Source organism: Shimazuella soli (assembly GCF_022511585.1).
GTDB lineage: Bacteria > Bacillota > Bacilli > Thermoactinomycetales > Thermoactinomycetaceae > Shimazuella > Shimazuella soli.
In genome coordinates this window covers 1-57,671 of record NZ_JAKWBN010000008.1, presented here as the reverse complement: position 1 = coordinate 57,671, position 57,671 = coordinate 1, and the positions used below count along the sequence as shown (strand labels likewise).

General features: G+C 38.8%; 51 protein-coding genes, 1 riboswitch and 1 other annotated feature (1 of these 53 running past the window's edge). Of the genes, 13 read left to right on the top strand and 38 right to left on the bottom strand.

Annotated features, from left to right (window positions below; translation table 11 throughout):
* The 5 genes from MK805_RS14935 to MK805_RS14915 form a co-directional block, all read right to left on the bottom strand.
* Positions 1-814: the 5' portion of a M20 family metallopeptidase gene (locus tag MK805_RS14935; protein ID WP_420833094.1), read on the bottom strand. 383 nt of this gene lie to the left of the window's left edge; 814 of the gene's 1,197 nt are visible here — the first part of the coding sequence; its start codon is at positions 812-814; its stop codon lies off the left edge, out of view.
* A 17-nt stretch (positions 815-831) separates the two neighbouring features.
* Positions 832-1,653, bottom strand: coding sequence for a MetQ/NlpA family ABC transporter substrate-binding protein (locus MK805_RS14930; RefSeq protein ID WP_240876697.1), 822 nt, complete (start codon positions 1,651-1,653; stop codon positions 832-834).
* Positions 1,654-1,657: 4 nt separating this feature from the next.
* Positions 1,658-2,320, bottom strand: a complete 663-nt coding sequence (locus MK805_RS14925; protein WP_255724686.1) for a methionine ABC transporter permease — start codon at positions 2,318-2,320, stop codon at positions 1,658-1,660.
* On the bottom strand, positions 2,310-3,329 hold the full coding sequence (locus MK805_RS14920) for a methionine ABC transporter ATP-binding protein (RefSeq protein WP_240876696.1): 1,020 nt from the start codon (positions 3,327-3,329) through the stop codon (positions 2,310-2,312). The genes MK805_RS14925 and MK805_RS14920 overlap by 11 nt, the downstream gene beginning before the upstream one ends.
* 133 nt (positions 3,330-3,462) lie before the next feature.
* Positions 3,463-3,567: riboswitch (SAM riboswitch) on the bottom strand.
* Between the two features lie 140 nt (positions 3,568-3,707).
* Positions 3,708-4,448 carry an SDR family NAD(P)-dependent oxidoreductase gene (locus MK805_RS14915; protein ID WP_240876695.1) on the bottom strand — a complete coding sequence of 247 codons (741 nt, stop codon included), beginning with the start codon at positions 4,446-4,448 and terminating at the stop codon, positions 3,708-3,710.
* A gap of 424 nt (positions 4,449-4,872) precedes the next feature.
* Between MK805_RS14915 and MK805_RS14910 the strand changes: the two genes are divergently transcribed.
* Entirely contained in the window at positions 4,873-5,706 is an 834-nt protein-coding gene (locus MK805_RS14910) for an alpha/beta hydrolase (RefSeq protein WP_240876694.1), read from the top strand.
* A 324-nt stretch (positions 5,707-6,030) separates the two neighbouring features.
* Here MK805_RS14910 and MK805_RS14905 read toward each other — a convergent pair whose 3' ends face one another.
* The 4 genes from MK805_RS14905 to MK805_RS14890 all read right to left on the bottom strand — a co-directional run bounded on the left by MK805_RS14905 (position 6,031) and on the right by MK805_RS14890 (position 9,821).
* The gene (locus MK805_RS14905; RefSeq protein WP_240876693.1) at positions 6,031-7,242 is read right to left on the bottom strand and encodes an ATP-grasp domain-containing protein; all 1,212 of its coding nucleotides are present in this window, start codon (positions 7,240-7,242) and stop codon (positions 6,031-6,033) included.
* Between the two features lie 71 nt (positions 7,243-7,313).
* Positions 7,314-8,522: an ATP-grasp domain-containing protein gene (locus MK805_RS14900; protein WP_240876692.1), complete on the bottom strand. Its 1,209-nt coding sequence runs from the start codon at positions 8,520-8,522 to the stop codon at positions 7,314-7,316.
* Positions 8,523-8,744: 222 nt separating this feature from the next.
* Complete coding sequence (locus MK805_RS14895; RefSeq protein WP_240876691.1) at positions 8,745-9,635, bottom strand: SDH family Clp fold serine proteinase; 891 nt, start codon at positions 9,633-9,635, stop codon at positions 8,745-8,747.
* 15 nt (positions 9,636-9,650) lie between these two features.
* The gene (locus MK805_RS14890; protein WP_240876690.1) at positions 9,651-9,821 is read right to left on the bottom strand and encodes a hypothetical protein; all 171 of its coding nucleotides are present in this window, start codon (positions 9,819-9,821) and stop codon (positions 9,651-9,653) included.
* A 197-nt stretch (positions 9,822-10,018) separates the two neighbouring features.
* Here MK805_RS14890 and MK805_RS14885 point away from each other — a divergent pair, with 197 nt between their 5' ends.
* Positions 10,019-10,267, top strand: coding sequence for a hypothetical protein (locus tag MK805_RS14885; protein ID WP_240876689.1), 249 nt, complete (start codon positions 10,019-10,021; stop codon positions 10,265-10,267).
* Positions 10,268-10,305: 38 nt separating this feature from the next.
* On the opposite strand, the gene MK805_RS14880 is transcribed toward MK805_RS14885, so the two are convergent.
* Positions 10,306-11,196 (bottom strand): hypothetical protein, encoded by an 891-nt coding sequence (locus MK805_RS14880; protein WP_240876688.1) that lies wholly within the window; start codon positions 11,194-11,196, stop codon positions 10,306-10,308.
* A gap of 115 nt (positions 11,197-11,311) precedes the next feature.
* A complete protein-coding gene (locus MK805_RS14875) occupies positions 11,312-13,717 on the bottom strand; it encodes an AAA family ATPase (protein ID WP_240876687.1) in 2,406 nt (801 codons plus the stop codon).
* A gap of 151 nt (positions 13,718-13,868) precedes the next feature.
* Here MK805_RS14875 and MK805_RS14870 point away from each other — a divergent pair, with 151 nt between their 5' ends.
* Entirely contained in the window at positions 13,869-14,516 is a 648-nt protein-coding gene (locus MK805_RS14870; protein WP_240876686.1) for a DUF2238 domain-containing protein, read from the top strand.
* A 37-nt stretch (positions 14,517-14,553) separates the two neighbouring features.
* Here MK805_RS14870 and MK805_RS14865 read toward each other — a convergent pair whose 3' ends face one another.
* Positions 14,554-15,063, bottom strand: a complete 510-nt coding sequence (locus MK805_RS14865; protein WP_420833093.1) for a ferritin-like domain-containing protein — start codon at positions 15,061-15,063, stop codon at positions 14,554-14,556.
* 297 nt (positions 15,064-15,360) lie between these two features.
* Positions 15,361-15,549 carry a hypothetical protein gene (locus tag MK805_RS14860; RefSeq protein WP_240876685.1) on the bottom strand — a complete coding sequence of 63 codons (189 nt, stop codon included), beginning with the start codon at positions 15,547-15,549 and terminating at the stop codon, positions 15,361-15,363.
* On the opposite strand from MK805_RS14860, the gene MK805_RS14855 reads away from it, so the two are divergent.
* Entirely contained in the window at positions 15,503-16,315 is an 813-nt protein-coding gene (locus MK805_RS14855) for a M20/M25/M40 family metallo-hydrolase (protein ID WP_338057524.1), read from the top strand. The two genes, MK805_RS14860 and MK805_RS14855, sit on opposite strands and share 47 nt — an antisense overlap.
* Before the next feature lie 82 nt (positions 16,316-16,397).
* On the opposite strand, the gene MK805_RS14850 is transcribed toward MK805_RS14855, so the two are convergent.
* Positions 16,398-16,718 (bottom strand): ArsR/SmtB family transcription factor, encoded by a 321-nt coding sequence (locus MK805_RS14850; RefSeq protein ID WP_240876684.1) that lies wholly within the window; start codon positions 16,716-16,718, stop codon positions 16,398-16,400.
* Positions 16,719-16,893: 175 nt separating this feature from the next.
* On the opposite strand from MK805_RS14850, the gene MK805_RS14845 reads away from it, so the two are divergent.
* Positions 16,894-17,901, top strand: a complete 1,008-nt coding sequence (locus MK805_RS14845; protein ID WP_240876683.1) for an LLM class flavin-dependent oxidoreductase — start codon at positions 16,894-16,896, stop codon at positions 17,899-17,901.
* A gap of 108 nt (positions 17,902-18,009) precedes the next feature.
* Positions 18,010-18,756, top strand: a complete 747-nt coding sequence (gene hemQ, locus MK805_RS14840; protein ID WP_240876682.1) for a hydrogen peroxide-dependent heme synthase — start codon at positions 18,010-18,012, stop codon at positions 18,754-18,756.
* A 169-nt stretch (positions 18,757-18,925) separates the two neighbouring features.
* Here the strand turns inward: hemQ and MK805_RS14835 are convergent, their stop codons facing one another.
* Positions 18,926-19,345, bottom strand: a complete 420-nt coding sequence (locus tag MK805_RS14835) for a MarR family winged helix-turn-helix transcriptional regulator (protein WP_240876681.1) — start codon at positions 19,343-19,345, stop codon at positions 18,926-18,928.
* A 311-nt stretch (positions 19,346-19,656) separates the two neighbouring features.
* Between MK805_RS14835 and MK805_RS14830 the strand changes: the two genes are divergently transcribed.
* Together MK805_RS14830 and hflX are read left to right on the top strand one after the other, a co-directional pair.
* Positions 19,657-21,057: an MFS transporter gene (locus MK805_RS14830; protein ID WP_240876680.1), complete on the top strand. Its 1,401-nt coding sequence runs from the start codon at positions 19,657-19,659 to the stop codon at positions 21,055-21,057.
* Positions 21,058-21,534: 477 nt separating this feature from the next.
* A complete protein-coding gene (gene hflX / locus MK805_RS14825) occupies positions 21,535-22,806 on the top strand; it encodes a GTPase HflX (protein WP_240876679.1) in 1,272 nt (423 codons plus the stop codon).
* Between the two features lie 55 nt (positions 22,807-22,861).
* Here hflX and MK805_RS14820 read toward each other — a convergent pair whose 3' ends face one another.
* Both MK805_RS14820 and MK805_RS14815 read right to left on the bottom strand, forming a co-directional pair.
* Positions 22,862-23,317, bottom strand: coding sequence for a peptidoglycan recognition protein family protein (locus MK805_RS14820; protein ID WP_240876678.1), 456 nt, complete (start codon positions 23,315-23,317; stop codon positions 22,862-22,864).
* Positions 23,318-23,563: 246 nt separating this feature from the next.
* Positions 23,564-23,839 (bottom strand): peptidoglycan recognition protein family protein, encoded by a 276-nt coding sequence (locus tag MK805_RS14815; protein WP_240876677.1) that lies wholly within the window; start codon positions 23,837-23,839, stop codon positions 23,564-23,566.
* Between the two features lie 111 nt (positions 23,840-23,950).
* On the opposite strand from MK805_RS14815, the gene MK805_RS14810 reads away from it, so the two are divergent.
* A complete protein-coding gene (locus MK805_RS14810; protein WP_240876676.1) occupies positions 23,951-24,526 on the top strand; it encodes a protein-S-isoprenylcysteine O-methyltransferase in 576 nt (191 codons plus the stop codon).
* A 148-nt stretch (positions 24,527-24,674) separates the two neighbouring features.
* Here the strand turns inward: MK805_RS14810 and thyX are convergent, their stop codons facing one another.
* From thyX to MK805_RS14795, 3 genes are all read right to left on the bottom strand, one after another.
* Positions 24,675-25,361 carry an FAD-dependent thymidylate synthase gene (gene thyX / locus MK805_RS14805; protein WP_255724684.1) on the bottom strand — a complete coding sequence of 229 codons (687 nt, stop codon included), beginning with the start codon at positions 25,359-25,361 and terminating at the stop codon, positions 24,675-24,677.
* Between the two features lie 329 nt (positions 25,362-25,690).
* Positions 25,691-26,599, bottom strand: a complete 909-nt coding sequence (locus MK805_RS14800; RefSeq protein ID WP_240876675.1) for an NAD(P)/FAD-dependent oxidoreductase — start codon at positions 26,597-26,599, stop codon at positions 25,691-25,693.
* 795 nt (positions 26,600-27,394) lie between these two features.
* Entirely contained in the window at positions 27,395-27,949 is a 555-nt protein-coding gene (locus tag MK805_RS14795; RefSeq protein WP_240876674.1) for a cupin domain-containing protein, read from the bottom strand.
* Between the two features lie 151 nt (positions 27,950-28,100).
* Here MK805_RS14795 and MK805_RS14790 point away from each other — a divergent pair, with 151 nt between their 5' ends.
* Entirely contained in the window at positions 28,101-28,247 is a 147-nt protein-coding gene (locus MK805_RS14790) for an ATP-binding protein (protein WP_240876782.1), read from the top strand.
* A 120-nt stretch (positions 28,248-28,367) separates the two neighbouring features.
* Here MK805_RS14790 and MK805_RS14785 read toward each other — a convergent pair whose 3' ends face one another.
* The 8 genes from MK805_RS14785 to trpS all read right to left on the bottom strand — a co-directional run bounded on the left by MK805_RS14785 (position 28,368) and on the right by trpS (position 35,165).
* Positions 28,368-28,553: a hypothetical protein gene (locus MK805_RS14785; RefSeq protein ID WP_240876673.1), complete on the bottom strand. Its 186-nt coding sequence runs from the start codon at positions 28,551-28,553 to the stop codon at positions 28,368-28,370.
* A 64-nt stretch (positions 28,554-28,617) separates the two neighbouring features.
* The gene (locus MK805_RS14780) at positions 28,618-29,022 is read right to left on the bottom strand and encodes a FliH/SctL family protein (RefSeq protein WP_240876672.1); all 405 of its coding nucleotides are present in this window, start codon (positions 29,020-29,022) and stop codon (positions 28,618-28,620) included.
* 272 nt (positions 29,023-29,294) lie between these two features.
* Positions 29,295-30,821, bottom strand: a complete 1,527-nt coding sequence (locus MK805_RS14775; protein ID WP_240876671.1) for a YifB family Mg chelatase-like AAA ATPase — start codon at positions 30,819-30,821, stop codon at positions 29,295-29,297.
* A 279-nt stretch (positions 30,822-31,100) separates the two neighbouring features.
* A complete protein-coding gene (locus MK805_RS14770) occupies positions 31,101-31,610 on the bottom strand; it encodes a hypothetical protein (RefSeq protein WP_240876670.1) in 510 nt (169 codons plus the stop codon).
* Positions 31,611-31,784: 174 nt separating this feature from the next.
* Positions 31,785-32,147: a hypothetical protein gene (locus MK805_RS14765; protein ID WP_240876669.1), complete on the bottom strand. Its 363-nt coding sequence runs from the start codon at positions 32,145-32,147 to the stop codon at positions 31,785-31,787.
* The gene (locus tag MK805_RS14760) at positions 32,144-32,851 is read right to left on the bottom strand and encodes a tetratricopeptide repeat protein (RefSeq protein ID WP_240876668.1); all 708 of its coding nucleotides are present in this window, start codon (positions 32,849-32,851) and stop codon (positions 32,144-32,146) included. Before MK805_RS14760 ends, MK805_RS14765 begins: the two co-directional genes overlap by 4 nt.
* Before the next feature lie 111 nt (positions 32,852-32,962).
* Positions 32,963-33,955 carry a methyltransferase domain-containing protein gene (locus MK805_RS14755; protein WP_240876667.1) on the bottom strand — a complete coding sequence of 331 codons (993 nt, stop codon included), beginning with the start codon at positions 33,953-33,955 and terminating at the stop codon, positions 32,963-32,965.
* Between the two features lie 226 nt (positions 33,956-34,181).
* Positions 34,182-35,165 carry a tryptophan--tRNA ligase gene (trpS, locus tag MK805_RS14750; protein WP_240876666.1) on the bottom strand — a complete coding sequence of 328 codons (984 nt, stop codon included), beginning with the start codon at positions 35,163-35,165 and terminating at the stop codon, positions 34,182-34,184.
* A 46-nt stretch (positions 35,166-35,211) separates the two neighbouring features.
* Positions 35,212-35,401: a binding site (T-box leader), on the bottom strand.
* A 176-nt stretch (positions 35,402-35,577) separates the two neighbouring features.
* On the opposite strand from trpS, the gene MK805_RS14745 reads away from it, so the two are divergent.
* Positions 35,578-36,276 (top strand): 4'-phosphopantetheinyl transferase family protein, encoded by a 699-nt coding sequence (locus MK805_RS14745; protein WP_240876665.1) that lies wholly within the window; start codon positions 35,578-35,580, stop codon positions 36,274-36,276.
* Positions 36,277-36,308: 32 nt separating this feature from the next.
* On the opposite strand, the gene deoC is transcribed toward MK805_RS14745, so the two are convergent.
* The 5 genes from deoC to MK805_RS14720 form a co-directional block, all read right to left on the bottom strand.
* A complete protein-coding gene (gene deoC, locus MK805_RS14740) occupies positions 36,309-36,980 on the bottom strand; it encodes a deoxyribose-phosphate aldolase (RefSeq protein WP_240876664.1) in 672 nt (223 codons plus the stop codon).
* A gap of 21 nt (positions 36,981-37,001) precedes the next feature.
* Complete coding sequence (tkt, locus tag MK805_RS14735) at positions 37,002-39,014, bottom strand: transketolase (protein ID WP_240876663.1); 2,013 nt, start codon at positions 39,012-39,014, stop codon at positions 37,002-37,004.
* Positions 39,015-39,103: 89 nt separating this feature from the next.
* The gene (locus tag MK805_RS14730) at positions 39,104-40,453 is read right to left on the bottom strand and encodes a PTS ascorbate transporter subunit IIC (RefSeq protein ID WP_240876662.1); all 1,350 of its coding nucleotides are present in this window, start codon (positions 40,451-40,453) and stop codon (positions 39,104-39,106) included.
* A 34-nt stretch (positions 40,454-40,487) separates the two neighbouring features.
* Positions 40,488-40,760 carry a PTS sugar transporter subunit IIB gene (locus tag MK805_RS14725; RefSeq protein WP_240876661.1) on the bottom strand — a complete coding sequence of 91 codons (273 nt, stop codon included), beginning with the start codon at positions 40,758-40,760 and terminating at the stop codon, positions 40,488-40,490.
* A gap of 12 nt (positions 40,761-40,772) precedes the next feature.
* On the bottom strand, positions 40,773-42,902 hold the full coding sequence (locus tag MK805_RS14720; protein WP_240876660.1) for a BglG family transcription antiterminator: 2,130 nt from the start codon (positions 42,900-42,902) through the stop codon (positions 40,773-40,775).
* Positions 42,903-43,155: 253 nt separating this feature from the next.
* Between MK805_RS14720 and MK805_RS14715 the strand changes: the two genes are divergently transcribed.
* Positions 43,156-43,677: a hypothetical protein gene (locus tag MK805_RS14715; RefSeq protein ID WP_240876659.1), complete on the top strand. Its 522-nt coding sequence runs from the start codon at positions 43,156-43,158 to the stop codon at positions 43,675-43,677.
* A gap of 173 nt (positions 43,678-43,850) precedes the next feature.
* Here MK805_RS14715 and MK805_RS18175 read toward each other — a convergent pair whose 3' ends face one another.
* Positions 43,851-44,288, bottom strand: coding sequence for an NUDIX hydrolase (locus MK805_RS18175; RefSeq protein ID WP_420833092.1), 438 nt, complete (start codon positions 44,286-44,288; stop codon positions 43,851-43,853).
* Here MK805_RS18175 and MK805_RS17890 point away from each other — a divergent pair.
* On the top strand, positions 44,256-44,384 hold the full coding sequence (locus tag MK805_RS17890; RefSeq protein WP_255724682.1) for a hypothetical protein: 129 nt from the start codon (positions 44,256-44,258) through the stop codon (positions 44,382-44,384). The two genes, MK805_RS18175 and MK805_RS17890, sit on opposite strands and share 33 nt — an antisense overlap.
* A gap of 286 nt (positions 44,385-44,670) precedes the next feature.
* On the opposite strand, the gene MK805_RS14710 is transcribed toward MK805_RS17890, so the two are convergent.
* The 4 genes from MK805_RS14710 to MK805_RS14695 form a co-directional block, all read right to left on the bottom strand.
* Positions 44,671-45,249 carry an NUDIX hydrolase gene (locus tag MK805_RS14710; RefSeq protein ID WP_240876658.1) on the bottom strand — a complete coding sequence of 193 codons (579 nt, stop codon included), beginning with the start codon at positions 45,247-45,249 and terminating at the stop codon, positions 44,671-44,673.
* Between the two features lie 72 nt (positions 45,250-45,321).
* Positions 45,322-46,071: a thioesterase II family protein gene (locus tag MK805_RS14705; protein ID WP_240876657.1), complete on the bottom strand. Its 750-nt coding sequence runs from the start codon at positions 46,069-46,071 to the stop codon at positions 45,322-45,324.
* A 2-nt stretch (positions 46,072-46,073) separates the two neighbouring features.
* Positions 46,074-55,853: a non-ribosomal peptide synthetase gene (locus tag MK805_RS14700; protein WP_240876656.1), complete on the bottom strand. Its 9,780-nt coding sequence runs from the start codon at positions 55,851-55,853 to the stop codon at positions 46,074-46,076.
* Positions 55,854-55,855: 2 nt separating this feature from the next.
* Positions 55,856-57,671 (bottom strand): condensation domain-containing protein (locus MK805_RS14695; RefSeq protein ID WP_240876655.1); only part of this gene is annotated, 1,816 nt, incomplete at its 5' end.

Genomic DNA, 57,671 nt, shown 5'->3' with positions numbered 1-57,671 from the left:
ATGCTGCACCTTCTGCTATTGCCTTTACTTTTGTTGTCACATCGTTGAGGGTTGTCCGTTTTGCAGCTCGAATAAAAAATCTAGCTTCGGCGTATTCGGGAACAATATTTGGAGCATCTCCACCATGTGTAATCACTCCATGAATCCGAACGTCATCTGGAACATGCTGCCTCAGTGCATTTATACCATTGTAGAGTTGAATAACTGCATCTAGTGCATTGATCCCTTTCTCTGGGGCGACTGCTGCATGTGCAGGTTTACCAAAGAAAGAAAAAATCAAGGGATCTAATGCCAAAGATGGGGATGTTCGAGCAGTTTCCGAATTGGGATGAATCATGGCACAAGCATCAACATCAGCAAAGCGATTATCTTTTACAAAACTAGCTTTTGCGCTCCCATTTGGCCCTCCTTCTTCTGCCGGGGTACCGAATACTACTACTTCTCCGCCGATTTCATCCAAAACTTTGCTCAGTGCAATCCCTGCGGATACACTTGCTGTGCCAATAATATTATGTCCACAAGCATGTCCTAACCCTGGGAGTGCATCATACTCTGCTAAAAAACCAATTACAGGACCAGGTTTTTGGCTTTTCTTTCTTGCAATGAACCCAGTTGGATGACCTGCGATATCAACCTCTACATCAAATCCATGTTCTTTTAGCAATTTGGTGTGCAAACCGCTTGCAAAATACTCTTCATTCCCTATTTCGGGACGTTCATGTATATCATGACTTACTTGAATCCACTTATCACGTGTTCCATCGATAAACTGAGCTATTTGCTCCCGAATGGTTACTATTTTGGTTTGTGCCAAGTTCATCCTGCTCCTTTTTATAAATTTTCAATTTCAGAGATTGGAACAACCGTTGGAATTACTCCTCCGTTATAAACCTTTTTAATATATTCACTTACCTCAGGAGATTGATAGATTTTTACTAGTTTTTTTAGATTAGCATTATCTTTGTTCTTCGTTTGTGTAGCGATAATATTGATATATGGCTTTGCAGTTTTATCTTCTTTAAATATAGGATCTTTTACTGGGCTAAGACCTGCACTTACAGCAATCCCATTGTTAATAACTGCAGCAGCTGCATCATCCATCGAACGAGGGGTCTGCGGTGCTGCAACCGTAACAATTTTTAAATGCTTGGGATTAGAAGCAATTGCTTCCGTCAAACCTTTTCCATTAAAACCTGCTTTCAACTTGAGCAAACCTGCTTTTTCCATCAGCAACAAAGCTCGTCCACCATTACTAGCCTCATTTGGAATCGTAATTGTTGCACCATCTGGGATTTGATTAATATTTTTATATTTTTTGGAGTATATGCCCATTGGGGCTAATACCGTTGAGCCAATTGCTGTTAAATCAAGCTTTCTTTGTTTTTTAAACTCATTAAAATAGGAAACGGTTTGAAAAGCATTTGCATCGAGACTACCATCTGACAATGCTAAATTAGGCTGTACGTAATCATTAAATGTGACAATTTGAATATTCAAACCTTCTTTTTTCGCTTGTTGTTTTATAAACTCCCAAACTTTTGTATCGGAACTGCTGATACCTACTTTTATTGTCTGTTCATTTTTACCGGAACAAGCTGTTAATACTCCAAAAATAAGCAATATAGAAAGAAAAATGGCTGATAATCTACGCATATCTTTACTTCCTCCTGACCGTTTGGGCGAAATAATTTCCTAATGATTGCACAAGTTGTACCAAAATGATTAACAAAAGTACTGTGATTACAACTACTCGCACCTCAAACTGGTTGTAGCCGTATGTAATGGCTAAATCACCTAATCCACCTCCTCCAACTGCTCCAGCCATCGCACTAGCACCAATTAAACCAATAGTTGCAATCGTTGCAGCTAAAATTAGGGAACTCAATGCTTCTGGTAATAAAAATCTCCAAATGATTTGCCAAGGTGTAGCTCCCATCACCTTTGCTGCTTCTATCACTCCAGAATCTACTTCCAATAAAGAATTTTCTACCAAACGACCAAAGTAAGGCGCTGCATAAAAAATTAATGGTACAATAGCTGCTACTGTACCGATTGATGAGCCTGTTACCAACCGTGTAAAGGGAATGATCGCAACCAATAAAATAATAAAAGGAACGGATCGAAAAATATTGATGATTGCATTTAATATCGTGAAAAGCGTTCTATTTTCTAATATATGTCCTGGCCGGGTTACAACCAGCACCACACCCAAAGGAAAACCAATCAATATGGAAAAAACAAGCGACACGAGAACCATGATGAATGTTGCAATCGTTCCGTCTACTAATTGCGGCCAAAAAACCGTCCAATCAAACGCCAATGGATGCCACCTCTTTTACTAGTACTTGATGTTCTTGTAAATATTGAATAATGTTTTCTGTTACCTTCCTATCACCTTGAATACTGATTAATAAGTCTCCAAAAGGTTTTCCTTGTAATTCTGTAATACTACCTTGCAAAATATTGATATCGGTTTGAAATTTCCGAATCACTTCTGCAATTAGTGGCCGCTTTGCGTTTTCACCAGTAAATACAATTCGTAAGATTTGATCCTGTTTTTCCAGAGATTGATGGACACTTTCTGGCAATTCCTGTCCAAAAATGGTGCGAACAAATCGCTGTGCTGTTTCAGATTTTGGATTGGTAAACACTTCGTAAACCGTTCCTTGTTCCACAATTCGCCCTTGATCAATTACTGCTACTCGATCACAGAGATTTCTCACCACATCCATCTCATGTGTAATCAACAAAATGGTGATGCCATAGTCTTTATTCACTTTTCGAAGCAAATCGAGTACGGATTTCGTTGTATCAGGATCTAAGGCAGAGGTAGCCTCATCACACAATAAGATATGTGGATCAGTAGCCAAAGCCCTGGCAATTCCCACCCGTTGTTTCTGTCCACCTGACAACTGTCCAGGGTAATGCTCAGCCCGATCTGCTAAACCAACAAAGGTAAGAAGTTGCATTACTTTTTCTTCTACTTCTTTACGCTTTTTTCCAACTAGATAAAGTGGCAGTGCGACATTATGAAAAACTGTTTTGGATTCTAGCAGGTTAAATTGCTGAAAGATCATACCAATTTTTCGACGGGCCTTTCTTAACTCTTCTGACGATAGGGAAGATAATAGGACACCGTCTACCATTACTTCACCTGTTGTAGGTTCCTCTAACAGATTGACTGATCGAATGAGCGAACTTTTCCCCGCTCCACTCACCCCCACTACCCCATAGATTTCTCCTTTTTCTATATGAAGGGACACTTCTTTTAGTGCTTCTACCGGTGGCGATCCAGGGTAGATTTTGCTGATATTCTTCAGTTCAATCAAATTCCATACCTCCTGGTAAAAATATTAAATTTTATAGGTAGATAAATCGTGAAAAAACAAAAAAACGCCTCTTACTATTTACCAATAGAAAGAGGCGTTTAAACTAAGGAAAATCCGCTCATTTAAATAACTCTTCCTATCTTCCAAGCAAACTTGCTTGCAGGAATTAGCACAGTATCATACATGATCTGTTGCTGAGATATCAAAGGGCCAGTCCCTCCATCTCTCTGGATAAGAAGTTAATATTTAATTGAGGTCATTTTATATTTAAATACATAGTATGTCAATAGAATTTAAAATATTAATCAATAAGGGATAAATACTCATTTTTCTTCTTGTAAATTAGTTAGATTAAAAGCAAATAGTGAGCTGAAAAATCTAGTGAGATGTCCAGCCCCCATCGATAACTAATTCGGTACCTGTAGTAAATCTCGATTCATCTGAAGCTAAATATAAGACCCCATAAGCCACATCATTTGACTCACCTAAAAAAGGAAGCGGTGTAACGGATTCAAAATGTTTTCGAATTCCTTCATTAGCAAGCAAATCTTCCGTCATTGGTGTATGTATCATTCCTGGATAAACAGAATTCACTCGTATTTGATACTTGGCATATTCGACAGCAGCACTCCTGCTAATCGCTCGAATCGCTCCTTTTGAAGCAGTGTATGGATTGACTCCACCAGCTATTAAACCTGCCACTGAAGAAATATTTATTATTGAACCGCCGCCTATTTCTTTCATAACGGGAACGACATATTTCATTCCTAAAAAAGTTCCAATCATATTTATATTTAATACTCGTCTCCATTCTTCAATTAAATCATCATGACTCGCTGGTGTACTTGCATTATTTATTAGAATATCGACTTTCCCATATTTCTTGCAAATTGCTCTTATCAAATTACTCCAATGCTCTTCAATCGAAATATCATGAAAATAAGCAATTGCTTCTCCGCCATTTTTTTGAATGTCTTCTGCTACTTTGTATACTTTTTGTTTTTGGATATCTGCAAGAATCACTTTTGCACCTTCTTTGGCAAAAAGAATAGCTTCTGCTTTTCCTTGTCCACTTGCCGAACCTGTAATAATTGCAACTTTACCTGCTAAGCGTCCCATAGCATCTATCCCCTTTGAAATCGCAGATGTTTTTGCGATTCTATTATGATGAACCGCTTTCTATTGAATATATGGAACATTATAACATCTTTTAATTTGTATCTACATAATATTTGTAATAATATAAAGATATTATTTTACTTTCATGTGTCATAAAAATAATAAACAATTAGCAAAGGTCTTTGACAATAGAATGAAACGATATTCACTTATTTTCTATTTATCTTTACTTTATATATAAAAATACAAAATTATAAATAATAATTCGAATTTATATAAGTATTTCCATATTTTGATAAAGAATTTTCAAAATAAACACGGATATGTATTGACGAAAGTTTACTCAGCAAGATATGGTTAAGATAGAAATGAAGTGAGAAAATTCACTTCCCTCCGTTTCCCAAGAGTTCACAGAGAGGGCACCATGCCATTTAACAAACTACTTGGCATCGATCTAAAAGAAGCAATTGAAGGACCTTTTTTCCTTCCGGGGACTGTCCTTCAGGTTACCAATGACACAGCTATCTGTGTATTCAATGGATGGTATGAAGAATCCAGCTGCGGGCAACCATTTGCCACAAAGATGCAAAGACAGGGGCACTCCGTAGCTGTGCTGAGTTACCCTGACTTCGATAACAGCACATGTACAGAATTGGTGCGGGCGATCTGGACCCAACTGCTGGAAATCCGTTCACAGGGGATCAAGAAAATCTACTTGGCGGGATTCTCCTTGGGTGGACTCATCGCCTTTCAACTAGCGACACTCAAAGAACGTCTAAAGCTAGAGTACGGGCTAGAGGTTATGGGTGTGATCGCCATCAGTCCCCCGCTTAGGCTCCGATGGTATTTGCATCTTCCATCGGAAGCTATTCGAGCTTCAACCTTTGACCGGCAACTCGCTAAGCAAATCAGTCGGTTCTCTCCGACATTCCGCTTCCCGCACTCTGAATACGCATTGGAAGAATATTGGAGATCGAAAGTAAATCGCACCTGGATCTCCATCATCGAACTGATTCGAGCGATTCGGTTTACCAACCTCATCCTCAAGGACAACACACTTCAACTGCCTGTTTTGGTCGTCGTGTCCGAAAAAGACGAGCTGGTTGACAGCAGACAGACAACTCGGATCGCCAAAAAAAGAATTCGGCAGGTAGAAGTAGTGGAAGTACCCGGAGGACACAACAGTCTTCTCAGCAATTCCTGTCCGATCGTTTGTGAAGTAGTTCATGGATTCATCTCTCGAATCCAAGGAAACTGAGGGAAAGACGGCTGTCATACGACAGCCGTCACCCATGTGCTTCATGCAAAGGAAATTGCACTTTTCCTTATTAGATATTATTGAATATTACATAAAATCCACCCCTATTCCTTACTTCATTCTGTCACGACCCATTCAGGAAAGTTCTGAATGGGCTTATAATCGACCGAATATCCAAATAAATAAATCGATCACCAATCGATTTGCTGACGTTCACAGGGGCAAGTTATTTATTTATCTCTTTTCTGAAATACAAAAAACCACGAGGGATGGTTCATAAAGAAACCAACTCTCGTGGTGCCATCAGTCTTTTTAGTTAAAGGTTCATGACCATACACTGTGCTCTCGGAACAGTCGGTTACACTCTTGGAGTCGATCTTCCATCTCTTGTTCTGTGCTGGCGACAATAACTAAGGATGCCATATGATCCACACTGGATTTTGGACCATCGAACTTCTCACCTGGTTTGGCAAGTAATCGATATTCCGTTACATAATCGGGCCATACTTCTGCACTAAAGCCGTTGAAAACTCCTTTTCTTGGCGGCAATAGTGCTGAACCTGTTAAAATATGTGGTTTTACTTGTTTTCTTCCACCCGTAGGCAATTCCAAAGGTAATCCGAGTTGAGCATAAATCCAAGATTTATTTAGATTGATTCCAAAAGATTGATCGATCTGAATATTTACCCTTCCTCCCCCTGTTCTGCTCGCTATTTCACAAAGAATAATTTGATCATCTGGGGTATGAAAAAATTCAGCGTGAAATGGCGTATGCTCTGGAGGAGCCATAATACGTAGATGTTTCGTTACTCGATCAGATAAACGTTTTGCCAAATCAGTTGTCTGATCTAAAATATAACTACCTGTGAATTTACCATCTTCGTGAAATGATAAACATGATTCAACGTATTTGCTACACGAAGTAAAGATCAATTCTCCATGATAAATAAACCCATCTACGTGATACAATTCTCCTTCTACAAACTTTTCTGCTTCCCAGTTATGCGGGACACCCTCATGCAAAATAGCTTCCAGTTGCTCCTGCGTCTCAATAACAGTAGTACCTACGGAACCAGCACTGTCAATTGGTTTTATCACAATCGGAAGTTTATGCTCTTCCACAAACTCGATAAGATCAAAACTATTATGAATCTCACGGTAAGCTGGGCATGGCAGGCCATGTCCAATCGCCAATTCTTTCATTTTTATTTTACTGCGAAAATTCCATGCACTGTCCCACGTCTGACCTTCCAAGCCAAAGCGGCCGCGTAGATAAGCAGCACGAAGAACATCTCGTTCGGATAAGCCAATGACTGCACGGTATTTATAACGATCAAACAAATCAATTGCTCTTTGTTCTACATTTGCATTGTAATTATAGTTCGAAAAGGACTCAAAATAGGCAAAATCATCAGGGTTAAAGTCTTCTGCATATTCGTCGGATGTCAACAAAATTAAATCCTCGTTTAAGTGATTTAACCATTCTTCATATGGTGCAAGATCACGCGAAACACGATTTAAAATTAAAATACTCACTCCATCACCCTTTTCTGAATATTATAATTTTTGTTTTTACCCTTGCCATGTGCTCCCTCTTAAGATAAGCCTTATTTCCAATATGAAGATTGTTCAAACCAATTGGCTATATAAGTTAGTCGATCTTCTATTTCTTCTTCTGTTTCGCCTTGTACTACAAATGATGCAATATGATCAATGCTTAATTTGGGATGATCATAACGTTGTCCTGGTGTTGCTAGCATACGAAATTCCGTTACCCAAGAAGGGGGGCTTTCTGATGGACCAGAAATAAATTCTCCTTGTTTTGGAGGGATAAGAACATCACCCGTTAGAACCCTTTGATCCATTCGCATTACACTTGATACTTGTTCAAGTAGATCTATTCCACACTGAGCTTGTACCCACGCTCGAGTCAAGTGAATGCCATATGCTTGTTCCAAATAAGCATCAAGACGTCCTCCGCCTGTTCGACTAGCGATTTCACACAAAAAAATTTCATCTTTTGGAGTATGAAATAATTCTGCATGAAATGCAGTATGTTGCGGAGTATCTAATACTTGTAACAAACAAGTTGTAAAAGTTACGAGTCTTTCAAACATCGGATTGTCACGACTGATTAAATAACTAGCGTTATACCCACCTGATTGATATGCAAGACATCCACTTGCATATTTGGAGACAGAAATAAATGCAACCTCTCCTTCGGTAACGAGACCATCCACGTGATACATATCTCCAGCAATAAAAGTTTCTACTTCTGCCAAACGGTGTATCCCGCTTTCTAAAACCAACTCTAGAGCCAGCGGGTCATCAATTACTCGAATATTCTGTGATCCGGCACCATCAATTGGTTTGATCACAACAGGATAACCATGCCTTTCCACAAACTTTATTAAATCCAAATTGGTAGATAAGGATTCAAAATGCGGAACAGCGAGTTGATGCGCCTGTGCAATTTGTTTCATTATTACTTTATCCCGAAAATGGATGGCACTTTCAGGCAACTGTCCTTGCAGTCCAAAACGTTGACGCAAGTGACTCGCACGGAGCACATCTCTTTCAGAAATAGCGATAATGGTATGAAATTGATATCGTGCAAATAATTCAATTGCACGGAGCTCCACTTTACCATTGATGTCAAACTGAGGAAAGGATTCGATATAAGCATAGTCTTTTGCTGGGAAACTATCCATTACTTCCTCTGATGTTAGAAGAAGCAATTCTTCATCCAGACCTTTCAGCCATTGTTCATACTGGCAACGGTCATGAGCAAAACGATTAATTATTAAAATGCTCATAAAAACCTCCCCACTGTACGGAGCAATTATTTAATTAGAAGAAACGCACTCCTTTCTGTAATATCTGTGTAAAATTTCAAATGCCTTTGCTGGCCTGATTAAAATTATACCATTTCACCAAATCGTCGATCAACTACAAATAAAAAAAGTTTTCTTAAAAAATAATAGAAATGACCGATTACTCTTCAGAATAGAAGGTACTCGGTCATTTCTACTTGACAATTAAACCATGATGGAAGAGTAAGTGCTTTCATAAATCTTTATACTTTCTTTCTCTCTCATCATAATGGTGTAATTAATATAAAGTTGCCACATTGCTCGCCATAATGGATCATGATCAGCCTTATAAACGACATTTAACCCGATCTTTCTAGCATCTTGGTAGTTAATAACTTGACCGTGATTGGGATACTTTTCAATGTTTATTAGCTCTTCAGCTATACGTTTGGCTTCCTCTAGCTGTCCCTTAAACATGGATCGAGACAACCATTTGACGGCTAAACGTTTGGAATGTTCAATCGATTTTAAGCAGTAATCGATTAATGCAGCGTCTACCCCTTTTAAGAATGGATAATATGCAGGATTGAGCGCTTGTCCACCAGCATGTTCTTTTTTAATCATTTCTAACCCATTTAAAAAAGCTTGGGCGGGTCGGAACGCAAGCCCAAACGCGGTGGGGATTGTAACTTGCGGATCGATAGGTCCGAGCTCAGAAGTATTGCTCATCAGTATCTCATCAGCAGCTAAACTGACTAACGTTGCAGCACTCTTTGCTGCTTGAGGCACCACGACGCGCAAATGTTTAGTTTTAGCAAGTAAGGTGTGTACAATGATTTCAGCTGCATTTGGATCTCCACCAGGACTCTGAATCATAAGATCAACTTCACTATCTTTATCAAGACTGGTTACCATCTCACTAAATGGAGCAATATCTTCACGAGTGATCGCACTTTCCGGATGATTAAAATTGGCAATATATACGATCAAACGACGGCCAGTCGCCTTCTCAATCTCTTTCATTAAAGACTGCCTAGTGTACCGATCACGGTGAACAGCTTGATATAGCGGTTGATTTGGCGGTAGTTGCGACATACTGGGAGATAAGAAATCCACGCCTACCCCCCTTTCTTAGATAGACCGATAGGGTCTCCCATAAAGTTTTTTTCGTTCTGGTTTTTCTTCCATTGCTACCATATTTTTCTCAAACTCTTGAAATGACTTGACAAACATTTCAAAGTTTTTATCAGTATTCGTCTCTGCGACAAATTGTTGTTTTGCTCTTAGAAGTGATTGGAACAACCAAAAAACCCCCTTTGATATTTCATCAAACTTAGTATATGCAACCTAATGAATATGATGAACGGGATATGGTAATCAAATACACTAAGCATCTTTATATTAACACGATTTGGACAAGCATGTACATAATTGGATTTTCGATCTATGGATAACCATCTCAGGTTATACTAATTATAGTCAATTAGTGAGGAGTCCACATGTCTTCCGGATACATCTCCAACAAGGAATTGGAATTCGAAGATATTGACGGAACGCCTATCCACATTCACATCGAACAAGGGAGAATTTTGTACGATCCAATGAGGTTCCTTTCTCATGGAGATTGCGCGAATGCGAAAAGTCTTGTGTTCGCAGTCGAAATCGAATGTGGAACCAAAAACGGAATTTCAATCAACGGCACGGTTCTCTCTTTCATTCCAAGTGGGTATTTCCTGCTTCCAAACTAATGGACTGGTCCGGGTAATTTGCTCGGACCACTACTTTACTATTTAGAAAACGTATAAGCAACAGTAATCAGACTGTCCCCTAGTGTTGCAGGCACATTGGCATAGCGAGTCCATAAGTACTCCTCTAATTTGCGCTTATCTTCTCCTTCCACTCGTCCATTTTCATAGTTATATACGATTAAAGGAATATCAGAACCAGCTTTCGTAAGCTCATCAACGACCACTCTCACTCTGGCATCTTGGTTATTCCCCCATGCCGTCTTATACCGATATACAACAATATCAAAGTCATTATTGATCAATTTTTCCTTAAACAACTGTTCATCAAAAGGCATAAGGGTAATATCTGTTATACCTCTGCGCTCAATCGGTTTGAGTTCTCTTGTCTTCATAAGATGAATCTCCTCTTTTGAGCCTGTTATCAATACCCTTACTTTTTTATAAGCTAGTTCACGTTCAATCATTTGTTGAATCGTCTTCTTCTCCCCTTCAATGCTTTCTTGAAAATGTTGCTTGTTCCGATTTAAGCTTTCTTTTAACTCTTGATCAAATTGGCGTTCCACTTCAGATTTCATTATATTCATCGAGTCATTAATATTTTCTTTAAATTCTTTCCTACTCTGACCAATCGTAATAGACAAGACAACAGCCATCACTCCAAATAAAAACGCAGCTACTGCAATAAAAATATTGAAAGTACTAATTAGATTTTCTTGATCCTTTTCCAGATTCTCTTTAAAATCATCATTATTTTTCTCCATTAAATTCAATTTTTCATCTACCAGATTGGATTTATTTAATTCTAACTCTAATTCATCTATCTTTTTTTGCATTGACTCCGTCTGTGTTTCTGCTGCAAAGGCTAAAGGTCCTGGCATGATCGAGATAAAAAGAAAAATGATAAATGTATAAGTAACAAACTTTCGCAATCAAAATACCTCCTGTTTAGGAAAAATCCAACTAATTCAACTATATCGTATTTTGGAAAAATTGGCTTCCCGTTCATTTACAGTTATAAAAAAAGAACCCTATGCAGGTTCCTTTTTAAATAAAATCTTCAGGTAGTAATTTTGCCAAATCTTCTTTGTCAATATTACCTTTACTGCCTAGACGCACAGATTGCTTCCGTACAGCATGCTCAAATAAATTCCGAACAAACCTACCATTGCTTGATTTACCACTTTGTACATGCGATCGCAATACAGAATAAATGACATTTTTACATTCGGGTAGAAGCTGGTATTGTTCTTCTTCAGTTATTTTTAGCAAAATCAAATATAATTCATCAACTGTATAATCTGAAAACTGAAATACATTCGGAAAACGAGAAGTAAGGCCAACATTGGTTTGCAAAAAAACATCCATATCATGATCATATCCAGCAAGTATCACCAACAGATTTTCTCGATAGTCCTCGATCGCCTTTACTAACGTATCAATTGCCTCTTTTCCAAAATCACCTTCGGTTTTAGAAGCAAGAGCGTAGGCTTCATCAATAAATAAAATTCCACCCAATGCTTCTTGAACGATCTCATTTACCTTTTGAGCAGTCTGTCCTATATGTGTGGCAACTAATCCACTTCTATCCGTTTCTATCAATTGACCTGATTTTAAAACTCCTAATTCTTTTAGTGCTTTCCCGATTATTCGCGCAAATGTAGTCTTTCCTGTACCCGGATTTCCTTTAAAAATCATATGAAGAGATTGCCCTGTACCTTTTGAAAATCCTTGATCTCTTCGCAACTTTTGAATTTTCACTTGAGCAACAAGACTTCGAATATGTTCTTTTACTTTTTCGTTTCCTATTATTTTGTCAAATTCGGCTTCTAAGTCAAAAACTTCAATGGTTTGGTTTACTCCAAAATCTTCAGGTCGTAAAATCTTTAATTCTTCTGGAGAACGATAACCATCTTGCTTCAATCTCTTCGACTGCTTACGTATTGCCTCTTGGATGACATTTCGAACCAAGCGTCCATTTCCATCATCATTTCTGCCAGCTATTTGCCTGCGTTCTAATACAGAAAGCAATGTTTTTTCCACTTGTGGATCAAGTTGAAACTGTTCTTGTTCCAAAGATTTTTTTGCAATCGATAACAATTCTTCTGCTGTATAATCTGGAAATTTAATCTGACTAGGAAATCTGGATTTTAATCCACTATTGACCTTCATAAACTCCATCATTTCCTTGGTGTAACCAGCTAGAATAACAACCAGATCTTCTCTATTTTCTTCCATACCTTTCACTAAGGTATCAATCGCTTCTTTGCCGAAGTCATTATCTCCACCTCGCGAAAGAGCATAAGCTTCATCGATAAATAAAATACCACCAATAGCTTTTTCTATAACTTTTCTCGTTTTTGGCGCTGTATGTCCAATATACTCTCCGACAAGATCTTCTCTTGTCACTTCAACCAAATGACCTTTAGAAACAACACCAAGTGCTTTGAATATTTTCGCTACAATACGTGCTACCGTCGTTTTCCCAGTTCCAGGATTCCCAGTGTAGATCATGTGCAAACTTTGACTTTGGACATTTTGTCCTATTTTGGCACGTTCAATTTGGATAGCTACCATGTCTTTCATTTCATGTACAAATTCTTTCACTGGAGCTAGTCCGATCATATTATCTAATTCTATCATGGCTTCCTTTAATAATTGATCTTTATCTTCTTTCTTTAACTCAAATGTAGATACTGCAGTCTCCGATGAAAAATCATATTTCCAACCCTGATGATTTGGAGTAGATAAAGACGCTTGTTGCATCATTTTATCTAGTTGTTTTTGTCTTTCTTCTTCCGAAAGTAGAGTTTGACCCATTATATTAATACGAAAATAAACTTCTTTTTGTTGTACTGCATAGTGATAAATACGTTGATTTAAATAGACTTCCAGATATTTTTGTTCTTGAAAAGGAGTAGGTGCACTATATGCTTGTTGCTTTTCCAAATAAAAATCAAACCAATCTGGATAATCTGTTCCACAAGATGCAACGCGATAAGAATATAGATCTTGATCCAAATTAACGAGATCTATGATCAAATTCGTATAATGGACCATATTATTTCGAAACCGATCTAACTCACTGCCTCTGCCCATTTTTTCCGTTAATTGGGAAGATAATTCTATAAAATAGCCTAAAACACCTAACCAAATAGGGGTAACCAGCAACAGTACAAAAAAGTAAGGAATAAAGTTCCAAGAAACTATGATATAGGTAAAGAGTATAGCTAATTTGAATATCCAAGGAATGCTAAAATAACCAACTAATATATAACGAAACTTACGCAAAATTGGATAGGATACTAGATATTGATCTGTTCTACCTTCCGATTTTTTTCTCCAGATATTCATTTCAGTAGGGGAAATTCTTCGATATCCATCTGAACGTACACGTGTATACAACAATTCCGTTAGTTGAGCTTTTCCTTTTTGTATAGGGGTTTGAGACAAATAAACACCTCCCAAAAACTAAAACATTCTTATTAATCTTACCTTTTGATCAAATGAGACGCAAGATTGAGGAAAGGTAAATAGAGCCAACTACGCATAGGTAATCCAACTATTTGAGACAATAATAAAAACATGAAAAAGGGGTGGAACAGTGAAAAAATCTATTTTGATCTTACAACTTATTTTATTTACCATTGTTTTCATATGGTCAGGTATCCACCCTATAAAGCGAAGCATATGGTTTTTCGAGGTAACACCAGCAATTGTATTAATCTTAGTGCTTATTTTTACATATAAACGATTCCCTTTGACTCCATTGTCCTATTGGATTATTTTTATTGGAACTCTCATCATGCTCATAGGTGGACACTATACCTATGGAGGAGTGCCCTTATTTAACTCATTCAAAAAAGCTCTCCACCTTAAAAGAAATGATTTTGATCGATTGGGGCATATATTTCAAGGAATGATTTGTACCGTTTTAATCCGGGAATACTTCATCCGCACGAAACTATTAAAACAAAAAAAATGGCAATTCATGATTATAGGTATGCTAAGCTTATCCATCAGTGCCTTTTTTGAGATATTTGAATTCAGTGTTGCATTATTTTTTGATGGTAATATTCAAAACTTTTTAGGCTATCAAGGTGACATCTTTGATTCGCACTGGGATATGATTTGTGCATTAATAGGTTCCATTATCATCCTTTGTCTTGGAAAACTTCAAAACAAACAAATGCTATATATGAAGAAGAAAAAACAGTTGGTAAAACATAGACCACGACTTCAACCAAATTAACATACTAAAAAAGCTGTATAAAAAAAATACAGCTTTTTTAGTATTTATTTTTTGTAACCATGCGCAAAAACCATACAGCATGATTTTGTTCGTCTAGGGCTGCTCTTCTAAAAACACGTTTGGTGTACTTACTACTTGCTTTATCTGCGATTTCATTGTAGAAATCAACTGTCTCTTGCTCATCATCAAATGCTTGAACAAGACCTTCTTGATAGGTAGCAGCACACTTTTCAGACTGCTCAAATTTTGCATTTCTACCCGTAAGATAAAAGTAAAGACGACTCATCTCAGATAAATGACGTTCTTCATCTTTTCTTATTTCTTCTATTCTAATTCGATCCGTTTTCTCCTTTGCTTGCGTCTCCAAGAAACGATAGCAAATAATTGCACTATACTCACCATTAATTGCTTTTTGTAGATCTTTCACTATTTCTCTATTCTCTATTGTTCCGTTACTTGAAATATGTCTGCTCCCATGTGAATTTCCATAATTCCATGGAGAGGGATAAAACGGGTAGGAGTATCGACTTGGTACATATCTCGGTATTCTCGGAGCCCTACCAACAGGTCCATGAGGTGTATGTATAGGTTGTGGACCATGTATAGGCGGATCATCACCTTCGAAATCTAAATAATGGTGAATATTCTCCCAATCATACATCTGATCCCTCCCTAATATATCAGAACTCATTATAAATGTATGTATAGAATTCATTTTGTATCCCTATTCCTTTATAAAATAATTTTTTGATAAATATATAGTAAAATATTCAATGATAAATTAAAATTAAATAGATTCATACCTAATTTGAATAAGTAATAGGGGGTTATTTTTTGAAGTTATCTATACAAAAAAACCATTAAAATGGGCACTTACAAATGTTATTGGACTCTCTCTTATTCTTACACCATTTTCTATCGCAACAGCGAAACCAAAAGATGCTGGAGAAACAGCATACGACCAAGTAAAGTATTTATCCGAACAGATTGGTTCAAGAGTTACTGGAACAGCTGCTGAGAAAACAGCCAGCAAATATCTTTCTGCTCAATTAAAAGATTTAGGATTAAATCCAACTATTCAAAACTTTACGTACACCCGTAAAAACACCACCTATCAATCACAAAATGTAATCGCAACAAAAAAAGGGAAATCGAGCAAAGAGCTTATTATTGGCGCTCACTATGATTCAGTTTCTGTTGGAAAAGGAGCCGATGATAACGGATCCAGTATCGGTGTTGTGTTAGAAACACTCCAAGCTCTCTCCAAAAAGAAAACCCCTTACACATTAAAAATTATTTTCTTTGGATCAGAAGAAGCCGGTTTACAAGGTTCCAAATACTATGTATCTCAAATGACAGATGCTGAGAAAAAAAATACAGTAGCGATGATTAACTTAGATAGCTTAATCGCTGGAGATAATATGTATGTCTATGGTGATCAAGGAAAACAAGGAAAGCTACGAGACTTAGCCCTAGAGATTGCCAAAAAACATAAAATCCCGATGTCTACTAACCCAGGTTTAAATCCTGATTATCCAGCAGGAACAACAGGTGATTGGAGTGATCATGCTCCTTTTAAAGCTGTTGGTATCCCTTATGCATACTTCGAAGCAACAAACTGGGAAATCGGTGATCTAGATGGATACACGCAAACAGTTAAACATGGTGAAATCTGGCACACAGAAAACGACAACCTCACCTTCTTGGAAAAAGAATTCCCTGGAAGGGTAAAAGAACATTTACGAGGATTTACAATTGTTCTAACCGAATTAATCGAGAAGGCAGATAAAGCCTTTTAAATCAAATAGAACCTCCATTTTTAAAATGGGGGTTCTAAGTTTTACTATTATCTTTCCTCCTCCCATATCTCATCCAAACCAGCTACTTCTTCTTTTTATTTTGCAGTTTTTGCAAATATACATCTAAAGAGTCCAATCTTCCCTCCCAAATCTGCTGAAAAGAATGCAACCAATTTTGAAATTCTTGAAATGGCTGGGCACGAAGTTTATAGATACGACGATTTGCTTCTGGCTGCACTTGAACAAGGCCAGCCTCACTCAAAACTTTTAAATGTTTCGATACTTGTGGCTGCCGCAAATGCAGAGAATCTGCAATTTCACCAACTGTAAGTGGCCCTTTCTTTAACAACTCTACAATTTTAAATCTATTTGGTTCTGCTAATGCTTGAAGTGTTTCATTCATATTCAAATATTACCAACTAGGAATATTCTAGTCAAGGAATGTAATTGTGTATTTAAAAGAAATAAAATAATATATAACAGATGAAAAAGCCTGCTATGTTTTATCTTTTTGTTGACCATTAATTTTTATATTTTATACTCCAATTAATAAATACTAGACACAAGAGGTGAGCAAGTTGATAAAACTAAGTGTGTTAGATCAATCCTTAATTTCTGCGGGTTTAACAGCCTCGGATGCACTACAAAATACAGTACGATTAGCATCTGAAACAGATAAATTGGGATATACACGTTTTTGGGTATCCGAACACCATTTTGCTAAAAATTTGGCAGGATCAAGTCCAGAAGTTCTGATGAGTCATTTGGCTACTGTTACGGATAAAATTCGAATTGGTTCAGGAGGTGTCATGCTTCCTCATTATAGTGCTTACAAAGTGGCAGAGAATTTTCGAGTGTTGGAAGGATTATTTCCAAATCGTATTGATTTAGGACTTGGAAGAGCTCCTGGTGGAACACATTTAGCAACCAGAGCTTTGCAAGAATATAGAAATACATATACAGATAAGTATCCCGAACAATTGGACGACTTAATTACTTATTTGCATGATTTAGCTGATAAAAATTTTCGATTCCCTTCCCTTTTTGCTACTCCAAAAATCGAAACTGTACCAGAAATGTGGCTGTTAGGATCAAGCGGGGGAAGCGCACTTCTAGCAGCACAAAGAGGAACAGGTTACGCATTTGCCCAGTTTATAAATGGTGAAGGCGGAGCAGATGTAGTTCACTATTATCGCGAACATTTTCAACCAAGTATTGTAAATGAAAAACCTCAAACACTACTTGCTATAATTGTTTTTTGTGCAGAAACAGATGAACTCGCTGAAGAGCTTGCAATGAGCGGTGATCTGGCATTATTGCTATTAGAAAAGGGAGCATCATCACAAGGTCTGCCTACTATAGAAGAAGCAATATCCTATCCTTATACGGATCATGATCGATATCGAATTGCAATAAATCGAAAACGAATGGTTGTTGGCAGCCCAACTACGGTAAAAAAACAAATCGAAAATCTATGTGACCTTTATCAAACCGAAGAAGTAATGATCGTATCATTTATGAATGATCAGGCACAGAAAATAAACTCTTATCAACTACTAGCCGATGCCTTTAAACTAAAATATTAAATTTCATAAAAAATACACATATCTAGACGCATTTTTTACTCTATTCGATTAGCGAGTTGATAAGATGGTAAAGATGGTTTTAAAATTAGCAAATAGGAAGTGGAATACATGGGTGATATGGTTACTACCTATGAAGGTTGGTATGTAAGCCACGATTTTCGAGTTATGGATTGGACAAGTTGGAAATCGACTGACCTTCAAACGAGAGAAAGAATAATCCAAGAACTTTTAGATTTAACTAATACTTATCGCGCATTAGAAGATAACCAACTAGGTAGCTTTGGCCTATTTTCCATTTTGGGGCAAAAAGCGGACTTACTTTTTGTACATCTACGTCCTACACTGGAAGAACTAAATGAAGTTAAGAACCAATTTGATAAAACAGACTTCGCAGGATTTCTTCTTCCTGCATACTCTTATACCTCTGTTGTGGAACTAAGTGGATATCAAATGCGGCCTGGGACGGACCCAGATACAGACCCGCATATCCAAGCTCGTTTAAAACCAATTTTACCAAAAAGTAAATATATAAGTTTTTACCCTATGGACAAACGCCGTGATGGTGAGGATAACTGGTATATGCTTTCAATGGAAGACAGACGCAATATGATGAAGAGCCACGGGCTCATCGGGCGTTCTTATGCTGGAAAAGTAAAACAAATCATTACTGGTTCTATCGGGTTAGACGATTGGGAATGGGGAGTTACACTATTCGCAGAAGATCCCCTGCAATTTAAAAAGATCGTTCAAGAAATGCGCTTTGATGAAGTAAGTGCTCGTTTTGGAGACTTCGGCTCTTTCTATACAGGATGCCGACTTACGGAAGAAGCATTAAATAAATATCTTTCCGTTTAATTACCAAAAGTGGGATGATATGAATCATCCCACTTTTCATTTGAGAAAAAAGGAGTTGCAAGAACAACAAATATTTTATATAGTGGAACATATGATCGATGGTCATCCTACTGGTTAGTATTTTTGTATTTGCAACTACAAATTATGAGTTTCACGAATGAAATGTTGATTAATTTATCTTGTTGACAATTTTAATCATTTTAGAAGCAGCGTATTCCAAATCCTCTAGATCTTCCTTATTCAATGATTGCAGTTTCTCACAAATTTCTTTCCAGTGCTGTCTCACTACTTCTTTTCCCTTTTCTGTTATGGATAAGTTTACGATTCGTCTATCTTTCACATCTTGTTCTTTTATGACATATTTTTTCTCTTCTAATTTGCATATTAAAGTAGTCAACTGTTGCTTACATATTTCCGTTTTCAAAGATAACTGCGTCATGGAAATATTGGATTCACATTGAAGTAGACTTTCTAACAGATGAATTTGCAGTGACGTCAAATCAGACCGTTTTCTGGTGTGGAACTTTTCATAAAACAGGGGTAAGAGTCGAATAAAATTATCTGCAATACACCCTATTTCTGCTGCCATTATCAAACAACCCTTTCAATTTAAAATAAGTTGACATTTAGTAAACAATAATTTATCATCTAACATATCACAGTTTGAATTATATACAATTTATCTGTGTTAATCTACTAACCTCGATTCGATTTTATAAATAAATACTGACGAATTTGAGAAAAGAAAGGAATTTTGATTGTGTTTTAGTCTATTTATAAAAACCATGTAGAGGAAACTTTTTCATGGATTCTTGCCTATAAAACATTTTAAAAATTGCATACATTTCTATTTTCGTAAGAATGAAAATAGAAACTCCACATAACCTTGATAATGAAAAAATGGAAAGGACGATATCGATGACATCGAACAATCACCAAGAACCAAATATGCAACGCTTGGTTCCTTGGATCATTTATATTATCTTTTTTGCTGTATTAAATGAGACAGTTTTCAATGTCTCCACTCCAAATATCGCAAGTCAGTTTCATCTTAACCCTTCCCAAGTAAGTTGGATTATCACTATATTCATCATCTTTTTTGGAATGGGTTCTGTAATCTATGGAAAACTCTCTGATGCCTTTAGTATTAAAAAGCTAATTTCTTTTGGTATTCTCTTATATAGTTCGAGTTCTATTGTTGGTTTTATTTTTCATTCCAACTACCCAATCGTCATTGTTGCACGAGCTTTGCAAGGTGCAGGAGCTTCTGCTATTCCAGCATTGGTCATGATCATTATTGCAAGATATTTTACAAAAGAGCAACGAGGTAAACTGTTTGGAATGATTACCTCTACTGTATCCTTTGCTATTGGTATAGGACCTGTTTTAGGTGGTTATGTGTCCGGAACATACCACTGGTCCTATCTGTTTGTAATTCCGATATTTTCATTAGTGGCCCTGCCCTTTATTCATCGGATACTGCCAGATGAAGCAGGTGAAGGAGGAATTCTGGACGTTATCGGTACAGTACTCATGGGGATAACCGTATCTTCTCTTATCCTCTACTTGACCGAAGCTGACTGGTTTTATCTCCCAGTGTTTGTAGTAGCTTTGATATGGTTTATCATTCATATACGTCGTACAGCTAACCCATTTGTGGAACCTGAACTTTTTTCCAATCGGCTTTATCGTAATGGATTGATCATCGGATTTCTCATTTTCAGTACCGTAATGGCTGTAATGTTTGTTCTCCCGCTCATGCTACATGACCTTTATCAACTCAAAACACAAACTATTGGTCTTATTATGTTCCCAGGAGCTTTTAGTGCTGTTATTTTTGGAACCGTAGCTGGCAACTTGACAGTGAAAAAAGGAAGCCACTTTGTTGTATATCTTGGATTAGGACTTATTACCCTCAGTCTCTTTTTACAATCTTCCGTAGTAGGAGCATGGGTATGGTATTTCGGAATTGTTCTAGTCATTCAATATGTAGGCTTTTCTTTCCTACAGACAGCTTTGATCGAAAGTGTGACGAATATATTGCCAAACAAACAAATCGGGGTAGGCATGGGTTTTTATAATTTGATTTCTTTCGTTTCTGGAGCTATTGGAACTGCACTTGTGTCCAAAGCAATGGAACTGCCTATTCTAAAAGTAGCCATACACCCACTGGTATCCAATCCTAGTGCTTATTTGTTTAGTAATCTCATGTTGATCTTTACGTTGATAGTTATAGCTAGTGCCCTACTGTATTTCATTACATTTGGAAAACAAGAAAACTTATCCGAAGAATCTGCTTAACTCTGAAAAACCGACTATAAAAGGTCGGTTTTGCTATGGAAAAGTAATCTTTGATGGAAAAATAATTTTCAGTATTGTTTATGAATCAAAACTGTGATATAGTTAATACACTTAAAATTAGAGCGGAGGGGTTTCCATTGGTAAAGGTAAGATTGCATCTCAACACTCATGTCGCTAACTGAATAGTGATCAAAAACTCTGTAGATACAGAGTTAGTGGGATTCGTCTACCTTTTTCGATGGGAAACCAGAATTTGCATACAAAAAGAGGGTATGATAAGACAAATCTGCCCTCTTTTTGTTATGCTTTTTTATCGTACATTACAATTAGATAGAAAAACATATCCACAGCTACGCAGATTCTTTTTTATCAACAAAGATAGGCAACCCTAAAAATTGATTGCTTTGCGACATCCATTAGCAAGGATAGTACTTCTATCCATGAAAAATAAAAGAAGAATAAAGTGAGGTATGCTAATTGGAACCATTACAAAAAGCAATCATTGTTGGAGTAAAACTACAACATCAGGAAGATTTCGAAACGAGTCTAATAGAGCTTGCAGATTTGGCTGCGGCATGTGATGTAGAAGTTGTAGGAGAAGTAGTGCAAAAACTCGATCACATCCAAGCATCTCATTATATTGGCAAAGGAAAAGTAAAAGAAGTTTTACGTCAAATCGATGAAAAAGAAGCAAATCTTGTCATCTTTAACGATGAACTCTCTCCTACCCAAATTCGCAACTTAGAAGCAGATTTGGATTGTAAAGTTATCGATCGTACCATTTTGATCTTGGATATTTTTGCTCAGCGGGCAAAGACAAAAGAAGCTCAATTACAAGTCGCAGTTGCACAATTGCAATACATGCTACCTCGTTTAGTTGGGCTTAGAAAATCGCTTGGAAGACAAAGTGGTGGTGTCGGAACGCGTAATAAAGGGATAGGAGAGAAAAAACTAGAACTAGATAGACGAAAAATTGAGGAGCAGATTGATCGTTTAAATAAGGAATTAAGGTTACTCGTTTCCCAGCGGCAAACACAACGGAAACAGCGAAAAAAAAGCGGTATTCCCATCGTTTCACTTGTTGGATATACCAATGCAGGAAAATCAACGATCATGAATGCTATCGTAGAGCAATCTCAACACATTCCCGCGAAACAAGTATTTGAAAAAGATATGTTGTTTGCTACTTTGGAAACCACCATCAGAAAGATCCAACTTCCGGATCAAAAATCCTTTTTGCTAACTGACACAGTCGGTTTTGTAAATAAGCTTCCACACCATCTGGTCAAGGCTTTCCGATCTACACTAGAAGAAGTAAAAGAAGCTGATTTATTACTGCATGTCGTCGATTTTTCCAATCCAAATTATAAGCAAATGATGGAAGTAACCGATCAAGTATTAAAAGAAATAGGTGTGGAAAATATCCCTGTTATTTATGTTTATAATAAAGCAGACTTAATCGACTTCAGCATTCCATTGGTAGAACAAAGCGCAGTTACTTTGTCTGCACAAAAGCGAATAGGAATAACAGATTTATTGCAGATGATCCGCAAAGAAGTATTTAAAGACTATCAGCAATACGAAATGCTGATTCCTTATTCACAGAACCATCTTCTCGCATATTTAAAAAGCAAAGCAACTATTTTATCGACCGAGTATGAGGAAAATGGTGCAAAAGTTATTGCCGAATGTAGACAGGCTGATATTGAGAAATATCTTCCTTATGTAGTTCAAGAAAGTCATATGTAACCTATAAAGGCTATCCTCTTGGATAGCCTTTCAAACTGAATATCGGATATTTTTGCTATGTGGTTGGAGGATACATATCATTCAACATTTTTTGCAATGCGCGAAGATCGAACCCTCGTTTTAACAAAAGTACACAATTTGCGTTAGCTTCCATTGCCCAAGTTACTTTTTCATTGATTTCACTCGGATGTTTGCTACTACGGATACCAATGAGCTGATAATCTTTAAAATAAGATAGATCATACATATTATCTACCATATCATCACTACTTTCTGATTTTACTTGAGCAATAAACGCATCCCAGCCATGTGCTCTCAAATTTCGTGGACAATTTTTTTTGCTCCAATAATGATGCTGCACAACATTACTAATAGGGATGTTATGCTTATTCATCAAATACTTGGTAAGCCATGCAGCGTTTTCTTTTGCTTTTGCAAAATCCCCATCTTGGTTCACACATATTTCTATCGCTAAACTTTTGCGGTTACCTGTTCCATTTGAACCATCCATTTCCCTTCAGTGTGATTCGCAACGTCACACCCGTTCCTTTTTAGGAACTGCTTATAGTTACCTATAAGATGAGACTATATCATCATCCCTAGCAGGATGCCCCCTGTTTCCACTATCATAAGCTTATAGTGTACTCCCTTTCGGGATAGTCGTTGAACCTTACCCAACGGTCATCAAAAGAAAACCGAAAAAAGGTATTGGCTGCTGATTGCCCTATAAAGGGGATTCCAGCAATTAAAGGGGTTATCATCTGCATATTACTATGCAGAGGGGCAAATATTTACCCGCATGCCAAGCCACTTCATTATCAGGTATGGACTGCCAAATTTCATGGTCATCAACGGTGTAATGCCAGCTAGCAGTTCTATTATTTCCCAAGACTTGTAATCTTGCATGGGCATCCGCATCTGCGCCCTTATCTGTATTATCTGTTTCGTGTATCGTAATCCATTTAGGATCCATTGGAATACCAGGTCTTGTTTGTGTATGGCTCTTTGGTATAAATTTTTGTTTTATCTCCATTCTCCTCAACTCCTTTCTCAATTATGATAGATTTAATGATTTAGGAAGGGAACGGCTATCATTGACTTCTATCTTTTTTCACTAATTTTCAATTATGGAGGAAATAAAATAATGTTTACTTACTTTTACATCTTAGGTTTAATTGCCATGTTGGTTATCCGTGCACCTTATAATAAACTAATAAGTAAAAATAATATTATCGATAAACGAAAAACGCCAGAAGTTCTTTTGGTAACGGTCATGACCATCGGAATCTTGATAATTCCTTTTCTCTATTCCATCACAGCTTTGTTTCATTCTAATGATTTTGCGTTCCCCTTGTGGGGTAGATTGTCAGGATTACTTCTATCAATTGCTGCTATTTGGCTGTTCTGGAAATCTCATAAAGACTTGGGATCAAACTGGTTTCCTACCTTAGAAATTCGATCCGGCCATCAGTTAATTCGAACCGGTATTTATCGCTATACTCGACACCCTATGTATGCATCTTCACTCCTTTGGGGAATAGCACAATTCTTAATGTTGGCAAATTGGATTGTAGGTCTCTCTCCTTTTGTTTCATTCTTACTGTTATATCTTTTTCGTGTAAAAAAAGAAGAACAAATGATGCTAGATAAATTTGGAGACGAATATAAATCGTATATGAAAACGACAGGTAGAATCATTCCTCGGTTGTTTAAAAAATAAAAAAGCAAGGAAAACATTTATTAATAATATCCGTTCCCTTGTCGTCTCTCATTTTCACAACCATATTTGTACAAAAAAGAGGTAGAGAATGATCTCATACCTCGCTTGATCGATCGCCATCAAAACAACCGCTTACCAAGTGGTTGTTTTATCTATCGACCAGTTCCTCCAAAGCATGAGGAAAACATGTTTTGCTTAACTCCAAAATAGCTTTGGCATATAATTGAATTTCCTTTTGCGCATCATGCTTCAATCGCTGATTTAAGAAATGACACACGGACTGCAGTGAAGCTGTCCAATACCAGCGAACATACATCCCATATGCAGGCAGAAACAGCCTAGCTTGTTCCGCACATATCCCATCTTTAAGAGCTTGTTCATATATGGCTACCCCAGACTCCACATAATCCATCAACTTTTTCGTATAAGTCTCCCCTAGTTCCCAAACTACTGCTTGTCCGCTTCCTTGTTTGGAATTTTCCGGTTTTTTCCTCCACTCTTCTGCTTTCGGTATATAAAATACTGGCTCTTCTGTGATATATCTCCTGCTAGACTCATTCCAAGCTTCTAAACTATCTCCAGTTCCTTCAAAATGAGCAGAACCTATTACATATTTCCACCATTGTCTAGCGACCATTAAAGGTGCATAAACTTCAAATTGCAACATAGCATGGCGAAATGGTGAAGTATGGCCTTCACGAGCCAAAAATGCAATCAATCTTTTATCTTGATCATTAAGCTCTTTTGATTCTTTGGCATAGGACACTCTAGCAGCATTTACAACCGTTAAATCAGAACCCATATGATTAACCAAGCGAACATAACCTTTATCCAATACATATTGAAAAGAGATAGCAATACCTTCTTTCCTTGAATATCTGTGCAGTCATTCCATTTTGCTGGTGACAGGCCGGTACACAGTGAAGTGAACCAGGCTGTCACACGGCTCCTTATTTGGAGCCAACCAGCAGAGGTCCCCGCTCAGGAGTTCTTACAACTCACTGCACCCAACAGCAAAAGCTACCCTCATTGAAACTCCCGGGAGATCGACCTGTGGTCTATATTCATCATAACCGCCTATCCATCAAAAAGAAACCTAACTATCATGAATTGCCTGAATCCATTTCAAAAAAGCCATTCCCAAAGAAATGACCTTTTCTTAACCTAAAACCTTTCCTCTGTTATATCTGTATTTACAGCTACGGCAGCATTAAAACCATCTGCTGCCGAAAGTATCAAAGCGGAAGGACTAAGTTGTCCATATTCACCTGCGACATAAATATTTTTCTGAGAAGTTCTTCCGAGAGCATCCATTTCTACTGCTTCATTATCTTTTAACTCGCATCCCAATTGTTCTAAAAAGGGATTGGATCGATAAAATTTCGGCGAAATAAATCCACCTTCTCGGTCTCTTATTAATCCAGATGCGAATTCTACTTTCTGCAAATAACCCTCCTTACCATGTAATTTTTTGATTGGTTCCATCACTACTTCTATATCTCGCTTTCTTAATTCTGCTATTGCAAAAGCAGACAAGGTTTTTCCATTTGTTGCAACGAGCAAATCTTTTGACCAATTAAAGACTAACTTAGTCAAATGGAGAACCGATTTTTCCTTCTCAGCTATAACGATGAGAGCTTGATCTCGACGCTCCCAACCATCACAATACGGACAACTATGAAGCGAGATCCCATAATAGTTCTCTATTTCTGGAACCGAGGGATGCTCTTCTTGAACACCTGTTGCTAAAATAATTCGCTCTGCTATGTATTCCTTATCGCCAGATGTAACAATGTGGAATCGGTCATGCCTCTGTTGTTTCATCACTTGATTAATGGTTCCTGCTACCAATTGTACAGATGGATATCGTTCTAACTCCTGAAACCCAATTCGTTTAAACTCTGCTGGCTTTATTCCATCACGGGTAAGGTATCCGTGAGATTCTAATGTTACTCTATTTCGATTGGTTCCATTATCAAACAATGCAACACTTCTACGTGCTCTTCCCAACACAAGAGCAGCATTTAGTCCAGCTGGGCCAGCTCCAATGATCGCACAATCAAATATCATCACTTACTCCTTCATCTTGATTGATTAAAAGTTTCAATCTGTTTATACTCCATCATTTTTACTCTAGAATCTCTTTGATATACTATTTTGGTCAGAGTTTGTTTCCTCTTTTTATATATAGATCTTTATCGCAAATAAAAAAGAAGGGTTTGTTTATATACAGAAAAATACATAAAACTCTCATTAACTTTTACTTGAATATCTTTCACTACTTTATTTAAGTTTTCACAGCAAACCTGTTTACAATAATTAAATTGTTTTTTTACTAAATCTTCGAGACAACAAAATACTAAAGCAAATAAAAAGTATCACTCTTATTTTCATTGACTACGGCCGACTGATTCATCTGTTTTTCCAGACAAATCAGCCAGACGCAGTCTCCACCAGAAGAGTGATGCTACTCCTTTGAATGGCAATGGCTCATGGCGATGCTAACGATTGCGATCACCACAATCACCACAACAATCACTACAGTGACATATGCTTTCATCTTGCCCCACCTAGAAGGATCACTCAAAACTGCTGATTTAACATTATATTAGCATTTCTTTTCACACGAAAACATTTTTAATTATGTATTAAAAAAGTAGACAATAATCATCCACTGCCGAGCACAAAGACCGACTGGATGTCATCTCGGATGAATCCAGTCGGTCGCTAATTTTCACTGGGGTTTTGATGTTGTGAATGATATTATCAATGAAATCTGATTATATTGCTTCCCTTGATAAAAAATGCTGCCAACCATTCATACGAATTACACCATTGATGGATTTTAAAACCAGCTGATTTATTTACCTAATGATGATCATGTTCTTCCCGCATGGCATCTGCTTTCGTTTTATGCACTGTACCAAATGGATGATTTGGCGGTGCATAGATACTATAGAGTTTAAGCGGTTTGTTACCAGTGTTAATAACGTTGTGCCAAGTACCCGCAGGAACCATGATCGCATCATCATCTGCCACTCTTTTTTTGAAATATAAATTATTTTTCGTATCCCCCATGCGAACGACTCCATGCCCCTGTTCAATACGCAAAAATTGATCCACATTAGGATGAACTTCTAAACCGATATCTTCCCCAACCTTAATACTCATCAAAGTAACCTGCAAATGTTTTCCCGTCCACAAAGCTGTACGAAACGTACGATTTTGCTTCGCTGCCTTGTTAATGTTTACAACAAATGGTTTTGATCCATAATCTTTTAATGGAATTGCGTTTGTATAATAATCAGAGTAATAATCGTTTACATAAGATGTATTCCAAAAATCATAGTTTTTATCGTCATATATTGGAACACTCATTGGATATGGATAAGGATAGCTGTAAGGATATGGATGATAATTCATTGCCCTCGTTCCCTTCAAAGCTGTTTATCATCAGCATATGCATTTGTTTCTAGAAGGGTGCCTATTCATGACAATAAACGCGCTCTTCCTAAGGTAACTTCTCGATTTTCTATTGGCTGACGTAAAAGCAGAATTTGTACTCGTGGGATCGATGAATCCATGTCCTTGCGGTTATTTTGGATATGATCAAGATCGATCATGTACATACAATGCCCAGCAAATCCAGCGATATCACGTGAAAATATCAGGATCGTTATTGGATCGAATTGATTTACATGTAGAGGTGCCAATTAAATGATCCAGTAGAAAATGCAAAGTGGTTGTAGGATCGCTACACAGAGGAAGAAAATATGAAAATACTTATAGGGAACCAAATTTTATCCTATAAAGAGGTATGATACAGAGGAACTAGAAAATATCATTCAAATACATCATCAATCAGCATCTGCAATTTGTAAGATGGGAATCCCAGCTTTTTATTTATCACCGAAAGTATCTCATTCAACGTCTTTTGTAGAACTGACATATCATCTTCACGCTTTGCAATCACAATAAAGTTTGCATTTGCCTTATAAAGTGGGCGACCTGTTACATCCGAAGACATAGCAGGTCGCTGTACTCCCTCAGGAACACTGATGCAGGGTTCCTCGCTCAGGCGCCAAAATTACTCACTTCTTGGAGTCTGGAGCGTTAGGACCACTTGTGGCGGGTACACCTTCCGGTCCAGGACCAACATAGCTCTCGTTATACCATACCCACTCAGCGTTGTGTCGCTTCCCGTTGATGGTTCGAGAGCAGTGGACGTAAGCGTACCATCCCATGTTATAGTTGATCTCACACTTCGCTTCCGACTTCCCATCAGCTTCTACGCCTTTGACATAGCCATTGGTGTGACCCTCGACGTAACCGAAGGTATAGCCCTCTCGATAGCCATCCTTATGACCCTTGGAGTAACCCCTCTGGTAACTCTCCTTTTCCGTGAAGTGCTCCGACAGCTTGTATGTTCCGCCCAGAAGGGCCATTACGAACAGAACCAGAGCGATGACCTTCAGTCGCTTGCGACGATTTTCCATTTTTGTACTCCCATGGGGATTGCCTGCATATATAGCAATAATAACATTACTCCATATCTTCTGGATACATATCATTAAAAGCCTTCCATAGCACCTTGAAATCCGTCCCACGCTTTGCAATCAGGATTAAGTTTGCATTCGCTTCCATCATTTCGCTACGGTTTCACATATTTCATCTGTATGTTTGCTACTTCCCTCCTCAGATAGAAGTGAGAGAATTATAGAAGTTAAGGAGTTTTCCGTTCATATGTGTTCATTTACTACCTACCTAATTACTCCCAAAATTTCCGATCCAATGTCCGATACTGGATCGCCTCTGCGATGTGAGCGACTTCTATTTGTTCTTTTCCTGCTAAATCGGCTATCGTTCGAGCTACTTTTAAGATTCGATCATGGGCTCTGGCACTTAGGCCTAAAGTGTCAAATGCTTTGCGAAGAAGTTCTTGGGAAGAAGTATCTAACCTGCAATACTCCCTAATCTCAGATGGGGTCATGGTACTATTACACAATGTGGTAGACTGAGCAAATCGTTCACTCTGAACTTTTCTCGCTTCATTGACACGCCCCCGAACAGTGGCAGAAGATTCATTTGCCACACGGCTGGATAACGTTCCAAAATCTACTCTTGGCACCTCTACATGTAAGTCAATTCGATCCAATAGTGGGCCTGATATTTTGGCGCGATATCGCTGGATTTGCTGAGCATTACACGTACATGATCGATCTTGGTCATATCCGAAATACCCACAAGGACATGGATTCATCGATCCCACAAGCACAAATTCCGCTGGAAAAGTGAGAACCGCACGCGCTCTTCCTAAGGTAACTTCTCGATCTTCTAATGGCTGACGTAATACTTCTAAGGAAGATTTGGAGAATTCCGGTAGCTCATCGAGAAATAATACCCCACGATGAGCTAAACTCACTTCCCCAGGTTTCGGAATTGCTCCTCCCCCTACAAGCCCTGCTTGAGAAATGGTGTGATGCGGGGAGCGAAAGGGGCGTTCCGTTATCAACCTTCCCCTATCTTGAATCAGTCCTGCTATACTGCAAATTTTGGTAACTTCTAAAGATTCTTGTATATCCATGTTTGGTAGAATGGAGGAGATTCTTCGAGCTAACATGGTCTTCCCAGATCCAGGTGGGCCGATGAGAAGCAAGTTGTGTGAACCCGCAGCAGCTACTTCCATTGCTCTTTTCACATGTGTTTGACCTTGTACGTCTGCTAAATCTAATAGTGGAAGAAAAGTATCTGTTGTTTCTTCCATCAGCAAGGGATCTGGCTTCCATTCCCCTTTGAAATACAACATTGCTTGTTGCAAGGTTTCGACAGGAATAATTTCCATGCCACTAACCAGTTCAGCTTCACTAGCGTTTTGGCGAGGAAGTACTACTTTCGTTAACCCCTTTTCTTTGGCTGCCATCACCATTGGCAGAACTCCAGATAAAGGACGCAATGTACCATCTAAAGCCAGTTCTCCTACAATGAGATATTGTTCAAAATTAGGAATCTCACCTTGTCCACTCGCCACAATCACACCTAGTGCAATTGCTAGATCAAAGATAGAACCTTCTTTTTTTATATCTGCAGGTGCTAAATTAGTAGTAATTCGTTGCAGGGGAAAGTTTGCATGACTATTTCGAATCGCTACTCTAACTCTCTCTTTTGCTTCTCTTACCGCAGAGTCAGGTAATCCAACAATATCAAACATTGGTAAACCGTTGCTGATATCTACTTCAACTTCCACTAAAAACCCATCCACTCCAAGAACGCTAGCACTCATCATTTTGGCATACATATCCCCACACCACCGGAACATATTTTCTATAGGTTTATACATTCCACACATATGATCGTATTTCCTGTTTGTAGAAATGAAAAAACAACACTGCAATATAAATCAGTGTTGTTTCTTGCTGAATCATTTGTCCGAAGACTGTTTTATTTAGGTTTACATTTTAACCAGTTTATGAGTCATGAGGAAATCCTCAGCTTTTATTAGTATGAATTGCATATTTTTTAATTTCTACAGTTTATGGGAAGTTCTAACTTCATTATTTATGTGTTTTCATCAAAATTAAAAAAAGTAAGATATAAATGACATGCCTTTCTCTCGTGCATAATCTAATGTTGTATTGATAAATGCCAAATTTCTCATGGAAACTCTCTTTCCAAGCTGGATAAGGGGATCGGATTGTTTTTCTACTAATCTTTCGCTAAACAAGCGGCCAATTGCTTCTAACTTTTCTTCCTCAGAATTGAATTCCATAGCATTTGTTTGATTGGTATATTCTTTGGCTACTAAAATGCTTTTATTTTTACTGTTTATATCCCACCTCCATACATTTTGAAAAGTCCGAGCATGTACTTCTTGAAAAATAAGGTCGGCAACGGACGAATCTTCTATTCTTCTAAACAAAATATAATATAGTGCAAATTGCCTGAGATATAATAATTCCATTCTTATTCTGGCGCTTTCCAATTCCGAATAGAGTAGTTCAATGGCTGAAACCGCTTTCTCATCTTCTTGATTGGCATCCATTAAAAAGTCATGATATACATTTGCAATTTCTGTAATATTCTCCATTGCATTACCTCTTCATTCTTATAAACTAGATGTCCCTAAATAAAACCAAACTTCTCATTTCCAATCACCCTATTGCCATTTATTATTTGATTAATTCTTACTTTTGTAAATAGTTTCTCGAAAATTTTTATCTGTCTAAAAGGATATTTTTGATGTAATCTTTTGTAACAGGTTCTATCTTTCCTTTTTTATCATTGTACAAGTGTAATCCACATAAGCAGCACTCATTTTCATTTGATTTCCTTGTACCTTTATTGTGATCTCATGATGTCGTGGTTCAGGAACCACAATATCATACAGGTTTGCTTTTACATGTTTATAATAGCCAGCTAGCCACTGATGTCTGCCGACCATCGCTTTTAAGTCACCATTTGCTTTGAAAATCATTTGATTGTAGAGTCGACAGCCATTTTTTGTCTCTTTCCACCATCCAACCAAAAGTTTCTCTTTTTGCTGGTGCTCCGCTTCCTCTCTATTCCAAGAGCAGGAGACTATAATGAGAAATACCATACACATCAATACGACTATCGGTTTCATCTTTCATTCCTTTCTTTTTTACCATTATCCATTTCTATCTGTCTCATTAACGCTTTTGCTTGAACATCATCTTCATGTGCTGCTTGATTTAACCAGTAAATCCCCTCTTGCTCATTTTTGTCAATTCCCATTCCCTCATATTGACGCTGCCCTAATAATCTCATGGCCATTACTTGTCCAACATCTATCAAACTACGCAATAAACGCTCGCCCTCTTGACTATTTTGTTCTACTCCATCTCCATCTAATAATCTACCAATCCACTCATACAAAGCTTTCAGATTTCCCCGTTGGTACGCCTGCTTTAACCAATACACCCCTTCCTGTTCCTTCATCGGTTGAAGCTCATCATCGAGTATGTAACTGCCTAGTGCCCACATTGCATCTGTATTTCCTAATTCAGCTGCTTGTCTCAACCAATTTTCACCTTCGGATGTATCCCTACTTTCCTCTTCTATTAATCGGCAACCAAGCTCATACATTGCTGCTGGGTAATGTTTTTCTGCTGCTTTTCTCAGCAATTCCATCCCTAGGCTTGCAGGATCATTTGGATAGACATCCAGGTATAAACTGCCAATTTGTGATGCTTCTGCTAAAAGTGCTAAAGCAGTAGCAAATTCCAATTCTGTTATCCCTGATGAATGGTGTAGGAAATGTTTATTGGACAAATTTTCGAGTAAAAGCTGCAATTCTTTGCTAGCCATCACCATAAAAATAACCTACCTTTCCAAATGATTTATGATAAACGCATTTTTTTATCTTATCAAAAAAGCAACTGGCAGAAAATATTCCTACCAGTCACCTGTATTTTGCATTTAATTCATTTTTAATAGCCATAAATAACTATTGGCAATATCTAAATCAATTCGTTTAGCTAAATCATATCCCGTATTGTTTATAATTCCTTCTAATGAGGAGTAATTTCGTGTATCAATATTTTGCAATCGATGTACAAAATCAAAAGCTGGAGCAAATAGCTCTGCTGGCTGTGCACCTATTTCTGGCGTATAGTTATCCATAAAGAGCATATAACGACTATTTGGAAAGGTTGTCTTAAACGATCGTAACATTTCTACACAAGTTCTATCATCGGTTATATGATGCATGAAAAAGTCACAGATTAATAGATCTACTTCCGGATATACACCTTTGATACTGATATAATCCGCGTAATAAGCATGGATATTTCCTACTGTGTTCATCTGAATATTTTTATTTGCTAGTTCAACCATCTTTGGACTTTTTTCAAAACCTAGTCCATCTAACTCCAATTCTTGACATAAAGATATCAATAATTCACCTGAACTACACCCCATATCACATAGTACACCTTTCGGCTCTAATTCAGAAATGATCTCTTTTAAGACTGGTTTGATTAATCTTCTCTTGATCAAGGAAGCAGAATATGCCACTTGATCTAAATCATAATCTTTTTCAGGTGAAGGAACATATAAATTTTTGGCGATATCCACACTTTTCGCCATTAAATTTCCATATGCATTATACCAGTGGATAAACATATCGATATTTTCCACTACATCTCTCCCAGGCTCAGTTAAAAAATATTGATCTTCTTCATCTTTTACGATATTTGCATAAGTCAATGCTTGAAATGCTCCTATTATCGCCATTGGTTGAGGAAACTTTTCGTTTTTTGTTAGCTCCTCTTTTTTTATCGGTCTCTTTTCTATTATCGGCAGTAAACCAACAGCATGAAGAACCAAAATGGCATGGCAACCAATTCCATAGGTGAACATCATTTCGCTTGTTTTTGATTTTACATCCGAAGAAAACAAGGTTTTTGCCATCGCTATCACTCCTAAGATGTCATCACAGAGTTGAAAGAGCTATACTAATAAACTTATTATATGAAATATTATTATATTATTAAAAATAAAGATACTCCTATAGGACCAAAATCAAAAAAACTTCCTCTAATATAGTTCTCCATCCGATGAGAAACGAAAGACTAGCAAAGTTTCTCTCTGCTAGTCACTAGTTAATCTACAAATATTTACTTATCGCTAAAAACTTTTAACGCTTTAACCCCATTGCTTGCTCTACTTCTCTCATCGTTACCGCAGCTACTTCCCTAGCCTTAACTGCGCCTTCATCTAAAATGCGATCAAGTTCAGATGTAGAAATAAGTTCTTGATAACGAGCTTGAACAGGTCGAAGTATTTCGATCACTGCTTCTGCTGTATCTACTTTCAGATTTCCGTATCCTTTGCCATCGTATTCTTGCTCGAGCTCTTCTATACTTTTTCCGGAACAATGAGAATAAATCGCAAGGAGATTAGAAACACCAGGTTTATTTTCCTTATCAAAACGAATCGTATTATCTGAATCCGTTTGAGCACGTTTTAGTTTTTTCAATATGTCCTTTTCACTATCCAATAGTCGAATGGTTGCATTTTGGTTCGGATCTGATTTGCTCATTTTTTTAGTCGGCTCTTGCAAAGACATGATCCTTGCTCCCACTTTTGGTGCTCGCATTTTTGGAAGAGGAAACAATTCTCCATAACGGTGGTTGAATCGCTGAGCCAAATCTCGGGTAAATTCGATATGTTGTCTTTGATCCTCTCCTACTGGTACATCCGTAGCTTTGTAGAGTAACATATCTGCTGCCATCAATGGAGGATAGGTAAGCAATCCAGCTGGGATTGATTCCCCTTTGTTTGCCGCTTTTTCTTTATATTGAGTCATTCTTTCCAATTCCCCTACATAGGCAATTGTCTGCATCACCCATGCAAGCTGAGCATGTTCCGCTACTTCTGATTGTACAAATAAAGTCGTTTTTTGAGGATCCAGTCCAACTGCTAAATAAAGAGCAGCCAAACTTCTCGTATTATCCCGTAACTCCTTTGGATCCTGCGGGACAGTAATCGCATGCTGATTAACAATACAAAAAAAACTTTGTTCCTCTTCTTGATAATCGACAAAATGTTTAATTGCACCTAAATAATTTCCTAAAGTTAGCGTTCCGCTTGGTTGAACTCCAGAAAAAACTACTGCCATCGGTACTTATCCTCCTTTAAAATAAAAAAGCCTACATCATCCCGCGATTAGGGACGAAATAGACCGCGTTGCCACCCTAGTTATTTTCTATGTTAGAAAATCACTTTGAACTCGTAACGTGAGTATACGAAAAAGCTCCCAAGCCCATTCCACTAAATTCCTTTACTTGTTTCCACCATCCACAAGCTCTCTGTAAAAGGAGAATAAAGTGTACTTTTCTTGTTCAGCGCTTTTTATCCTATTTCGCAAAAGAATAGCATCAATTGTCATTTGAGTCAAATTGTTTTTTCCCTTATTGCACTTGACGAGCTGTCTTATAATAGGGAAAATAAGGGAAGATTGAAAAATGGGAAAATTTAAAATGAATTTGATTTCATAATAAAGAAACATCCCTTATAAAGAAAGGATTTTTATGCGAAACTTACCTTGTCCTACACAAGTAGACCTCTATTTATTTTCCATTGATCCCAATGATTATGATGAAAAAGAATTCCTTTCTATATTATCAGCAGAAGAACAAGAAAAAGCGAACAAATTTCACTTTCCATCCCTCCAGAAAAAATATGTAATCAGTCACGGTATGATGCGTCAGCTTATTGCTTCTTATATAGCCTGTAATCCTAGAGATATTCGTTACCATTTTAATGCATTTGGAAAACCTGAACTGGTCATCCCTTCTTGTCCTTTACACTTTAATCTCAGTCATTCAGAACAATTTGCAGCATTAGCGATTGCATCTCATCCTGTTGGAGCCGATATTGAACAGATAAAACCGCTTGAGGACTATGTTTCTTTGACGAGACATTTCTTATCTATCAAGGAACGTAAGTCTTTTTGTCAGTTGGCTGCCGATGATCAACAGCTTGCTTTTTATCGAGCTTGGACAAGAAAAGAAGCTTATATTAAAGCTATTGGAATGGGTTTATCCTACCCTGTAGAGCAGGTAACAATCAGTTTTGATGAACAACCTCAACTTTTAGAAGATAGAGCGAATCCGATGAATGTAGAAAAACTGTCCATCGTATCATTCGAACATAAGGATTACCTTGGAGCTGTAGCAATTCCAAAAGACTATACGGTTGAAATAAAAAAGATTTCTCTCCAATCCTAGTAAAGTGGAGAGAAATCTGGTCGTTATCCGTATTAGTAGTCAGTTGTAGATTTTCCACCTGTGACAATTTCTACACCTGCACTAGCTCCGATCCTGCTTGCTCCTGCATCAATCATCGCTTTAACATCAGCAGCACTTCGAATTCCTCCAGATGCTTTCACACCTAACTGATCTCCAACTGTCTTTCTCATGAGTGATACTGCTTCTACTGTTGCTCCTCCTGTAGAAAAACCAGTAGAAGTTTTGACAAAGTCTGCACCAGCTTGAACCGCTAGTTTACAAACGCGGACAATTTGTTCCTCTGTGAGCAAACATGTCTCCAAGATCACTTTTACTAGTGCTTGCCCTCTTGCTTCTTCTACTACAGCTTGTATATCATTTCGTACATATGTATCATCTCCTTGTTTGAGTCTGCCGAGATGAATAACCATATCTACTTCTGTTGCACCTTGCTGAATGGCAAGCTTGGTTTCAAAAACTTTACTTTCTGTTGTAGTAGCTCCAAGTGGAAATCCGATAACCGTACAGACTTTCACACTTGGTGTATCCTTCAACACTTCAAATGCAGTAGGAACTTGACTAGGATTCACACAAACCGAAGCAAAATGATATTTTTTAGCTTCTTCCGCTAACTTTTGAATATCTGCTGTAGTCGCATCAGCTTTTAACAAAGTGTGATCTATTAATTTGGCATATTCCTGCATACATAAATCCTCCAGTTACGATTAAGATTCATTTACTTTTAGTTTCTTAGCTTCCGCTACGATATGAGCAACAGTGAAGCCATACTTCTCCATTACTACTTCACCAGGTGCAGATGCACCATAGCTAGTGACACCTACTATTTTCCCTTGGCTACCAGTATAACGCTCCCATCCTAACGGATAAGCCATTTCGATTGCTAACCGGTGAGGTATGGAAGGAGGTAATACGGATTTTTGATATTCTACTGGTTGTTTTTCAAATAACTCCCAGCTAGGCATACTTACAACCCGTGTTGAAATTCCTTCTTTTGCTAATGTTTTGTGAGCCTCTATAGCTAGACTTACTTCTGAACCGGTAGCGATGAGAATGATTTCAGCTTGTTTCCCATCTGTTGGATCAGCGAGTACATAGGCTCCTCGAGTTACTCCATCGTTTGCTTTATCAAAGGTGAGATGAGGCAGTTTTTGGCGTGATAAAATAAAAGCGACAGGACCATCTGATTGGCTCAGTGCATACCGGTAAGCAGCAAATGTCTCACTAGCATCAGCTGGACGAATCACCGTTAAGTCCGGAATTGCACGCAAAGAAGCTAAATGTTCAACAGGTTCGTGAGTTGGTCCATCTTCTCCCACAGCGATACTATCATGGGTAAAAATATACATAACAGGTTGACCCATCATTGCTGAGAGTCGAAAGACAGGCCGTAAATAATCGGAAAAAACAAAGAATGTTGCACCATATGGACGGATTCCTCCATGGAGGGACAAACCATTTAATGCTGCTCCCATCGCATGTTCGCGAATTCCAAACCAAATATTTCTGCCCTCATAAGAAGTTTTACTAAATATCGGATAGTCTTTGAGGTGTGTTTTATTGGATGATGCTAAATCTGCTGATCCTCCCATCAAAGACGGCACACGATTTGCGAGTGCATTTAGTGCCATCTCTGATGCTTCACGTGTAGCTAAGGCTTTCGAGGAGGAATCGAACTCAGGTAGGAGTTCATCCCATCCATCTGGCAATTCTCCTGCTATAACTCCTTTGAATTGTGCTGCTAGCTTAGGATATGATTGTTCATATCTTTCTACTAATTGATTCCACTGTTCTTCTTCCTGTATACCTTTTTCTACAAAAGTCTGTCCAAACGTTTTCACTTCATCTGGCACAGTGAAAGGAGGATACTCCCAGCCAAGTGTTTCTTTTGTCAATTCGGCTTCCTTGGAACCGAGCGGTGCTCCATGCGCTGCTGATTTTCCTGCTTTATTTGGGCTTCCAAAACCGATCACTGTTTTGATCTCGATTAAGGTAGGACGATCTTGATCTGCTTTTGCTTCTTTGATTTTTTCTCCAATCGCTGATGGGTTATTTCCATCTTCTACACGCAAATACTGCCACCCATACGCGCCAAACCGCTCCGAGACTTTCTCTGTAAAAGCTTGGTCGAGGTCACCATCCAAACAAATATCATTGGAATCATAGAGAACAATTAATTTCCCTAAACCGAGGTGTCCTGCTAAAGAAGCAGCTTCTGCGGCTACACCTTCCATCAAATCCCCATCGCCACAGATCACATAGGTATAGTGATCGACTACTTCATATTGATCCCGGTTATATACCTTGGCTAAATGAGCCTCCGCCATCGCCATGCCAACAGCCATGCCAATTCCTTGTCCAAGTGGACCTGTTGTTGCTTCAATTCCTGCTGGATACCAATACTCAGGATGTCCATGGGTGATACTTCCCCACTGACGATAACTTTTTAAATCTTCAATGGATAAATCATATCCAAGTAAATGCATGATGCTGTATAAGAGAGGAGAACCATGTCCAGCTGACAAAATAAAACGGTCTCGATTGAACCAACTGGGATTGGATGGATTATGTTTCAAAAATTTTGTCCACAACTCATAAGCCATTGGTGCTGCCCCGAGTGGCATACCTGGATGACCAGAATTAGCTTGTTCCACCATGTCGATAGACAAAGTTCGTATGGTATCGATGGTCAATTGCTCCAAATCTCTGTGTTGTGTCATATTTATTCCTCACCTTTATTTAAAGTAGAAGACCCCATCAACCCTATATAATGTATCAGGTAATCAATGAGGTCTTAAACAATCATGCGTTAAGCTGCCGTTTTTTCTTTGTTATTTTTGATAATGCCAAGTACAACAAGCAGGATAACCACAATGATTGGAATCACATAAACAAGCACTGGCGTTAATTTGATCAAGTTTCCAAATATGATACCAACAGCTCCAAAGTCAGCATCTCCAAAGGTTGTTCCTTGGAATCCTAAGGAACCGAGAACAGGCAGCAGCAGGGCAGGTAAGAAACTGATGATTAGACCATTTGCAAATGATCCAAGTACTGCTCCTCTTCTTCCTCCTGTGGCATTACCAAATACTCCTGCGGTTGCACCTGTAAAGAAATGTGGTACAAGTCCTGGGACAATTACTTTTAATCCAAATAGAGGAAGCAAGAACATGCTGAGTACCCCAGCAACAAAACTGGCTAAGAAGCCGATGATTACTGCGTTAGGAGCAAATGGGAATACTGCTGGACAGTCTAGTGCAGGTGTAGCATTTGGAACAATTTTATCGGCAATCCCTTTAAATGCTGGTACGATTTCGGCAATAACTAGTCGAACTCCAGCTAAAACAATGTATACCCCAGCAGCAAATGTAATCGCTTGCGTGATGGCAAATACAATAAAGTTTTGTCCACCACTTAATTGGGATTCAATAAAAGATTTTCCAGCTGCGAATGCGACAACAAAAAACATGATAGCCATAGTCAAAGAAATCGCAACAGAGGTATCCCTTAAAAATCCTAGTCCCTTTGGAACTTTTACATCTTCCGATGACTTTTTCGGATTTCCTAAATATTTACCTACTAATCCAGAAACAAAGTATCCGACAGATCCAAAGTGCCCAACTGCAATGTCATCCGACCCAGTAATTTTTCTTACTGTAGGTTGAAGCAAGGCAGGCATAAGGACCATGAGCAATCCAAGAATGATAGAACCGATAACGACAAGTGGAACACCTTTTATCCCACCAGTAGACAAAATAACTCCGATCATACATGCCATATATAACGTATGGTGTCCAGTCAAAAAGATATAACGAAAACGGGTAAAGCGAGCTAAAATGATATTTACAATCATCCCGAAAAGCATAATCATAGCTGTTTCCGTTGCAAATGTTTTTTGAGCAAGTGCTACAATTGCTTCGTTGTTAGGAATTACTCCTTGAATATGAAAGCCTTTCTCAAACATCTTTCCAAAGAAGTCCAGTGTCCCAGTAATGACACCAGCCCCTGCTGACAGGATAAAAAATCCCATCACCGTCTTAAGCGTGCCTGAAACGGTATCTGCTGCACTTTTTCGTTGTAACAACAATCCAATGAGTGCAAATAAGCCTACTAATATTGCAGGTGTACCTAAGATGTCTTTCATTAATAAGTCCAGCATGTAAAGGCCCCCTTATAGGAAATAGTTTGGAAGATCAGGCATCTAATATATTTGCTTGCAATGCTTGTTTTAGCTCGTCCATACTAAACATATTTTTTAATGAAATCGTTTTTCTCGATCCACCACTAAGCTGATCCATAATATCCCCAGAACCAATATAATAATCTGCTTGCTCCGACTTAGCTGTTGTTAAATCCGTATGAGACACTTCTGCATCTATCCCAAGTTCTTTCGCTGCTTTTTTTACATTGAGTTCCAACATAAAGCTGCTGCCTAATCCCGATCCACATACCACTAAAATTTTCATCTTCTGGTCCTCCTAGACTTGAGAATATTTTGCGATCAAATCCAAAACAGTCTTGTTATCTGTTGCTTCTATAATTCGTTTGACATCTTCTTCGTTTGATAAAAGCGTTGATAATTGTGCTAGTGCTTTGAGATGCGACTCTTTGTCTACTGCTGCGAGTACAATCATCAATTGTACTGGGTTGTCGCTTTTCTCAAATAATACCCCTTCTTTCAGAGTGAGTAAGCTCATCCCCATTTGTTTGACGCCTTGTTCAGGTCTAGCATGAGGAATGGCTATTTTTGGTGCTATCACTACATAAGGACCTAGTTCCAGCACATTTTGAATCATCGCTTCTACATACTCATCTTGAACAGCGCCCTTTTTTAGCAGAGGTTGGCTGGCTATTCGAATAGCCGATTTCCAATCGTCTGTCTCTTGGTTCAATTGGATCATGTCTGGTGTTAATAAATCTTCTAACACAGGTTTCACCCCTTTCCAAAGCGTTCGTTTCTCCACCGATAAAAATTGAGTTAAATCTTCCACCAATTTCGCCTCATCTTTGATGTCAGCATATTTTTGGATAATATCCATCAAAGCAGGAATCGAATAATGGGGTGACTTTGATTTTCGTTGAATAAACAAATTAAATTGGTTCAATAAGGTTTCTTTTTCTAAGTCTGTCAAAATTGGATTGACATGAAAAACAGGAATACGATGCTTAATCGGTATCGTAGAGACAATAAAATCAACATCATAAGGGGTGTGTTCATTGAATTCACGTAAAGATAAGATAGAGACTACATCTACTGTCGTCAGTAGATTTTCAATTTGAGATTGAAGCAATTGAGAGGTGGATACGCCATTTCCACAGACGATCATGGCTTTTTTCCGTGTTTGGGGAGTTGTCCCTTCCCGTTTAAGCCAACCTCCAAAGTACATTGCTAAAAAACCAATCTCATCTTCATTTAGCGGTTTTTCCATGTAAGCTTCTAAATGGTGCACCACTTTTTTCGTTAATTCCAAAACTTCACCATACGATTCTTGGATGGAGCCGATTAATGGATTATCAATCGCCAAATCGTACTTGAGTCGATAATAGGTTTGTTTTAAGTGTTTGAGTAAGTTCTCTTTTAATTGGGATGAATCCTGAAAAAACACACAAGCATATCGCTGAAAATCAAACACCATCTTTTCGATAATCCATTTTAAGTTTTCTGTTACTTCATTATGATCCAAATCATATGGATCTATGCGAATCGATATCCCCAAAAGATGCATGGTCAAATAAGCAATCTCATCCTCTGGAAATGGTACTTGAAACTTTTGCTCCAGATGTTTGGCTATATAAGTAGCTACTTCATACTCGGCAGTCGTACGAAGTACCTCTTTCTCTTCCTCTTGAATCTGAACGGAGTTACCTTCAAGTAAGCGCTTACTAAACACCAGAAGTCGCAGCGATAATTGCTGATACATCTCATCCGTAATCTGAAGTCCATACTTGGTAACACTATCCGTTACCAGTTGTTCGATAAAAGGAAAATATTCATGAATGAACGACAATGTATGTTTCTCAAGATATAGTGCTTCTGTATCCAGATCTCCGTTTAATAACACTTGAATTTCATTTAATAGCTGATTCCAACCATTATTAGTGAGAATGTGCGATAAATAATACAGTAAAGCTTTACGTTTTTGCCGTTCCTCCCCTTCAACTACATATCCATCTACTCGATGAAATTCCAATTTTAATTGAAAAGAAGTAAATTCGCCTTTTAAACGGTTCATCTCTTGAATCGTAGTTCCTCGACTCACCTTGATTTTGTCCATCAAATCTTTCAAAAACAGAGGGACAGTAGTTGTAATCAAAGAAACAGCCAATAAATTTTTGCGTTCTTTTTCAGAAAAGTAGTATTGCTGTGTATTGATGTCTTTCATTAGTGCTGGAATTTTCTGCTTGGAGTTTTCCGGTAGAGACAGTCCTAATGAACGAACATTGGTAATGTGTTCTAACCCTTGATCTTTGAGCCATTGATTTGCTTTTTTCAAGTCATAGTAAAGCGTGCGTCTAGAGATCTGTAGCTTATCGGTTATTTCTTCGATAGGTAAGTAACCTTTGTGATGAATGAGTTGCGATAAGAGAAGGACACTTCGTTCATCCAATCCGATCCCTCCTTTCTACCTAGACTGTGCAGAAATTGTACTGATCATGTATCTAATTTATATGTTACACCTTTTCTACAAATTTAAAAGGGTTTTCGTGGTTCAAATGCTGTCTGGTCCTTTGTGCAAAGATTATACTTTGAATTACATTATTTATTCCTACAACTACATTCCTATTAATTGGAAAATCCAAATACAGTGAAATGATTTATACTATATAACCGTAGACTCATTTATAGAAAAGAGGGATTCGATGCGTTTGGCATTTATCATAGCAATTCCGCTTCTGCTTATTCCATTTGGGCAACCAACCGGGGAAGCTGCACCTAATGTGCATATAGGAAAGTCACCAATTGATACGATGACCGTTAACATCACAGCTGGACATTCTCCTATACAAGTAGAAAAAGTACAGAATACCATCCATCATTCAAAAGCTTTAAGAAAAATCGTTCAGGTGGGAAAATCGGAGATTCGTACGAAGCATGCTGCAAAAGAAAGCGAGAAAAGTACAACACCAGATTTGAGTTCGAAAAAAACAAATACATACCAAGTTGCAGCAAAGCAAAGTTCTAATAACCCGAAGCCAAATCCTGCTTCAGAAAATCAAAACACTGCGCCTGAAAAACAAGACACTGTTCCTAATAACACGTATCCAACCCCAGCTTCAAAAGAAGATTCCTCTAATGAAGAAACGGATGTGCTATATGGGATAACACATATCGTAAAAGCGGAACAAATCAAGCAAGGCTTAGATTCATTAATTACGAGATAATAAATACAAAATACATCACTGATTGAAATACTTTTTCATCATCATATTTTTCCAGATAATGTAATTATTGGCGTAAATAGAGAGAACTCCCTTACATGAAGGGAGTTCTTTTATCTTGTCAATTATTGTTAACGGATGGACGGCGGGTGGAACCCGTCGCCCAGTGAGTCCGATCAGTGCAGCAATCCCCGCTTCACCAGCTTCCGTCGTGCCCTGATGGTGCACTTCTGGTAGTCAATCGGAAGTCCTTCTTGCTTCGCAAGCATCTCGGGAGAGGCCTGAACCCAAACGCGACCCTTGTGCTCAAGCAGCTCCAATGGAATGTTTTCATGTGTTTCGTCCAGATAAAGGACATACCGAGCAACTCCGCCACGAAGAGACCTGCACCCCGGAATCCAGCCTGTTTCCAAGTAGATCAACTCAGAAGGGTTTACCTTGATACTAGTTTCTTCTCGAAGTTCCCGGGCAGCAGCCTTCCTAGGTGTTTCTCTCTTATCGATATGACCGCAGGAGGGTTCCTTATCTTGATCCGGACCGTATGCTGAAGGATCGTCTTCCTTCCGCTGGAGAAAGAGAGCATGATCATTCTCGCTGATGACATAGACACACACTACACGGATGTAGATCCTGGAGATCAACATCCAGACGAACTCAATCCATCTGGTCCACACAGTCGTTCCTTTCTCTTTAGGGGACCTTCGTTTTAAAAGTAGCACACCAATGAACAACTTGTCACTATATTATTTTAAAATTGCTTTTCCCATTATTGCTACTATTTCTTATTCCCCTTAACATTCAATAGATGATCACCATCTACCACTTTGAACAATCGCTCTCTTTCTACTCTCTCCATCCTTATTGACATTCTCAATCTGCTACCAATTTTTTTATAAAATGTGAAAACTCCCTTACAATAAGGGAGTCCTTTATCTTTTCAAACATTATTTACGGCTGGACGGCGGGGAACCCCGTCGCCCAGTGAGTCCGTAAGGATTACCTCAGCTTGGAGCCAAAGATAACCTCACGGGCTTCAAGTGCATTCATCTGCCGTTCCAGTGGCAGGTGGCTGAATCGGAGCGGGCCGCCCTCGTACGGGATCTCCACCATGTCCGTATTCGGGACAACCACCTCGTACCTCTCATGGTCAGGTGAAAGGCTGAACTCAACCTCACTGAACGGGCGACGGCTCAAACAAGGAAACTTCCAGATGCGAAGGGCGGCATGACCGTCTTCGATCTGCTTCACTTCCTCCTCGCCGATGAATGTCCGGAAGACCTTGATATCTTCCGGCCAAAGCCCTGCTGCGAGCTCCTTGTGGTTGAGCTCTTCATGAATCTCCCGGGGAATTGCATCAAACATCAGCTCGAACTGGTCAACTGCTCCCCCAGCATGCTCAACTCGGGCTCCAGTACCCGGGTCTCCTGCGGCTCGCAGGAGAAGGGGCATGCGGCCCAGTTTGTCGAAGAAGAGACCTACTCCGACGAGCTGTGTCCGGTGGGCATCGGGCTCCAGTTCGAATGAAGCACTGCCTGCCGGCTGGAACGTTCCAAGATGACCATAGACGTTATCCACATTATTCCTCTCTGTGTGTGGATCCCTGTAAACTCAAAATAACATATTTTCAAACAGATTGTCACTATATTTTTAAAAATACAATGTCTTACATTGATTTTCAATTATTTTCACTATTTCGGTTTCCTTTTGATGAATATAAAAATGATCACCATCTAGCATATGCAAAGAAAAATCACTTGCCGTTTGTTCTTTCCAAGCTTTTAGGTGCTCCTCTCCTGCTTCTGGGTCTTCTTTTCCACCTAAAGCGACAATCGCACTTTTTAATTTTTGATCAGGCAAGTATTCATATGTTTCACACATGGTGAAATCCGCACGTAACGCTGGAAGAAATACGGATAAATAGTCTCGATTTTCCACCAATTCTTCAGGCAGTCCGTTCATCTCAATTATGCCATTTAAAAATTCTTCATCCGGCAGGTCATGTATTTTCCTTCCCGGATCTGGCAAATGTGGTGCATGGTAGCCAGAAACAAATAAAGTCTCCGGCAGTGGTAAATCCTTTCTTTGGAGCGATCTTGCTACTTCAAAACTTACCAACGCTCCCATGCTATGCCCAAAAAAGGAAAACCGATTACTTGATAAGTGGGGTATAAGGGCTTCTGTTATATCTTGTATCAATAAACGAAAATCGGTATAGGAAGGCTCTGTAAAACGCATCCCACGACCAGGTAATTGAACAGGACACACTTGAAAATGGTCGGATAAAAAGACTTCCCAATTGTTATAAAAAGCGGGGTTTCCCCCGCCATATGGAAAACAAAACAAAACATGCGCATCAGCTTTGATCGCTTTGGTAAAAGGTAACCAAAGGCTTAACATTTCTAATCCTCCTTGCCAGCAAACCATTTCTTTGTTGCTTGGATTGCTTGCCCCATATCATCAGCCAATTTTTTTACATTGGCTTTTTCCAACAGGCTTACATGATTTCCATCCACAATATTGGCATAAACTGTTGATGCCGTCCAAGGTGCCCAATTGGAGGAACCAATGGTCTGGGATCGATTTTCAGCCACAAAAAGATGAATAGGTGTACGTACCATGTTTTCGAGTTGGTAACGAGCAAAAGCAATTCCATTTGCAAGCCACAATTTATTCTTTTCTGAATCTATTGTCGGCAAAAACGCTCCTGATTTCAACTGTTGGTAAAGAAGTTCACTCTCTTCTTGGTCTAGCCAAGTAGAATCAATCATCGCCAAGAACTCTACTGTGTCTCCCATTTGCTCTAATTTCGCTGTAACACCATGTGCCAGCACCCCACCCAGCGACCAACCTCCCAGTCGATATGGGCCAGCAGGTTGTACTTGTTTGATCAAGGAAACATAGTAATCGATCATTTCTTCCAACGCTGTAAAAATATCCGCTTCTCCCTCATATCCTCTAGCTTGGATGCCATAAATCGTCAGCTCATCATTCAACTGTGCTACCAAATGATGATAACTCAGCACTCCTCCACCTTGTCCATGAATCAAAAACAGAGGAGTATGTCGTCCATTTCCTTGTTGCAGGGTGATTACGGAATGGATAGAATGCTGATGTTCCAAATAATAACACAATTCCCCAATCGTAGGACACTGGAAAAGCGCAGACAAGGCAAAAGGAAAACCCAAATCCTGTTCTACTCTTGATGCAATAGCCATGGCATCAAAAGAATGACCACCGAGATCAAAAAAGTTTTGGTCAAGTCCAATTGGTGTTTGAGACAAAACTTCTTCCCAAATTTTTGTCATCCCTGCAAGCAAATTTTTATTCTTTGAGGTGGGACGAAACTTTTGTAAAGATGGGCTATCCAACTTTTCTATGTGACTTGTTTGACATAGATGTTTTACAGGTGTTGTTGGTACAGTAATCATTTTTTCTAGTAGGAGAACCAATTCATCCAAAAATTCCTCTATTTCTATTTCGGTGAAACATGGAGATAAATATTGGAATTTCAATAATAGTTGTTCTCCGGGTCCAGAAACCAGCACCAAGGGAACATTACTTTGATCTTGAACTTCCAAATCAGTAATACGAATTTCATGTGAAAGCTCTTCTTCTGATCCAGCGGTCGGATAATTTTCAAATACAAATAATGTTCCAAACAGTGGTGTACCTCTAGGAATATCACTCCAACTTTGGATATCGACAAGGGATACATATTCGTATTTTCGCTGTTCCAGCTGCTGAAGCTGTAAGGTTTGCAGCCATTCTGCGACACTTTGGTCTGTATCCAAGTCCACTCTTGTGGGAAGAGATTGGATAAACAGACCTATCATCTTGTTACTATCTGTTAATTCTGCTGGTCTGCCTGAACTTGTCGTCCCATACAGCAGATCTGTTTGCTGAGTCATTTGCTGAAGAAGTAATGCCCATGCACCTTGAACTACGGTATTCATCGTCAATCGTTGTTCTCTGGCAAATTGCTGAATTGCTTCTGTCAATTGTTTGTTTACGAATCGTTTTACACTCTGAGCAGATTGAGTTCCATATGTTTTTCTCACCAACGTCGCCGCTGTTATTCCTTTCAACTGTGTTTTCCAATATTGCTCTGCTTCTTCGGTTGACTGCTGCCTCAACCACTCGATATATCTGCGGTAAGGAGGAGCGGATTTAGGCAATATTTTCTGCTGATAGAGTTGCATAAGTTCTTGCAGAACCAACGGCAAACTCCATCCATCCAACAAAATATGATGATGTGTCCACACCATAATAACTTTTTCTGGTGTTAGGCGAATAAAGGCTATTCTCATCAGTGGAGCAGATGACAGATCAAAGGCTTCTTCTTGATCTCTTTTGAGCCAATCCACCAAAGATGTTTCCTGCTCCTCTGGTGCGATTTGCTGCCAATCCATGTGTTTTGCTTCTATTGGAAGCCTCTCATGTACGATCTGATGTGCTTCTTTCAATCCCTTACTCCAAAAGCTGGTTCGCAAAATTTCATGTCGAGCAATCAATTGCTTCCAAGCATTTGTCCATTTATCTGGATACCACTGTCCTTCTAACGTCATCGCGATTTGCGTGATATACTCTCCTTTTGCCTTCGCATATTGAGAATGAAACAGCATTCCTTTTTGTAGCGGTGACAAAGGATATATACTTTCCACTCCTCTAGACGGAAGCATGTTAAACTCATGTGCGGAAAGAGAAGCTAATGGAAAATCAGCTGGAGTATAAATTTGTTCGGAAGTTTCTACTAACTTGGAAACTAAAATGCGAATCTCTTGGCATAATTGATAGAGTAACTCTTCGATCGTCTCTTTTCGGTGAATGTTTTTACTGTAGCGTAGGGTTAAGGTGAGTTGATCTTTTGAAATAACTCCAAATCCTTCTAATATATAGGACCGAATCATTTTTGGATGAACTGTCTCTCCTACTGTCTCTGCAGTTCCGATTAGGACACCAGTATCTTCATTCAGCTGACGAAACTGCCCAAAATAATTAAAATTAACGGGACTTATGCTCTTTGTTTGTCCAAACTTGGTTTGATGAAATGCTGCATTTCGTTGATCTTTCACCAATCTTAGTGCTTCTAAAGCAGTAACATTTTCTTTTACTTGGAAAGAGGCTGAATATAATTTTGTAAACCATCCCACCGTTCTTGAAACATCGATGTCATCGCCTAAAACATCACGCCCATGTCCTTCTAAATCTACTAATACATTACTATTTGAAGTCCACTTCACTATTGTACGTACAAAAGCGGTGAGTAAAATATCTTCTGCTTTCGCCGATGATTTTACTAATTTTTCCGTCTCTTCCTTGCTAAAAGAAAAGGTTGCTAGCTCACTAGACTCTTCTGTATTTTCTCCAGTTTGATCAACTGGAATCTCAAAATCAATCTGCTTGTAAACTGGATTAAGCTGTTTCTCTTCTTGGACCAACTGTGCCCAACGCTGGTAAGAGGTCGTTTTTGCTGGCAATATCATTGCTTGTCTTCCAGCCAGTTGCTGGATCAGTGTCGCTAAATCTTCTAAAATGATCCGCCATGATACACCATCTACTACCAAATGATGAGCAATAATCAATAGGCGTGGTTTGCGCTCTGCTCCGAGATGAAAATAGATCAATCTCGTAATAGGACCATGAGCAAGGTCGAGACTCCGCTGATAGTAATTGGCAAAACGTTTCATCTCTACCATTTGTTCTTGTTCCTCGAAGTTGGAGATGTCATGTACTTTCATGGAAACGATATTTGATTCTTCTCCATAACTAGCCTGCCAGCTATCATCCTTCCTTCGAAATTGCAGACGAAGGGAATCATGATGCTCATGCAATTTGCGCCAAGTTTCTTCAATTTGGAGCGGAGAAAGGGAAACGTTTAATTGCACCATTACTGCTTGATTAAAATGATGGACATTGGCCGGTTTTTGGGCAAAAAACCAAGATTGAATCGGTGTTAGGTCTACCTTACCTTTGATTACTCCTTGTTCAACTTCTAAGACATCTTTTTGAATCGCTACTTTAGCCAGTTCTTCGATCGTCTGAAATTGAAACATTTGCTTTGGTGTGATCCCAATACCTTGCTGTGTCGCTTTGGCAACTACCTGCAAACTGAGAATGGAATCTCCACCGAGACGGAAGAAATTATCGTTGCGATTGACCATCGAAATGCCTAATACATCTTGCCAAATGATGGCAATTTTTTGTTCTATCTCACCTTGGGGCAATTCTTTCAAGATATGAATCCCGGCAGGAGATGGCAAGGCATTTCGATTCACCTTTCCATTCTCGGTCAATGGTAGTTCATCAAGTAAAACAAAAGAGGCAGGTACCATGTAATCAGGTAGAGCACGTACTAATTGATCTCTTAATTCATTCGTATTAATCGGGGACAAAGAAGTAAGATAAGCAATCAGCTTTCCTTCCTTTTGAATCACAATTGCATCTTTCACTTTCGGAAGCTGAGCCAAAGTCGTTTCGATTTCCCCTAATTCTACACGAAAGCCGCGAATTTTAACTTGATGATCTTTTCTTCCTAAAAACATCATTGTCCCATCATACAAATAGCGGACAAGGTCTCCTGTACGGTACAGCCGCCCAAACTTTTCATGCTCGATAAACCTCTCTTGCGTCAGTAGTGGTTGGTTTGCATAACCTTTTGCCAAACCATCCCCGCCAACATATAACTCCCCGACTATGCCGACCGGCAGTTGTTGCAGCATATCATCTAGAACATATGCAGTTGTTCCTGCTATCGGTTTCCCAATTGGCAAAACATCTCCAGACCAATCTTGCGGCACTTGATAACAGCAGCTAAAAGTAGTATTTTCCGTAGGGCCATATCCATTGATCACCTGCACACCGCCCATATGGAGCACTTTTTGAACATGAACTGGTGACACCACATCTCCACCTGTCAGTAATTGTTTTAATCCTTTTAGAGCATGCAATTGGTGATCCACCATCAAACGAAACAATCCTGCTGTCAGCCATAACGTAGTAACTTCATAGGATTGAATAGCTTTTCCCAATTCGGAAAGAGAGGGTAATGCAGATGGCATGATTGCCAGCTTCGCTCCATTTAAGAGTGCTCCCCAAATTTCAAAAGTGGCTGCATCAAAAGCTACAGGTGCTAATTGTAAAAACACATCATTTGCAGAAAAAGTAGCGTAGTCTGTATTTTTCACCAATCGAATAATGCCTTTTTGTGGAATCTCTACCCCTTTTGGCTTGCCTGTCGAACCGGAAGTGTACATAACATAAGCAAGAAAATCTATTTTTGCTTGGGTTACTAGATTAGACGTTGATTCTTGTCTGATCATCCTCTCTTCTTCATCCAGCATGCAACAATCCATTTGCTTATTTTGAAATCGATCTGTCCATTTTTGCGTTGTCACCACAAAAGACACTTCTGAGTCCGTTACGAGGTACTGAAACCGCTCTATGGGATAAGAAACGTCAAATGGTACATACGCTGCGCCTGTTTTTACGATTGCCAACATTGCTATAATAAGCTCGATAGACCGGTCAAGGCATATCCCTACTTTTATGTCAGATTGTACTCCTTTTTTCTGTAAAAAGTGAGCCAATTGATTTGCTTGTTGATTGACTTCTTCATAAGTTAAAGAGGCGGTTGCTGACTGCAACGCTATTTTTGAAGGATAAAGAGATACTTGCTCTTCAAACAATGCAGCAATGGATTTTGCTGGATAGTTCGATATCAATTGATTTTGTTCCGCAAAAAATCGTTCATCTTCTCTGGTAAGCAAAGAGATTTCTCGGATGGGTACCGTCGGATCTGCCACTACAGTTTCTAATACTTGAACATATTGTTTGATCATACGATCTATTGTTACTTCACTAAATAAGTCAGCATTATACTCCCAAGCTCCTTGCAAGCCTTCTGGGGTATCCATCATTGTTAAGGTTAAATCATACTTTGCTGTTTCGTGTTCTAATGGGAAAGGGGACAATTTTACATCTATCGAACCTTCTGTTTGAACAGGCATGTTTTGTAAGACAAACATCACTTGAAACAAAGGCGACTGTTGTAAATTTCGATCTGGAGCCAATTCATCTACCATTTTTTCAAATGGAACATGTTGATTTGCATAAGCTTCCATCGAGGTTTGACGTACTCGACTAAGTAATTCTTGAAAACTAGGGTTACCACTTAAATCTGTTCGAAGTACAAGTGTATTGACAAAAAAACCAATAAGATTTTCTAACTCTGATCTCGTTCTCCCAGCAACTGGACTTCCTACTGCAATGTCTTCTTGCCCACTGTAGCGAGATAACCAAATCTGCCAAGATGCGAGCAAACTCATGTATAAAGTAACACCTTCTTCTTTGCTCAGCTGCTTTAAACCTTCTGTCAATGAGAGCGGAACCTCAAAAGATTTCGTTCTTCCGCGAAATGTTTGTTCTGCTGGTCTTGTTTTATCAGTTGGCAAATGAAGTACAGGGACACCCGAGAGCTTGTCTTTCCAATAGTGAAGATGAGTTTTTAAATCATCACTATGGATGTAATCTTGTTGCCAAGCGCTATAGTCTCGGTATTGCAATGGTAAAGCATCGATTTCAATCGATTTTCCTCTACAATTGGCTTCATATAACCGAAATAATTCATTTCCAAAAATTCCAAGCGACCAACCATCCATGATAATATGATGAAACGTAAACAGTAATACCCACTTATCTTCTGTTTCTTGATAGAGATGAGCTCTCCATAAAGGACCTGAAGTAAGAGAAAAGGACTGGTGATAAGCACGGCTGATCAATTGTTCCAGTGATTCTTCTTCCTGCCGGATATCTGTATATGAAAAATCGATAGGTGGAACTTGATGGATGACTTGAATTGGTATCCCTTCGCGTTCTGTAAATGTAGTACGTAAGCTTTCATGGCGAATCGCTATCGCTTGCAAGGACCTCCGAAATGCTAGTATGTCAAAAGTCCCTTCTATCCTTATCGCATAAGGAAGATGATAGGTAGAACGGTCATCGATAATCTGATCAAGAAACCACAATCTGCGCTGACCATAAGAAGCTGGCGCAAATTGATTCGAACGGTCATATACCGGTATAGCAGTAAGTTCTGACTGTTCCCTTTGTGTTCCCTCTATCTTGGCTGCAAGCTCTTTGACAGTAGGAAACTCAAATATATAGGTCAATGGTATCTCTTTGTTCCATATTTCCGCTAGTTTTGAAATAACTTGCGTTGCTAGTAGAGAATGCCCCCCGACCTGAAAGAAGTTATCATCTGCTTGAATAGGTTTTACTCCAAGCACTTGTTCCCAAACTCCAGCTACTATCTCTTCAGATGGAGATAAATCTTGCTTTCGTATAGGAGAACTGCTCTGACCAGGTGCTGGCAATTTATTTCGATCTACTTTGCCATTAGGAGTTAACGGAAAAACATCCAAGAAAACAAATTGACTAGGGATCATGTAAGATGGAATATACTGTGTGAGATATGCCTCATAATCCGTTGCTCGATCTGTCGTAATAACATAAGCAATGAGACGGCTATCTTTTGCCACTACAACCGACTTTTTGATATTGGGATGAGCATGTAAAGTCGCTTCAATCTCCCCTAATTCAATCCGATATCCTCTCATTTTCACTTGGTGATCCACTCGGCCAATATACTGCAGGGTACCATCTGTTTCAAACCTGACCAAGTCACCTGTTCGATAGACTCGTTTTTCTTTATCAAGAGGATGAGGCAAATACCTTTCGTCTGTTAAATCAGGACGATTAAGATATCCTCTTGTTAAACCTTCTCCGCCTAGATAAAGCTCACCGGGAATTCCTGCTGGGACCGGCTGTCTTTGTGAATCGAAGACATAAACAGTTGTATTATCAATTGGTCGACCAATTGATGGAGTCTGTCTACTCTTTCTTTCCATTAATGAAAAGGTAGAGTAAGTGGTATCCTCAGATGGACCATATAAGTTGTATACTTTCTCGATCTGAGGCAACAAGTAAAGCTCATCCACTAGACTTCTGGATAACGATTCACCTGCAAGATTTATCGTTCTTACCGTATCAGGTATAACATTCATTTGAACCAATTCATTTGCAACTGAGGGAACTGTATTGATCAGGGTGATCGGAACCAGATCAGAGGCAGTTGTAAGATACAGTGCATTCTCTACACCGACAACTGTTCCTCCACAGCTCAGAGGAAAAAACAACTCAAACACAGATAAATCAAAGCAGATGGACGTAGATGCGAGAACTCCACTATATTCGTCAGGATGAAACTGCCCATAAGCCCAACTAAATAACATAGAAACACTATGATGCTCAACCATGACTCCTTTTGGTTTTCCTGTTGATCCTGAAGTATAAATGACATAAGCGAGTTGATTTGCAGTACCGTCTAGATTAGGATTGTTAGTTGCTTTGCCTCTCAAATCCAATCTGTCGATACAGCACGTAGTCGTGTTTGTAGTTATGAGAGAAGATAGTTGCTCTGTTGTTAGCACAATCTGAGCATCGGAATCTTCTAGCATATAGGCAATACGATCTTTTGGATACTTAGGATCAAGTGGCACATATGCTCCACCTGCTTTTAAAATTGCCAGCAAACTAACAAGCAAATCAGTAGATCTGGGAAGCAGGACAGCGACGATTTTTTCTCGACTGATCCCTGCTGAGATCAAGTAATGAGCTAACTGATTGGATTTTTGATTTAATTGCTCGTATGTAAGAGAATCATGTCCCCAAGTAACGGCAATCTGATGAGGAGTTCGTTTCACTTGTTCTTCAAACCATTGGTGAATGAACTTGGACCTTGTTGCAACAGCTGTTTGATTCCAATCTTCTAGCATTAATTTTGTTTCTGGTTTGGTAAGAATGGAGATTTGGTCAACCTTTTGCTCCGGATGGTAAACCATCTGTTCCAAAATAATAACCAAACGTAATAAAATATCTTCGATAGTAGATCGAGCAAATCGATCAGCTTGGTACATAATTTTTACTTGCATTTTTTCGCCAGGCGTACAGACTAAAGTTATTGGATAGTGAGTTTCTTCTCTCCCATCAACCTCTGTTATACGCCATTTTGCGTATTCATTGGTTGCATGTTGGCCAATTGGATAGTTTTCGACGACGACAATACTTTCAAATAAATGAGAACCTCGTGGAATCTCACTCCAACTCTGTATATCAACTAATGATGAGAATGAATATTCTCTGGCCTCTACTTGTCTGGCTTGAAGATTTAGAAGCCATGTCAATATAGTTTCGGATGTTAAGGTAACACGAACGGGCGCTGTATTAATAAACAATCCCACCATATTTTCTGAGCCTGCTAAGTCCGTAGGACGACCAGATGAGGTTGCTCCAAACAACACATCCTCTGTATAATGTGTCCTTCCTAACAGTAATCCCCATGCAGCTTGAAGTATCGTACTAATAGTTAACCCATGTCTTTTTCCCATTTCTTGGATATGACTTGTCATTTCTTGAGATAACATCTTCGTGATATATTGGTAACCTTGTTCTTTTGTCTCGTTGCGATCAAACCGTAAAGACAGGGGAGTATCATATCCTTTAAGCATTTCTTGCCAAAATGCTTTTGCTTCCTTTTGATCTTGCCTTTTTAACCATGCAATATAATCTCGATAGGCTTTAGGAGTTGGAAGATGTAAAGACTCACCGCCAGAAATAGCTTCGTAATATTGAAATACCTCTCCAAGTATAATTGGCAAACTCCAACCATCCATTAAAACATGATGATAACTCCAAATACATGTAACAGCATCATGATCCGTTTGTAAAAAAGTAAAACGCATCAATGGAGGTTCGTCTAATAAAAACTTTTGTTTTCGATCACGTTTTTTTGTCTCTTCTATTTCAACTGCCTGTTCCTCTCTTGACAAATGACGCAAATCCACTTTGATGAATGGCATGGAAACTCCTGAAAATACAAGCTGTTGAGGCTCTACATTTTCTCCCCACAAAAAAGCCGTGCGCAAAATAGCATGACGATCAATTACCTCTTGCCATGCTTGAAGAAAAGAAGGGAACTGAAACTCCCCTTGAATCGAAAAAGATAGTTGAGCGATGTACATGCCATCGCTCGTCGCCATATCTGAATGCAGTAACATTCCGTGTTGTAGTGGTGTGAGAGTATACATATCTTCAAGATTTAAAGATACATCATTTTCTTCCAACCTTATCTCCCCTTCGATTTTTTTTGTAGAAGTTGAAGAACTTTCTGCATATCTTTTTTGGAAAGATTCGACTCTGGAAAATCAGATGCTGTTATTCCAACATTTTTTTCTTTTCCAGAAATCAGATTTTGTAATTTGGAATGGAAATGTTGCTTCAACAATTCCATGGTCGTTTTATTGTGGATATTTTGACTATACAACCATGTAATTCGTATTTTCCCTTCATTTACTACTGCTACAATATCAATGAAATGAGGGCGCACAGCCCCAGGAGCACTCGTTCTACCTGTAGTTTCTGTAGCTGTCCCTTCTAGAAGTTGTGAGACTTCACTTTTGCCACCCACAGGAGTAAATTGTCCCAAGTAGTTAAAGCTGACTGCTGCCTCTACCCGCTTAAGTGGAGACGGATGCAAGTGGGTAAGTAATCCATAGCTTAATGCTTCTTTGCTACGATCACGCAGAGTTTCTTTGACAACTTGTATTGCTTCTCCCATACTGGTTGATTGTAAACGGAACATCACAGGATAAAGAGAAGTAAACCAACCAACAGTACGGGATAAATCTAATTCTTCTTGTTCCTCTCTTCCGTGTCCTTCTAAATGGATGGTATGAGTGTTTTCTCCAGTCCACTTTTGTAGAGATTGGACAAGTGCCGTCAGCAATATTTCTTCTACCGTTGCATGAGTTCTAGCCGTTGTTTTGGATAACAATTGCTCTGTTTCAGAAGTCGTTAACAGCAATTGTACATGTTCCACAGAGTCTTCTGTATTTCTCCCAAACTGATCCTGTGGGATCACTGTATCCTTTACTTGTTGCCACTGTTCCCTTTTGTTTTCGATTTCTTTCGAAGTTGCAAATTTTCGAAGATACTCCGCCCACTGGCGATAGGAACTAGTCTTTTGCGGCACCTGCACAGGCTTATTGGCTGCAAGTTGTTGGTAGATCGTCTCGATGTCTTCTAATATGATCCGCCAAGACACCCCATCCATCACCAAGTGATGAGCGAGAAGAAACAGTCTTCCTTCCCCCTCCGATAAGCGGAACCAAATCGCTCGGAATACCGGTCCTTCGGAGAGATGTAAGCTCGCTTGGGCTTCTTCTGTTCGCTTTTCCAACAAGGCCAAGGGATGGTCTTTTCCTCGCAGATCGACTACTTCGAGTTCTTCTTCCGATTCTGCTCGGTAGTATTGCTTCCAACCGGTTTCTGTTGGGACAAATCGCATCCGCAAAGCATCGTGGTACTTTACTACTTCGCGAATGGCCTGTCGAAGCCATGCTTCCTTTGCCTCTCCTACTTTCAGCAGCATGCTCTGGTTAAAGTGATGAGGATGCTCGGTCTGCTCCAAAAACCATTTTTGTATCGGCACAAAAGGTACTTCCCCGCTTAAGATTCCCTGCTCTCCTACCACTGGAGCTTCTGTTTGGGCAACTTGAGCCAAGGTTGCAATGGTTTGGTGAGCAAAGAGTTGTTTGGGTTTCAACAAAATTCCTTTTTCTCTTGCCCGGGAAACCACTTGAATACTGAGGATGGAATCCCCTCCCAGTTGGAAGAAGTTATCGTGAATGCCAATGGGGGATCTTCCCAGCAGTGATTCCCAAATCTCGATCAACGTTGCCTCGGTATCCGTTTCCGCTGCTGCGTAGGCTTGCTTTCTCGTTTCCACTGGTTCAGGAAGTGCTTTGCGATCGATTTTGCCATTTGCCGTGAGGGGAAAAGCCTCCATCACTTGAAACACGGCAGGTACCATGTAATCGGGTAATTTCGCTGCTATGTCTCTTTGCCACACAGCAGGTTCTCCCTTTCCTTGCACATAAGCG

Bases quoted from the DNA above. Each gene is read 5' to 3' on its own strand.
- MK805_RS14930 (WP_240876697.1), bottom strand. From the start codon at position 1,653: ATGCGTAGATTATCAGCCATTTTTCTTTCTATATTGCTTATTTTTGGA.
- MK805_RS14915 (WP_240876695.1), bottom strand. From the start codon at position 4,448: ATGGGACGCTTAGCAGGTAAAGTTGCAATTATTACAGGTTCGGCAAGT.
- MK805_RS14910 (WP_240876694.1), top strand. From the start codon at position 4,873: ATGCCATTTAACAAACTACTTGGCATCGATCTAAAAGAAGCAATTGAA.
- MK805_RS14900 (WP_240876692.1), bottom strand. From the start codon at position 8,522: ATGAGCATTTTAATAATTAATCGTTTTGCTCATGACCGTTGCCAGTAT.
- MK805_RS14885 (WP_240876689.1), top strand. From the start codon at position 10,019: ATGTCTTCCGGATACATCTCCAACAAGGAATTGGAATTCGAAGATATT.
- MK805_RS14850 (WP_240876684.1), bottom strand. From the start codon at position 16,718: ATGAATGAAACACTTCAAGCATTAGCAGAACCAAATAGATTTAAAATT.
- hemQ (WP_240876682.1), top strand. From the start codon at position 18,010: ATGGGTGATATGGTTACTACCTATGAAGGTTGGTATGTAAGCCACGAT.
- MK805_RS14835 (WP_240876681.1), bottom strand. From the start codon at position 19,345: ATGGCAGCAGAAATAGGGTGTATTGCAGATAATTTTATTCGACTCTTA.
- MK805_RS14830 (WP_240876680.1), top strand. From the start codon at position 19,657: ATGGAAAGGACGATATCGATGACATCGAACAATCACCAAGAACCAAAT.
- MK805_RS14820 (WP_240876678.1), bottom strand. From the start codon at position 23,317: ATGGATGGTTCAAATGGAACAGGTAACCGCAAAAGTTTAGCGATAGAA.
- MK805_RS14815 (WP_240876677.1), bottom strand. From the start codon at position 23,839: ATGGAGATAAAACAAAAATTTATACCAAAGAGCCATACACAAACAAGA.
- MK805_RS14810 (WP_240876676.1), top strand. From the start codon at position 23,951: ATGTTTACTTACTTTTACATCTTAGGTTTAATTGCCATGTTGGTTATC.
- MK805_RS14795 (WP_240876674.1), bottom strand. From the start codon at position 27,949: ATGAATTATCATCCATATCCTTACAGCTATCCTTATCCATATCCAATG.
- MK805_RS14790 (WP_240876782.1), top strand. From the start codon at position 28,101: ATGAATCCATGTCCTTGCGGTTATTTTGGATATGATCAAGATCGATCA.
- MK805_RS14785 (WP_240876673.1), bottom strand. From the start codon at position 28,553: ATGTCTTCGGATGTAACAGGTCGCCCACTTTATAAGGCAAATGCAAAC.
- MK805_RS14780 (WP_240876672.1), bottom strand. From the start codon at position 29,022: ATGGAAAATCGTCGCAAGCGACTGAAGGTCATCGCTCTGGTTCTGTTC.
- MK805_RS14775 (WP_240876671.1), bottom strand. From the start codon at position 30,821: ATGTATGCCAAAATGATGAGTGCTAGCGTTCTTGGAGTGGATGGGTTT.
- MK805_RS14770 (WP_240876670.1), bottom strand. From the start codon at position 31,610: ATGGAGAATATTACAGAAATTGCAAATGTATATCATGACTTTTTAATG.
- MK805_RS14765 (WP_240876669.1), bottom strand. From the start codon at position 32,147: ATGAAACCGATAGTCGTATTGATGTGTATGGTATTTCTCATTATAGTC.
- MK805_RS14760 (WP_240876668.1), bottom strand. From the start codon at position 32,851: ATGGCTAGCAAAGAATTGCAGCTTTTACTCGAAAATTTGTCCAATAAA.
- MK805_RS14755 (WP_240876667.1), bottom strand. From the start codon at position 33,955: ATGGCAAAAACCTTGTTTTCTTCGGATGTAAAATCAAAAACAAGCGAA.
- trpS (WP_240876666.1), bottom strand. From the start codon at position 35,165: ATGGCAGTAGTTTTTTCTGGAGTTCAACCAAGCGGAACGCTAACTTTA.
- MK805_RS14745 (WP_240876665.1), top strand. From the start codon at position 35,578: ATGCGAAACTTACCTTGTCCTACACAAGTAGACCTCTATTTATTTTCC.
- deoC (WP_240876664.1), bottom strand. From the start codon at position 36,980: ATGCAGGAATATGCCAAATTAATAGATCACACTTTGTTAAAAGCTGAT.
- tkt (WP_240876663.1), bottom strand. From the start codon at position 39,014: ATGACACAACACAGAGATTTGGAGCAATTGACCATCGATACCATACGA.
- MK805_RS14730 (WP_240876662.1), bottom strand. From the start codon at position 40,453: ATGCTGGACTTATTAATGAAAGACATCTTAGGTACACCTGCAATATTA.
- MK805_RS14725 (WP_240876661.1), bottom strand. From the start codon at position 40,760: ATGAAAATTTTAGTGGTATGTGGATCGGGATTAGGCAGCAGCTTTATG.
- MK805_RS14715 (WP_240876659.1), top strand. From the start codon at position 43,156: ATGCGTTTGGCATTTATCATAGCAATTCCGCTTCTGCTTATTCCATTT.
- MK805_RS17890 (WP_255724682.1), top strand. From the start codon at position 44,256: ATGATCATTCTCGCTGATGACATAGACACACACTACACGGATGTAGAT.
- MK805_RS14705 (WP_240876657.1), bottom strand. From the start codon at position 46,071: ATGTTAAGCCTTTGGTTACCTTTTACCAAAGCGATCAAAGCTGATGCG.